The organism is Salmonella sp. SG203 (assembly GCF_013350575.1).
GTDB lineage: Bacteria > Pseudomonadota > Gammaproteobacteria > Enterobacterales > Enterobacteriaceae > Salmonella > Salmonella enterica.
In genome coordinates, this window is record NZ_SNMT01000016.1 from 1 (window position 1) to 57,671 (window position 57,671).

Below are 57,671 nucleotides of genomic sequence, written 5' to 3' on the forward strand. Positions count from 1 at the left end.
GATGATGCTGAAGCTGCTGCCGGCGGGTGACGCCCGGCGGGCGGTGATAGAGCGCAGTATCCGGCTGGCGCAGGAGAAATAAGACCCTGACGGCCCGGTGGCGTGGCGCCATCGGGCCTGGCTTGTTACTGTATTCCGCGTGTTTGTAAAAATAGAATGGTCGCCGCGACGCGTGAGCGCACGTTTAGCTTGCGAAGTAGATTACGAATGTGCACCTTAACCGTCTGCTCAGAAATATTCAGTACTGACGCAATCTGTTTGTTAGAAAGCCCCTGCGCCAGCTCATGCAAGACATCTAACTCTCGTTCGGTCAGGATACTAAAGGGATCTTCCTGCGCGCCAAACCGTTCGCGCTCACGCAGATATTCATTGACCCGATCGCTAAAGACTTTACCGCCGTTAGCGCCTTTGCGAATGGCCTCCAGCAGCACTTCCGGATCGCTATCTTTGAGCAGATAACCGTCGGCGCCGGCGTCGATCAGCGCGTAGATGTCGCTGGCGGAATCCGAGACGGTAAGAATAATAATTTGCGCCGTCACACCATCCCGGCGTAGCGCGTTCAGGGTATCTAACCCGCTCAGACCTTTCATATTCAGATCCAGCAGGATCAGATCGGGCTCAATGCGATTCGCCAGATCGATCGCACTCGCCCCGTCACCCGCTTCGGCAACGACATGAAAAGCCGGGTCCAGTTCCAGTAATTGACGAATACCTCGCCGCATAAGTGGATGGTCGTCCACAATAAGCACCTGAAAAGGTGTTACTTCAGGCATGCTGTATCTCCTGAGTTTTATTAGAATGATTATTGTTTTCAGCGCGGAAATCGTCCAGATTTGCCACATTGTCAAGCGCGTAAATTTTACCCTAATTAGTGCATGGGTAAGTAGTAAAACCTGTGACAGGCGAGTAATTAGCTGAACGATAGAAAGGATAAAACAACCCGTTGTGAGAGAAAACAGAATACTCCCTGAAGTTGAATACTGGTCTGGACGCTTTTTTCGGGCAATGTGACATAACAGAAGTGTGGCATATGTTGCTGCGCCCTTGCACCCGTAAGTCCAGACTATCTTTACTGGCAGGAAATTCCTTATTAAAAGTCATAGCGTCTAAAGCTTGTCATTATTAACAAATTATTTTAACTGAATTTATTTATGGTTTTATTAATGTCAATGAAATACATCTGAGCAGAACGAATAAACCGCGACATCTGTTAAATTAAATATTAAGTCAATAGCAGAGGTATTTTTATGCGATAAAGAGATTCTGACGATATTCTTATCATAAATGAAAATGTGGTCAGAAATGAGTGTCATTCACTTATAACTTATCCTGGATGTGCCTGAACAACACTCGCGGCGTTTTGAGCACCCGTTGGGGCGACTCAAGGGGAGAACGTAGTGTGGATGCTATATCAGCCGTTTCTGTGAGCGTAAGCGTGGCGTAGAAAATTTTAAATATGTTAGCCGGTTAAAAATAACTATTGACATTGAAATGGTGGTGGAGTGTATATGAAGAGAATATTTATATATCTATTATTACCTTGTGCATTCGCATGTTCTGCTAATGATAATGTTTTTTTTGGCAAGGGCAACAAGCATCAGATCTCTTTTGCTGCGGGAGAAAGTATAAGAAGAGGAGGGGTTGAGCACTTATATACGGCTTTTCTGACATACAGTGAACCCAGCGATTTTTTCTTTTTACAGGCAAGAAATAATCTGGAGTTAGGAGGATTTAAGGCTAAGGGTAGCGATGATTGCAGTAAACATTCTGGCAGCGTTCCCTGTAATAAATATAACCAGGGCGTATTGGGTATCTCGAAGGATGTGGCGCTGGTTCATTTCGCTGGTATCTATACCGGTATTGGTCTGGGGGCTTATATAAAATCTAAGTCGCGAGATGATATGCGTGTCAATTCTGCATTTACCTTTGGAGAAAAAGCGTTTCTTGGCTGGAACTTTGGGGCTTTTTCTACAGAAGCTTATATCCGGCATTTCTCGAATGGATCACTTACGGATAAAAATTCAGGGCATAATTTTGTAGGTGCTTCAATTAGTTATAATTTCTGAAGTTGAATAACAATTAGCGAGTTGCTGGCTGAAGGAGTAATTAATCACCGTACGTTGTCTACAAAACGTGTTGTGAATAGCCGATCGTTATCGACCCTATGGCGACAGGGAGGCTAATTGTTAGCGACAAAGGCGTGGTAGGCCGTTTACCTTACCAGAACGTTTTATTATTGCTGCGACAGATTGCTTACTCATTTACCTGCCACTGCAAACATTTTTTCCAGTATAGGGTGTAGATGCGCTTTTTCTGTTTTAGTACAAACATGGTTTACGTTATTTGCCTGCATTGACTTTACGTTGACCACTGCACAGGAAAGATGTCCGATCAGTTCATGCAAAATAACGTCTCTGGCATCAGCTAACTTTTTAATTGTAGGCATAAAAAAACCAGCCCTGACAGGCTGGTTTTCAAGGGGAATTTTGGTCGGCAGCTTCATCCGCAGCATCTGCGGAGAGCAGCGCAGGTACGGCGACCACAAAAGCCGGGGAGGCATCAGCCAGCGCGGCGTCGGCTGACACAGCCAGAACGGCGGCAGCCGCCTCGTCATCAGCATCGGAGGCATCCACCCACGCCGCCGCATCTGATACCAGCGCATCACTGGCAGCGCAAAGCAGAGCTGCAGCCGGAGAATTGGCAACCAGAGCCGAAGAGGCCGCGAAACGGGCCGAGGATATCGCAGACGTGATTTCCCTGGAAGATGCAAGCCTGACGAAAAAAGGTATCGTTAAATTAAGCAGTGCCACGGACAGTGACAGCGAAGCGCTGGCGGCCACACCAAAGGCGGTAAAAACCGTTATGGGTGAGGTACGGACCAAAGCGCCGCTGGACAGCCCGGCATTCACTGGAACGCCGACCACACCGACGCCGCCAGGCGATGCTAAAGGGCTTCAGACAACAAACGCGGAGTTTGTCCGCAAACTGATTGCCGCGCTGGTTGGTTCCGTACTGGAGCCACTGGACACCCTGCAGGAACTGGCTGACGCGTTGGGAAATGATCCGAACTTTGCCACCACGGTACTGAATAAACTGGCGGGCAAGCAGCCGTTGGACGAAACCCTGACGGCGCTGTCAGGAAAAAGTGTTGACGGTCTTATCGAATACGTTGGTTTGCGAGAAACCATAAGTCGTGCCGCCGATGCATTACAAAAATCACAGAATGGCGGCGATATTCCGGACAAGGATTTGTTTGTGCGTCGTATCGGTGCCGCGCGAGCGTTTGATGGCGCAGTTATTATCGGCTGTGATGATAATCCGTGGACGACGGCGGAGTTTATCGTCTGGCTGGAGTCTCAGGGCGCATTCAATCACCCTTACTGGATGTGTCGTGGCTCCTGGTCTTACGCTTATAACAAAATCATCACGGATACTGGCTGCGGTAATATCTGTCTCGCTGGCGCAGTGATTGAGGTAATGGGAGTGCGTGGCGCGATGACTATTCGGGTGACAACGTCCCATTCAGTATCTGGTTGGTGATACGTGGGTGACAGCCCCAAGTGTATAAGAAGGAATAATTATGACAGCGGAAAAAAAATAAAAAGAACAAACAGTTTTTAAATATTAAAAATTTCATTCCGTATGCACCGGAACCAGATGACACATTATTCGCCGATGCGGCGTATCTTAAATCAGAGGATGGTCAGGACTGGTATGGGTGCCAGCAATTATTTTCAGCAGACACGCTGAAAATTACCTACGACGATAACGATGTTATTACGTGTATTACGCGTGATGTTTCCGGGCTGTGGCCTGCTGGCCAGAGCGTTGCAGAGTTGCCTGATACGGATGAAAACCGTCGCGCTGATATTCATGCTGCTGGCAGTTTAAAGACGGTAAAGTCGTTCAAAGGGTTTATTCGCCGGAAGAGCTGCGCAGGCAGGCAGAATCGAAAATTGAACGCCCGGGCGTTGATACCGGATGATCTGGTCATCGTGGAAAGCGACCCTGAAAAAATCGACACTTTAGCTGTAAAATGACAGTCCCGCCATCCGGTCATCATAACGGATTTTTCTTCTGCACCTTCTGAAGCCCGCCATGTCAGGACGACCATGAATCCGCCGATAACCTTATTGTGAAATTAAGACCAGGAAGAGATGATGTCTGCCGGACAGATACTATATGTAAATTTATAAAGGTTTTTTGTTATGCCCTTTCATATTGGAAGCGGATGTCTTCCCGCCACCATCAGTAACCGTCGCATTTATCGTATTGCCTGGTCTGATACCCCCCCTGAAATGAGTTCCTGGGAAAAAATGAAGGAATTTTTTTGCTCAACGCACCAGACTGAAGCGCTGGAGTGCATCTGGGCGATTTGTCACCCGCCGGCCGGAACGACGCGGGAGGATACGATCAACAGATTTGAACTGCTCAGGACGCTCGCGTATGCCGGATGGGAGGAAAGCATTCATTCCGGCCAGCACGGGGAAAATTACTTCTGTATTCTGGATGAAGACAGTCAGGAGATATTGTCAGTCACCCTTGATGATGCCGGGAACTATACCGTAAATTGCCAGGGGTACAGTGAAACACATCGCCTCACCCTGGACACAGCACAGGGTGAGGAGGGCACAGGACACGCGGAAGGGGCATCCGGGACATTCAGGACATCCTTCCTCCCTGCCACAACGGCTCCACAGACGCCAGCAGAGTATGATGCTGTCTGGTCAGCGTGGAGAAGGGCTGCACCCGCAGAAGAGTCACGCGGCCGTGCAGCAGTGGTACAGAAAATGCGTGCCTGCCTGAATAATGGCAATGCAGTGCTTAACGTGGGAGAATCAGGTCTTACCACCTTGCCAGACTGTTTACCCGCGCATATTACCACACTGGTTATTCCTGATAATAATCTGACCAGCCTGCCGGCGCTGCCGCCAGAACTGCGGACGCTGGAGGTCTCTGGTAACCAGCTGACTAGCCTGCCGGTGCTGCCGCCAGGACTACTGGAACTGTCGATCTTTAGTAACCCGCTGACCCACCTGCCGGCGCTGCCGTCAGGACTATGTAAGCTGTGGATCTTTGGTAATCAACTGACCAGCCTGCCGGTGTTGCCGCCAGGGCTACAGGAGCTGTCGGTATCTGATAACCAACTGGCCAGCCTGCCGGCGCTGCCGTCAGAATTATGTAAGCTGTGGGCCTATAATAACCAGCTGACCAGCCTGCCGACGTTGCCGTCAGGGCTACAGGAGCTGTCGGTATCTGATAACCAACTGGCCAGCCTGCCGACGCTGCCGTCAGAATTATATAAGCTGTGGGCCTATAATAATCGGCTGACCAGCCTGCCGGCGTTGCCGTCAGGACTGAAGGAGCTGATTGTATCTGGTAACCGGCTGACCAGTCTGCCGGTGCTGCCGTCAGAACTGAAGGAGCTGATGGTATCTGGTAACCGGCTGACCAGCCTGCCGATGCTGCCGTCAGGACTACTGTCGCTGTCGGTCTATCGTAACCAGCTGACCCGCCTGCCGGAAAGTCTCATTCATCTGTCTTCAGAGACAACCGTAAATCTGGAAGGGAACCCACTGTCTGAACGTACTTTGCAGGCGCTGCGGGAGATCACCAGCGCGCCTGGCTATTCAGGCCCCATAATACAATTCGATATGGCGGGAGCCTCCGCCCCCCGGGAAACTCGGGCACTGCACCTGGCGGCCGCTGACTGGCTGGTGCCTGCCCGGGAGGGGGAACCGGCTCCTGCAGACAGATGGCATATGTTCGGACAGGAAGATAACGCCGACGCCTTCAGCCTCTTCCTGGACAGACTGAGTGAGACGGAAAACTTCATAAAGGACGCGGGGTTTAAGGCACAGATATCGTCCTGGCTGGCACAACTGGCTGAAGATGAGGCGTTGAGAGCAAACACCTTTGCTATGGCAACAGAGGCAACCTCAAGCTGCGAGGACCGGGTCACATTTTTTTTGCACCAGATGAAGAACGTACAGCTGGTACATAATGCAGAAAAAGGGCAATACGATAACGATCTCGCGGCGCTGGTTGCCACGGGGCGTGAGATGTTCCGTCTGGGAAAACTGGAACAGATTGCCCGGGAAAAGGTCAGAACGCTGGCTCTCGTTGATGAAATTGAGGTCTGGCTGGCGTATCAGAATAAGCTGAAGAAATCACTCGGGCTGACCAGCGTGACGGCAGAAATGCGTTTCTTTGACGTATCCGGCGTGACGGTTACAGACCTTCAGGACGCGGAGCTTCAGGTGAAAGCCGCTGAAAAAAGCGAGTTCAGGGAGTGGATACTGCAGTGGGGGCCGTTACACAGAGTGCTGGAGCGCAAAGCGCCGGAACGCGTTAACGCGCTTCGTGAAAAGCAAATATCGGATTATGAGGAAACGTACCGGATGCTGTCTGACACAGAGCTGAGACCGTCTGGGCTGGTCGGTAATACCGATGCAGAGCGCACTATCGGAGCAAGAGCGATGGAGAGCGCGAAAAAGACATTTTTGGATGGCCTGCGACCTCTTGTAGAGGAGATGCTGGGGAGCTATCTGAACGTTCAGTGGCGTCGTAACTGATGCACCAGGTGAATGAGGTGCGGTGCGACAAAGATATTCCCGGACGAACAACATCAGACAGTACGGATGATGTACAGGTGAAATAGGGGAGACTTCTTCAGTCAGGGCGCGGCGAAACTTTTTCGATGATAACGCGCCGCGCGCCGGTAGCGAGAAGCCGATGGAAGTACTGGATCACCTGAATGCAAAGAAGGGCTGGGGAAAGCTGTACTTTGCCGGGGAGGGTATCCAGCAACAGTGGGCTATGAAGAGAAACATACTGTCATCCCGATATACCACCCGCTATGAAGACCTGCTTCAGGTTAAGTGACAGGTTTACCCTGATTTTCAAATTTCTGATGTGATGGTGTGCCGCAGCCACATTGTATGCAAGAACGGGCTGCGGCAAACTGGCGATCGTTCGATAGTGCGTGTATTGAATAGTTACCAGTCGTGGCGGATTCTACTGGTTAAGGATGACTAATCAATGTATTTAAGTCATCTGTTCAACTTTTCGCGTTGGAGGGAGCTTGAAGTCAATTTGCAGTGACCTTCGATAGCTATTTCACCATTTGCAAATTGGATATATAAAAAAACCAGCCCTGGCAGGCTGGCTTTTAAGGGGAATTTTGGTCGGCACGAGAGGATTTGAACCTCCGACCCCCGACACCCCATGACGGTGCGCTACCAGGCTGCGCTACGTGCCGACTTGTGGGTGCTAATACTACCTCTTTCCAACGCGAATGCAAGGGGAAACGGTGCTAACTGATTTATAATTAATCAGTTAGCGATAAAACGTTTCTCTTCTGTTAGCACTTGCAGCAGCAGACTGAGCTGCGGCTTCTGATCTTTGATCTTCTCGCCGTGTAAGTCATAGGTCTGATAATGACCGTTATTATTGAGCACCAGGGTCATTTGCGGCGTCGTGATAGCCAGCGTACTGCCGTCTGCCGCCGTTACCCAGTTATGACGACGTGGAACGGTAAAGATGTCCTGGCCCTGTGAATATTCGTTCGCTGGCGTGCTGACATGTAACAGGCGTTGCATCAACGTGGTCATCACATCGGTATGATCGGTAAGCACATTAATACGCTGCGCAGGCGTCCCCGGCCAGTGGATCACCAGCGGTACTTGCAGATGACCTTGCGACCAGTCGAAGCGATTTTCTTCCGGCGTCAACGGTATGCCGCGTCCTGCGGTAATGATCACGACAGTATTCTCGAATTTACCGGCCTCTCGCAGCGCGTTCAGAACCCGATTGATTTGCGCATCCACGTCGCTGGCGGCACTGGCGTAACGCTTAACAAAATTTTTCTGGTTACTGTCATCAATATTAGTACCGTTAAACGATATCCATGAGAACCAGCGGTTATCTTCCTGTGCGTAGCGCCCAAGCCAGTCTATCCACTGGCTGGCCGTTTGCGCATCAGACTGCGTTTGCGCTGCCGGCATCGAGAAATCGGACAGTAATGCCTGACGATAAAGCGGGCTGGCGAAGCCATCCGAAGAAAACAGTCCCAGTTGGTAGCCTTGCTGATTCAACGCGGTAATGAGCGCCGCAGGCGTTCTGGTGGATAACACGCCATCCATATAGCCTGGCGATATGCCATAGAACAGGCCGAAAATACCGTTATCAGTGGTATTCCCTGAACTCATATGACGGGTGAAGTCGATGTTTTGCTCGGCAAATGTAGCCAGCTCCGGCATCTGCTTCTCAAAGCGAGAATAGTTCAGGCCGTCTACGGTAATGAGCAGCACATTCTGACCGGTGCCCATATCGCGATAGTGCAAATTGCTGAGCGGGTACTGAACGGAGACCGCTTCCGGATTGCCTTGCTCTACCAGACGGCGCTGATATTCCTGCGCATCCAGCAGACCGTGTTTTTCAAGAAAACGTCGCGCCGTCATCGGATAAGAGAGCGGCAGGTTTGCCCGCTGCATGGTAATCGGCCGGTAAAAATTAGCATCTGCCCAGATGTAGATAAGATGCGATGCGATAAAGGAGACGAAAAAGAATGCCGCAAGCGGCCTTGCGAAATGGCGACGGCGCGTGAGACTGCGCAGCTTTTGCCAACTCCATGTCGCAAATAGCATCTCAATCAATAAGATAACCGGCACGCTAATAAACATAAGCTGCCAGTCGCGCGCCATTTCGTTCTGGTCAGGGTTGATGACCAGCTCCCAGACAATGGGATTAAGATGCAGGTGGAAACGGGTAAAGACTTCGCTGTCGATAAGCAACAACGTCATACCCGCGGTCGCCAGAATGGCTGATAAAAACCGCATCAGCCGCTGGGACATCACGATAAACGTGAGCGGAAAAAGAATAAGCAAATAGGTGGCGAACACCAGAAAGCTAAAGTGCCCGACAATGCTCAGGTAGGAGTATATGCGACCCGCAAGCGTTGTCGGCCAGTCGGCGACAAACAGGTAACGGCTGCCGAGCAACGTAGCCAACAGTATATTGAACAGAGCGAACCAGTGCCCCCAGCTAACCATCTGGGAGACTTTTTCACGGTAGCGCTGACGATGAGTTACCATACCTGTCGCTTGTTTCTCCGGAGTCGGCTTTTTAGTGCGCGTTGTCTTCGCTAATCGAAGACTGCAAGGCGCGGGCAAAAGAGTTCGCAATCGCCTGGCGTTGAGCCGGCGCCACGCTGGTGTTGATAAGGTTGGTGACCATATTTCCCAGTACCATCAGGGAAAGATCGGTCGGCGCCTTATGTTTTTCCAGTACACTGAGCAGTTCGCTCAGCAGTTGTTCAACATGTTCATCACTATAGCGGGAGAGTTGTGGCATAAATCAAAATCTGTTTGTTCATGAAAGGGCAACATATTACCGTAGCAACAGTTTTTTTTCTGCATTTTTATCCCCTAAATCATTCGCGTTACGGATAACGCCTGAAATGACAGGGCGATTGCTTGCGTCTTCCGGCAGGCGGTGGTTGAATACCGCCCGGTCTTAAAGGAGAGTTTATCATGAGTCTGGATATCAACCAGATTGCCCTGCACCAGCTTATCAAGCGCGATGAGCAAAATCTTGAGCTGGTCTTGCGCGATTCATTGCTGGAGCCGACAACCACCGTTGTCGAGATGGTGGCTGAACTGCATCGGGTCTATAGCGCCAAGAATAAGGCGTATGGCCTGTTTAATGAAGAGAGTGAACTGGCGCAAGCGCTGCGGTTGCAACGTCAGGGGGAAGAAGATTTTCTTGCCTTTAGCCGGGCGGCGACCGGACGCCTGCGTGACGAACTGGCGAAATACCCCTTTGCGGACGGCGGCATTGTATTGTTCTGCCATTATCGCTACCTGGCGGTGGAGTATCTGCTGGTTACGGTACTGAACAACCTGAGCAGTATGCGGGTCAATGAAAATCTGGACATTAACCCGACGCATTATCTTGATATCAATCATGCGGATATCGTGGCGCGTATCGATCTTACCGAGTGGGAAACTAATCCGCAATCGACCCGCTATCTGACGTTCCTGAAAGGTCGGGTAGGGCGCAAGGTTGCTGACTTCTTTATGGATTTCCTCGGCGCCAGCGAAGGGTTGAACGCCAAAGCGCAGAATCGCGGCCTGTTGCAGGCAGTGGATGATTTCACCGCAGAAGCGCAGTTGGATAAAGCGGAACGTCAGAACGTGCGCCAGCAGGTGTACAGCTACTGCAATGAGCAATTACAAGCCGGGGAAGAGATTGAGCTGGAATCGCTGTCTAAAGAGCTTTCCGGCGTCAGTGAAGTCAGCTTCAGCGAATTTACCGCCGAAAAAGGCTATGAGCTGGAAGAGAGCTTCCCGGCAGATCGCAGTACGCTACGCCAGTTAACCAAATATGCCGGCAGCGGCGGCGGGTTAACGATTAACTTTGATGCGATGCTACTGGGCGAGCGGATTTTCTGGGACCCGGCGACCGATACCCTGACTATCAAAGGGACGCCGCCGAATTTGCGCGATCAGTTGCAACGACGCACGTTGGGCGGGAAATAAAGGCATACTACATAAAAGGACGCCGTAGTGAGTAAAGGAATACGTCAGAAGCCGCCTGTTAATTTCAGTTTATTTCGGCAGGTTTTGTATGCGCACATTGTCGCATTTTTGATGATGTTGATGCTCGGCATGGTGTTCACCGTTCTCTCGTTGGTACTGTTTTATACTTATGGCACCAACTGGTTACTGAGCTTGTTCATATGCCCGCTGTTCTTGTTAAGTGGTTTATTCATTACTGGATTTGCTTTTAAATCAACCTGGTCCAGCATACGTTACTATTACGACAAGGGGCAGTTGAAACGGTATGGACTCAATCTTGATGCAACTTTGACGCATAAAGAGAAGGTGGAAATACGCATCGATAATGCAAAGCGTCAAGTGCGTGTAGATGAACTGGAACTCCATGTCTTATTTGATTTTCAGTTTGATAGCAAGACATGGAGCTGCGGCGACTTACTGACCAATGAAAAGGTATTTGATGCGTTGAATGATGGGCAAACGATACCAATACGAATTTTGCCATGGAAACCGGAAAGTGCCAGCGTTCGTCAACGGGCATTATTCAATCGGCTTAAAGGTATGAATACCGCGGCGGAAACTACAGATCCTCGATTAGGGGAGGCGCTAATTGAATGTGGCGAGGTGTAAGAAAGCAGAAAAGCAAAGTGGGTTCTCGTTGCTCTGCATGTCGTCAAATTCAATTAAACGCATAAAAAAACCCCGCCGGGGCGGGGTTTTTCTTCAACTTCCAGGCGATTACGCGCGAACGAAGTCGATGTGAGTCAGCTTCGGTTTGTAAGCGTGACGCTGTACAGCCTGAGCTTTAACTTTTACTTCTTTACCGTCAACAACGAGGGTCAGAACTTCGCTGTAGAATTCAGCTTTAGCTTGCATGTTCATCACCTGGTCGTGGTCCAGTTCGATAGCAATCGGGGCTTCAGAACCGCCGTAGATGATTGCCGGGAACTTGTTAGCGGCGCGCAGGCGGCGGCTCGCACCCTTACCCTGCTCTTTACGTACTTCTGCGTTGATAGTAAACATTTAAATCTCTCTTTAATAATTCCTGCTACAGGCGACCCAGCAACAGGTAAGTGATCTGCTTTGCGTATGCAAAGGCGGGCGGGATTCTATACTCAAATCGCCGTTACATCAATGAAAAGTACAATTAACCACGTAATTCGTGCGCCCGGCGGAAGCGGCCTTCATAGTCGAACACTTTTTCACGCACCTGCCAGTACTGGCCTTTCATCCGCGCGACCACAAAATCGGGATGCCGCAACAGCGCCTGCTGCGCGACAATATCCGCCGCCGTGATCCAGCGTAAAGGAACGCCAGGCGTGCGCGTATGCGGGCGAATAAATAGCTGTTCGAAAGCGGTACGCTGGGCGGGCGTGTGCAAGCGGAAGCGCTCACTGACATCCGCGCCGTCCTCGTCATAGTAAGTGATTTTCAGCCATTCGCCTTTCTCATCCTGCCCATGCTGCATCGTCATTCCGCTACAGCGCAGGACTAACGCATCCTTGAGCCTGAGCGCCGCTTTTAACATATCGTCCGGGTCGACCAGAATAGCGTCACATTCCCGGCAGCGTCGGGCGGCAATATCGTTTTCGGCATTACACTGCGGGCAGTTTTTGAAGCGAAAGCGAAAATCGCACTGCTCGCGATGGCCGTCGTCATCCTCAAACCAGCCCTGGCAGCGACGGCCAAAGTGTTCAATCAGCGTGCCGTCGGCAGTGGTTTTCCCCCAGAAGGTGTTGGCAAAGCCGCAGGCCGGGCAAAATACCTGGACAGGGACGTTATCGCTTTTTCCCTTCGGGCTACCGACCTCCGGGGCATACAGGTCGTGCGGGTTGCCTGCGTAATCAAGAATCAGGCAATCGGTCTTTCCCGGCGCAAGGCGCAGACCACGCCCGACAATTTGTTGGTAAAGACTAACTGACTCGGTGGGACGTAGAATCGCGATGAGATCAACGTGTGGGGCGTCAAAGCCGGTGGTCAGCACCGAGACGTTAACCAGATAGCGAAAACGCTGCGCCTTGAAATTATCAATCAGCGCGTCGCGCTCGGGCCCTGGCGTATCGCCGGTAATCAGCGCCGCGTCGTCCGCCGGAAGCAGACCGACAATCTCTTTCGCATGTTCGACCGTGGCGGCGAAAATCATCACGCCTTTGCGCGTTTGCGCAAATTCCATAATCTGGCTGATGATGTGCGGCGTAATCCGCTGCTGCTTTTTCAGCTCACGGTTCAGGTCGGCTTCGCTGAACAGCCCATTGCTTTGGGCCTGCAGGCGGCTGAAATCGTATTGGACCACTGGCATATCAAGCCGCTCAGGCGGCGTCAGATAGCCGTGTTTAATCATATAGCGCAGCGGCAGTTCATAAATACAGTCGCGAAACAGAGCGTTGTCGTTGCCGCGCACCATACCGTGATAATGAAATTGATAAATCCAGCCTTTTCCGAGGCGAAAAGGCGTGGCGGTGAGCCCAAGCAGACGTAAGTGAGGATTAACTTTACTCAGGTGAGTGAGGATTTGCTGATACTGACTGTCTTCATCGTCACCGATGCGGTGGCATTCATCGACAATCAACAGCGAAAACTCCTCCTGGAAGGCGTCAAGATTACGCGCCACCGACTGTACGCTGCCGAACACGACTTTGCCCTGACTCTCTTTACGTTTGAGTCCGGCGGCGAAAATATCCGCTTCCAGCCCCAGCGCGCAATATTTGGCGTGGTTCTGCGCGACCAGCTCTTTCACATGCGCCAGCACCAGTACCCGTCCGCGGGCGACGCGCGCCAGTTCGGCGATCACCAGGCTTTTACCTGCGCCGGTCGGCAGAACAATCACGGCGGGCGTACGGTGGCGGCGAAAGTGGCTGAGCGTGGCGTCTACGGCTTCTTGCTGGTAGGGGCGGAGTGTAAAAATCATGGTCTCACTACGTTAAACGGTTCCGGGAATAGTATGCCATGAATCATTTCCCTTGAGGGATATAGTTAGCCCGCTATACTGAGCGGATAGCAATTCCCTTTTTTCGGGTAGAATGCCCGATTTCCGTATTATTACAGGCTAAATCACACACATGCGACTTGATAAATTTATCGCTCAGCAGCTTGGCGTCAGCCGCGCTATTGCCGGGCGTGAAATTCGTGGTAACCGCGTTACCGTCGATGGCGACATCATTAAAAATGCGGCCTTCAAACTGCTCCCGGAACATGCGGTTGCGTATGACGGCAATCCCTTAGCGCAGCAACACGGGCCACGCTATTTTATGCTTAACAAGCCGCAGGGATACGTTTGTTCAACCGATGATCCCGATCATCCAACGGTGCTGTATTTCCTGGATGAGCCGGTGGCGTATAAGCTGCATGCCGCAGGACGTCTGGATATCGATACTACCGGTCTGGTGTTAATGACAGATGACGGTCAGTGGTCGCACCGCATTACGTCGCCGCGCCATCACTGTGAAAAAACCTATCTGGTGACCCTGGAGTCGCCGGTGGCCGACGATACGGCAGCGCAATTTGCGAAAGGCGTGCAGTTGCATAATGAAAAAGATCTCACTAAACCCGCTACGCTGGAGGTGATAACGCCTGTGCAGGTCCGGCTGACCATCAGCGAAGGCCGTTATCATCAGGTGAAGCGGATGTTTGCCGCAGTAGGCAATCACGTTGTGGAACTGCACCGCGAACGGATTGGCGCCATTACGCTGGATGAGAATCTGGCTCCCGGCGAGTACCGCCCGTTGACTGAAGAAGAAATCGCCAGCGTCGGCTAACTATCTCGTTAAATTCAGGAGTTCGATGTGACCACCCGGCAGCACTCTTCCTTTGCTATTGTCTTTATTCTTGGCCTGTTGGCCATGTTAATGCCGCTGTCGATTGATATGTATCTTCCAGCGCTGCCGGTGATTTCTGCGCAATTCGGCGTGCCTGCCGGTAGCGCGCAGATGACGCTCAGCACCTATATTCTGGGGTTTGCGCTGGGTCAGCTTATCTATGGACCGATGGCGGATAGCCTCGGGCGTAAGCCGGTCATCCTGGGCGGGACGCTGGTATTTGCCGCTGCGGCGGTCGCCTGTGCGTTGGCGCAGACTATCGATCAACTGATCGTGATGCGTTTTTTCCACGGTTTGGCGGCCGCGGCGGCAAGCGTCGTCATCAATGCGCTGATGCGGGATATTTATCCAAAGGAAGAGTTTTCGCGCATGATGTCATTTGTCATGCTGGTCACTACGATAGCGCCGTTAATGGCGCCCATTGTCGGCGGCTGGGTGTTGGTATGGTTAAGCTGGCACTATATCTTCTGGATACTGGCCATTGCGGCGATTCTGGCGTCAGTCATGATCTTTGCTCTGATTAAAGAGACGCTGCCCGTTGAGCGGCGTCAGCCTTTTCATATTCGTACCACAATAGGTAACTTTGCCGCGTTGTTTCGCCACAAACGCGTACTGAGCTATATGCTGGCGAGCGGGTTTAGTTTTGCCGGTATGTTCTCTTTTTTGAGCGCGGGGCCGTTTGTTTATATCGAAATTAATCATGTTCCGCCGCAGGATTTCGGCTACTACTTCGCGTTGAACATCGTATTTCTGTTTGTGATGACGATTATCAACAGCCGTTTTGTCAGACGGGTAGGGGCGCTAAACATGTTTCGGGCCGGGCTATGGATTCAGTTTGCGATGGCGGTGTGGATGGTTTTCAGCGCGCTGATGGGCATTGGATTCTGGGCGCTGGTGGTTGGCGTTGCGGCGTTTGTCGGCTGTGTGTCGATGGTTTCGTCCAATGCGATGGCGGTCATTTTGGATGAGTTTCCGCATATGGCCGGAACGGCGTCTTCGTTGGCGGGCACTTTCCGCTTTGGTATTGGCGCTATCGTCGGCGCGTTGCTGTCGCTGGCTACCTTTAACAGTGCGTGGCCGATGATCTGGTCGATTGCGCTTTGCGCCGCCTGTTCCATTCTGTTTTATCTCTACGCCAGCCGTCCCAAAAAACGGTGACGGGCGCGCTGTCCCTCAATGGCGCCGAAGAATGCGCAGGCGGCGTTGGGGGATGCTATCCGCTACACGATGGCAAAGCCAAACGGCTTTCATAGTTGATGTATATCAATTACCAATTCATCATTTTCCTCCTTTATGTTTATTTTATGTAAAATCCATTTATGTAAAAAGTCACATCATTGTAGTTAAAAAGGTTGAGTTAGATCGCAGAAACGGGTACATATAGCCCGCCGCTATCTCCGTGTCGGTAAAACTATTTTAACTCCCGCTTGCTGTAGAGCCACTGACGGAGAGAAGGGCGTTAGCAATCTGTTTAAGGACGGGTTGTCAATGATGTGTTAATATAAATGTAAGTAAATTGTGAAGTAATTGTGCTTCCGGGGAAAGAAAGTGAATACATTACAGCTCTCAATTGTTCACCGTCTGCCGCAAAACTATCGCTGGTCGGCGGGTTTTGCGGGGTCAAAGGTTGAACCGATTCCGCAAAACGGGCAGAGCACCGAGAATAGTCTGGTGGCGCTTAAACTGTTGAGTCCGGCAGGCGATAGCGCGTGGTCAGTGATGCATAAGCTCAGCCAGGCGCTAAGCGATATTGAAGTTCCTTGCTCCGTGCTGGAATGCGAAGGGGAACCGTGCCTGTTCGTTAATCGTCAGGATGAGTTTGCCGCCACCTGTCGGCTGAAAAATTTCGGCGTGGCGATAGCGGAACCTTTTTCTAACAATAATCCTTTTTAGGCGTCAGCTTAACGCGAGTAGCTGACGCGTATAGGCCTGTTGCGGTGCGGTAAACACGCGCTCGCATTGCCCCTGTTCAACCACCTCCCCCTGCCGCAGCACGATAACCTGATGGCACAGCGCGCGTACTACATGCAGATCGTGGCTAATGAAGATATAGGCCAGACGGTGTTTTTGCTGGAGCGATTTCAGGAGGGCAAGAATCTGCGCCTGAACGGTTTTATCCAGCGATGAGGTCGGTTCATCCAGAATAATAAGCGACGGCTTTAAAATCAGCGCCCTGGCGACGGCGATACGTTGACGCTGGCCGCCGGAAAACTCAGCGGGGTAACGATGCCGCGTTTCCGGGTCCAGGCCGACTTCCATCATGACCGCTTTCACCTGCTGTTCTCGCTGCGCGCCTGAAAGCGTAGGCTGGTGGACGCGCAGGCCTTCTTCGATAATTTGCAACACGTTTAAACGCGGGTTTAGCGATGAGTTCGGGTCCTGGAATACGACCTGGATACGGTGGCGAACAGGTAAAAGCTGGCGGCGGTTTAACGTATCCAGCGATTGACCGTCAAACACGATGCGGCCTTCGGAGCGGATAAGCCGTAACAGCGCCAGACCGGTGGTGCTTTTTCCCGATCCTGACTCGCCGACCAGACCCAGCGTTTCGCCTGGATGCAGGGTGAAACTGATATTGTTAACCACCACATTATGATCCACGACGCGCTTCAGAATGCCTTTGCGGATTGGGAAGGCGACGCGCAGCTTGTCCACTTCCAGCAACGGCGCCTGCCCGGCGGGGAGCGGAACCGGATCGCCAGTGGGTTCGCTGTTGAGTAGTTTTTGCGTGTACGGATGGGTCGGCGCGGAGAGCAGCGTGTCGGCGCGTTGGTTCTCTACGCACTTGCCGTGTTGCATTACCGCCACTGAATCCGCCAGTTTTTTTACAATGCTGAGGTTATGGGTGATAAACAGCAATCCCATATTGAGCTCACGCTGGAGTTCCCGCAGTAGAGATAAGATCTGCGCCTGTACGGAGACGTCGAGGGCGGTGGTCGGCTCATCGGCGATCAGTAATTCCGGCCGTGTTAACAGCGCCATGGCTATCATGACGCGCTGGCGTTCGCCGCCGGAAAGCTGATGCGGATAATCGCGCAGACGCTGGCTCGCCTGGCGGATACCGACCCGATCCAGACAACCGATCATCTCCGCCCTTGCCGCCTCCCGACGCATTCCCCGATGGAGCGACAGCACTTCATAGAGCTGTTTTTCCAGCGTATGCAGCGGGTTAAGTGAAACCATCGGTTCCTGAAAAATCATGGCGATTTTATTGCCGCGCACGCCGCGTAGCGTCTGCTCGCTGGCATGAAGCAATGATTCGCCGTGAAAGCGAATATCGCCGGAGAGGTAGACAGCGGGAGGGGTAGGCAAAAGACGCAGAATGGAAAGCGCCGTCACGCTTTTTCCTGACCCGGACTCGCCGACCAGCGCCAGCGTTTCCCCGGCGTTCACCTGTAACGAAATGGCGTTAACGACAGGGCGCACGTGCTGTTGCTGACGGAAACCTACCGATAAATTTTCAATCGCAAGCAATGGAGATGTCATCTTATACCGCCTTAGCAGGATCAAAGGCGTCGCGTACCGCTTCGCCGATAAAAATCAGCAGCGATAGCAGAATGGCGACAGACAGAAAGGCGGCGATCCCCAGCCAGGGAGCCTGTAAGTTGTTTTTCCCCTGTAAAAGAAGTTCGCCAAGAGAAGGGGAGCCAAGCGGCAGACCGAATCCCAGAAAATCCAGCGACGTCAGGGTGGTGATGGAGCTACATAAAATGAACGGTAAAAATGTCAGGGTAGCGACCATCGCATTAGGCAACATATGGCGCAGGATAATGTCCCGATCGCTGACGCCAAGCGCCTGCGCGGCGCGGATATAGTCAAAATTGCGGGTCCGTAAAAACTCGGCGCGCACCACGCCCACCAGACTCATCCAGCCAAACAGTACGGTTATGGCCAGCAGCCACCAGAAGTTAGGCTGCACTACGCTGGAAAGTAAAATAATCAGAAACAGGGTCGGCATCCCCGACCAGACTTCGATGAGACGTTGCCCCCATAAATCGACTTTGCCGCCATAATAGCCCTGTAGCGCGCCCGCCAGTACGCCCATGACGCTGGAGCAAATCGTTAACATCAGGCCGAATAAAATAGAAATGCGGGTGCCGTACAGGATGCGGGCGAAAACGTCGCCGCCATTCGCATCGGTGCCCAGCCAGTTTTTCGCCGAAGGCGGGGAGGGGAAAGGCTGCGTGGTGGCAAAATTAATGGTATTGGCACCAAAGCGTACGGGGGCCCACAACACCCAGCCCCGATTCTCAAGCTGCCGTTGTAGCCAGGGGTCCTGATAATCCGCCGTTGTCGCCAGCGGGCCGCCGAAATCGCGCTCGCTGTAATTTTTTACCAGCGGAAAATACCACTGGCCTTCATAGCGCACCAGCAATGGCTTATCGTTAGCAATCAGTTCCGCGCATAAGCTCAGGCTGAACATGATCAGGAAAATCCATAGTGACCAGTAGCCCCGGCGATTATGGCGGAAACGCGCCCAGCGGGCCTGATTGACCGGGCTTAATCGCGGCATTATCGTCCCTCAAAATCAATGCGTGGATCGACCAGCGTATAGCTGATATCGCTCAGGATATTCAGTAATAAGCCAATCAGGGTAAAGATATAAAGCGTGCCGAACATCACCGGATAGTCGCGCGAAACGGTTGCTTCATAACCCAGCAGCCCCAGGCCGTTGAGTGAAAACATGACTTCAATTAGCAGCGAGCCGGTGAAAAACATACTGATAAAAGTGGCGGGAAACCCGGCGATCACCAGCAGCATGGCGTTACGAAAAACATGTTTCCAGAGAATGTTTTTTTCACTCACGCCTTTAGCGCGAGCGGTAACGACATACTGTTTACGCACCTCGTCGAGAAACGAATTTTTCGTCAGCATCGTCAGGGCGGCAAAACCGCCGATGACGGTCGCCAACACCGGTAGCGTAATATGCCACAAATAATCGGTGATTTTCTGGTACCACGGTAACGTGTCAAAGTTGGCGGAGACCAGGCCACGTAGCGGAAAGATATCGTAGTAGCTGCCGCCGGCAAAAAAGACGATTAATAAAATAGCGAACAGAAAGGCGGGGATCGCATAACCGATAATGATAAACGCGCTGCTCCACACATCAAAGCGACTGCCGTTATGGACGGCTTTGCGGATCCCCAGCGGGATAGACACCAGATAAATAATCAGCGTGCTCCATAATCCCAGGGTAATGGAGACGGGAAGACTATCTTTGATCAGCGTCAGCACGGATGCGCTGCGAAACAGACTGTCGCCGAAGTCAAAAGAGAGATAGTCCCGTAGCATCTTGAAATAACGCTCATGCAGCGGTTTGTCGAAGCCGTAGCGATGGGTGATCTCCGCGATCACCTCCGGATCGAGTCCCCGGCCGCCGCGATAATGGCTGTCGCTGATATTGCCGACGCCGGTTTGCGCATGACTGGCGCGAACGCCTTCGCCGCTGGCGCCGGGCAACGCGCCGCCCTGGCCAAATTCAATCGCGGCAATCGCCTGATCGACAGGGCCGCCGGGAGCGATCTGCACGATAAAAAAGTTAATGGTAATAATGGCCCATAGCGTGGGGATTACCAGTAACAGACGGCGGATAAGATAGGCGCCCATTGATTCTTACTACCTCCTGGCTGCCGGTAGTTTGGCGGCTTTGTTGACATCATACCACCAGGTATCTAACCCAATGGTATATACCGGGCGAGTCGCCGGATGGGAAAATTTATCCCACCAGGCGAGCCTGTCTTGCGCCATATACCACATCGGCAGCATGTAATAGTTCCAGGTCAGCACGCGATCCAGCGCCCGTCCCAGTGGCACCAGTTTCGCTTTATCACCCTGCGCTGCGATAATTTGCGCGATCAGTTTATCCACCACCGGGCTTTGTACGCCGGGAGCGTTATAACTGGAGTCAATGTATTCCGACGCCCATGAGATTTGTAGATCGGAGCTGGGCCAGGGCATCGCCCGCCATAGCCTCGGCATCATGTCATAGTCGCGGCTACGCATCCGGTTGGTGAGTTGAGAATTATCAACCTGACGGATAGTCATCGTAATGCCCAGACGCTGAAGATTATGCTGGAAGGGCAGAACCCACTGGCTATTACTGCTGGCAGGAAGGAGAAGTTCAAACGTCAGGGGCTTACCGGTGACGCTATTGACCCGTTGCTGTCCGTTGATCACCCATCCGGCCTGCGTCAACAAGGCGTCAGCTTTAAGAAGATTTTCGCGATCGTAGCCGTCGCCGTTAGAGACCGGCGGCTGATAGATCTGAGTGAAGACTTCAGGAGGAAGATCTTTTTTCATCGGCGCGAGTAATACCAGCTCATCGGCGTCAGGGTAATTTCTGGCGGCGTACTCGGTATTCTGGAAGTAACTGTTGGTTCGGCTCCAGGCATTATAGAACAGCGCTTTATTCATCCACTCAAAATCGAAGGCCAGGGTGACAGCTTCACGTACCCGCCGGTCTTTAAATACCGGGCGCTGAATGTTAAAGGCCAGCCAGCGTGTGTCCTGCGCCGACTCGTTTTTCTGCTCTTCTTTAATGATGTAATGATTATCGAAATTTTTACCGATGTAGCGCGTTGCCCAGTTTTTAGCGTCGTTTTCCAGCCGTAGATCAAATGCGCCCGCTTTAAACGCCTCGAAAGCGACATTGTCATCAAGGTAGTAATCGTAGCGGATAGTGTCGAGGTTAAAACGTCCACGATTGACCGGCAGATTAGCCGCCCAGTAGTTTTTGACGCGTGAATAGACAATGTACTGGCCCATTTTCCACTGAGTAATCCGGTATGGCCCGCTGGCTAAGGGCGGCGTTGAAAGCGGATCGCTGAGCTTGTGATTTTTCCAAAATTTTTCGGGCATGATCGGTAATGAAAACAGACTAAGCATGTCTTCTTTACCAGGCTTCGCCAGCTCAATTCGCACGGTTAAAGGCGCAATCGCCTTCACGGTAGTACCTTTATAGACCAGACGGAACTGCGGTACGCCTTCGGTCATAAACTTATGAAAGGTAAAGGCCACATCGCGGGCGGTAATGGGCGTGCCATCGTGAAAACGAGCGCGGGGATTAATCGAGATTTCCACCCAGGAATAGTCGGCGGCATAGCGGGCATGGTCGGCAATCAGCGGGTAATAGCTTCCGGGTTCATCATCCGAGGTGGTAAAAAGCGTATCGTAAAGGGCTTCGGTACGTACGCCGGGATTGCCGCGCAGCGAATAGCGATTGAAATTATCGAACGTACCAATGGCGGAAAGCGTCATCTGACCGCCTTTCGGCGCAGCAGGATTTACATAATCAAAGTGATCAAAGTTAAAAGCATACTTAGGTTCGCCGAGTACGGCGAAAGCGTAGCTTTCTTTGATTTCCTGGGCCTGGGCGCCAGCGCTAACCAGTGCGACAAGCAGAAGCATTACGCGCGCAATCATCTGAAGGCGGTTTCCTTATCGTATTGCCCGCTGCAAACCGGCAGGCGTTTCGCTGAATAATAAGTGACGTTGCGTCTGATGTGAATCCGTTAAAACCGTAAGGGGACTACCATTCAGGCACGGAAGGCGCCGACATCCACAGCACGAAATCTTTAAGGGGTAAAGGACGGCTAATCCAGTACCCCTGCAAGTAATTAACACCGTGATCGCGTAGCCAACGGGCCTGCTCCGGCGTTTCAACGCCCTCGGCCACCGTCAGCATATTCAGGCGTCTGGAGAGCGTCAGCACGGTATCCAGAACCGGCGACGTGACGGTTTCCGTGCCGATCGCCTGGATAAAGCCGCGATCGATTTTCAGATAATCTAAAGTAAATCGCTCCAGATAAATCAGGGCGCTATGGCCTGTACCGAAATCATCTATAGCGATTTCAAACCCGGCGGAATGCAGCCATTCGAACAGTTTGGCCGCTTCATACTGCTGGAGCATATCGCGTTCAGTGATTTCCAGCACGATATGAAAATGGTGCGCGGGCAGGGCGTCCCTGAGCCGGTGCATATCCTCTTTAAAACTGTCGCTGTGCAGATGTTCCGGCGCGATGTTAATGCCAAATTTGGCACCGACGGGCATCACCTTCTGTAGCGTGGGTGCGTCGCGGGCGATCAGCTCGAACAGATGCTGCGTTAACGGTACGATAAGTTGCTGCGCTTCGGCATAGTGGATAAAGGCATCCGGCGGAATCTCTCCTGCCGTAGGGTGACGCCAGCGCAGTAAGACTTCAAGCCCGGTGACGCTCAGCGTACGAGTATCGACGACGGGCTGATAAACCACATAAAACTGCTCGTGTTTGATCGCCGTTAAAATCTCTTTGCCCGGTCGCGTCCGGAGGGCATAGATAAAGTAACAGATAAACCCTGCTACGATGCCGCTAATGCAGCCCAGCATCAACGCATACCACAAGTCATTGTAGGTCCAGCTATCGGCATAAAGCTGTATTTTAAGCGGCAGGCCGTTGATAGTTGCCTGTCGTGATGGCGTGCCCGGCAGCTCCGCGACGGTCAGCAGACGCGAAGAAAAGGTCGACAGCGCGGTATTGCCGACAATCAGCGCGATGCCGTTAAAATCGTCCTGGCGCGTGGTATAGAGTAAGTAGGGCGTCAGGTTAATATTCAGCGATGTGAATACGCCGCTGTCATTTAATAATGGGTTTCGATACCAAATCACCATTGTCGGTTTGTTGGGCATCATTGGCGTGCCGGGCAGAATCGCCATAGCAACGTCTTTGCGGATATCTATATCCGGCACCAATTGCTGAAGCGGCATATTCATGGCGCCAGTGGCGGAAGAGCAGAACACTTTTTTATCTTTAATCAATAAGAAGGCGCGGACATTAAGGCTAAAAGCGGCTCTTGAGGTGAGTTCTGCGCCAACCTGCTGACAGGTGTTGATCGTCAACGGCTGAAGAATATCGGTGGTGGCTTTCAGGTCGGCGAAATAGCTGGCCAGGTAATGTTGTACATCAGAAAGGAGCGTATTGTATTTAACATCCCGTTTATGCCACGACAGGAAAAATTGCAGGCTACCTATAAGTAATGCTGCCGCCATCCCCGTAATGATACAGGTAAGCAGGATTTTCCGACCGGAAGAGGAGTCGCGTGTAAGCATAATTCCTGGTGTGACCTGAAAAGGCGGATGCCGGTTAAACTGGTTGATTTATAAGACTATAGCCTGGATTACCCCGGATAGTCATGCTTTTCTGTGATGCGCAGGAAAGCGTATTGTCGCAGTAGGCGTTGGGGGAAACGACCTGAATGCCTGATGGCGCTATGTTTATCAGGCCTATGTTCGTGTGTTGTAGGCTGGATAAGAGGCGACACGTCGCTATTCGGTAAAACGGGTTCAGAAGGGATAATAAGCAAAAGCACTGCTGAAGCAGTGCTTTTTATGTCGTCTCATCAGGTAAGCCAAGGGAGGTGCTGCCTGATGAAGATTAACTGCGGCTCAGAACTCGACGCGCTTCATTGTAGCGTTTTTTCCAGTACGGTTCGTTCATACTGGAGATAATGACGCCGCTACTGGTAGACGCATGGACAAACTGGTTATTGCCGATATAAATACCGACATGGCGACCAGTGGAGCCGGCGCGGAACAGAACCAGATCGCCCGTACGCAGGTTATTGCGTGAAACTGCTTTGCCCATTTCCTGCTGTTCATAGGTTGAACGCGGAAGCTCTAAACCAAACTGTTCACGGAAGGTGCGCTGTACAAAGCTGGAACAGTCGACGCCTTTCTTAGTGCTGCCGCCCAGGCGGTAACGCACGCCTTTCCAGTCAGCATACTGATCCATAATCCGCGACTTAACGTCGAGGTTACGCACCATATTTTCAAATTCATCCTGAGAGGCTTGCAGTGAAGAGCTATCGCTATTGCCCACAGCATGCGTCTCAGAATGCATATTCTTTGCGGTATTGGTGGTTGTGCTACAAGCAGAAAGCAGAACCGCAACTGCAATCGCAGGAATCCCGCGCAAAATATATCTCAAAATCGGTTGAGATTTGACCATGTTGTTTGTTTTCCCTTGAAGTCCTTAACGATAAATATCGTTATAAAAATGCCAAACGTGATGAGACTAATTACCTGCACAGCTTGAGACAATTCTTTGTGCACAAATCTGTGGCGGAACGCACAAATTTATTCGCAATGAGAATAATTATCTGGCGAGGCAAAACGAGTTTGAGATTACCCGATTGTTGCTGTCATTGCGAGCGATTTCGCGTGATTTTTTATAAGAATTTATGATACGAAAAGTGAACTATCAGCACGGGTCAAATTAAGCGCAAATCGTTTAAAAATCGGGCAAACTGTTCATTTTGCAGAGGAATAATATGACCGAAAAATGATGGGCTGGGGGAATATCATCATAAATTACCTTCAACGATGTAAAACTATCGCTGAAGGTAATGTTAATTACATAGGTTATTTGTTTAAAATTTGTTTATTTCCGCCCGGGAGATAATTCTCAAAAAGCGCTATCGCCCGGTCGCTGAGCGGGGTCATCAGCCACCAGGGGAGGCCAATCAAAATAACCGTGAGTGACCCGACCACAATATCGGTGAACCAGTGAGCGCCAATCATAACGCGCGGAAACGCGAAAACCACAAATATAATAAGGGCGATAATCCCCGCAGTTTTGCCGAAATAACGCAGCATAAAGGCGGAAAATATCAGCAGCATCATACCGTGATCGCCTGGGAAACTGTCTTTTGACGCGTCTTTTGTCGGGATGTGCAGCAACTCGCTGACGCGATAAATATGCTCAAAAGAGAGCGTTGGGCTGGCGCGCTTGACGGGGATCAGCGCCTGACCGAGTTGGTTAAGCACCACCGCTGTTAGCAGCATGACCAATCCGATTATCACAATGCGCCGCCGGCCCGATGCGTTTTCTTTTAGCCAGAAACTGAGCATCAGTCCGCCCATCGCCAGCAGCGAACAGCCGTCAAACGCCCGATTATTGGTAATAGCGACCCACCAGAGGAACGCGTGGCTTTCCACCAGTTTCTGGTTAAAGAAGTGGAATATGCCGGAATCAATGGTGAACCAGAAACCGTGATTGACGGGAAGATACCATGACAAAAACAGCGCCAGACCGGCGGCATTAAGCAGAATTATCAAGGAATAGCGGGTTTTCATCGTCATTTCGCCATAGTTTTTAAACGGTGGCAACCTTACGCGTGCGTCGCTAAACGAAGCTTCAACAAGGCCGTCTGTAACGTATTCCAGTCGGTTTCTGTGTTTGAGATAAGTTCAACCCGGCTATCCGGCGGCGCGACACTCTGTGTTTCGATGTGCAGGTCATCGCCCTGGCGATTGATGCGTACCAGCCCCTCTTGTATGCGCATAACGCCTTTCACCCGGCCCACCGGCGCCAGACGCGCCCATTCGAGTAGGCCAATGGTGTCAAACACGGTATCGGCATCGAAAATCCAGCCGCAGGCCTGATGACCCTGTCCGCTATTGAGGCTGCGTCGCCAGCGCTGCTGTGCGGGCAGATTTAGCGCGGCGAGTCCTTTTTTACTGGCATGAGTGTGAGAATGCGCGGCGCTGGCCGGCAGTTCCGCCAGATTTTGTCGCGGTAAATCCAGAAGCTTACCGTCTATCTGTCCATGTTCGGCATGAATCAGTTGACGATCGCCGCCGTACTGTCGCCACCACTGTTGCAGGGCGGCATCGCTCTGCGCCGTGGCGCGATCGGTCTTATTGGCGATGATAATATCGGCTGAGGCGAGCTGATCGCGGAAATTTTCATTGGCGACGCTCTGTTGGTCCAGTAGCAGGCGAGGGTCAAGGATGCAGAGCGTAGCGCGTAAATCAATCCACGGCTCATAAACCGGCGCAGTTAATAAATCCAGAATCTGTTTTGGGTGCCCCAGTCCGGTTGGTTCAATCAGCAACCGGTCAGGTTTGCCCTGGCGCAGCAGCGTGTTGAGCCCCACCTGCATAGGCAATCCATTGACACAGCACATGCAGCCGCCGGGGATCTCTTTTAGCAGTGCGCCGCTGTCGGCAAGCAGCGCGCCGTCAATACCCACTTCACCAAATTCATTAACCAGGACGGCCCACTTTTCAGCCGGATCTTTATGAGCTAATAAATGAAGGATAGAGGTGGTTTTTCCGCTACCGAGAAATCCAGTAATAAGATTGGTTTTGGTCACGTCAGCTCCAGAATATTGATACAACATAACAACTTTTAATAATCCTGGCGAATAAACGTGAAAAAGAGAAGTGCTGAGTTGACGAAGTCGTGCTTCTGCCATCTTAAGAGCAGAAAATGTTAAATTTTTAACGTTTCTCTTGCCTGGTGCAGAACAGTCAATAAATAAAAGGGGCAGACTGCGCCCTGGGGCGCAGCCGAAAAATGTGAAACTTAATCCGCGCGCCCCATATAACGGCGCTCTTCGATATGAATGCGGATTTTCTCACCTGCGCTCAGGTATTCGGGAACCTGAATCACCAGACCGGTGCTTAATGTCGCGGGTTTGTTACGTGCGCTGGCGGACGCTCCTTTAATACCCGGCGCGGTTTCGACGATTTCCAGATCCACGGTCTGCGGAAGCTCTAGCGCCAGCAGTTGGCCGTCCCAGGTCAGAACCTGCATATCCGGCATTCCGCCTTCAGGCATAAACAGCAACTCTTCTTCAATCTGATCTTTGGTGAAGGTATACGGCGTATAGTCTTCTTTATCCATGAACACATATTCGTTGCCATCGACATAAGAAAAGTCAACGCCACGACGGCTCAGGGTGACGGTATCAACGATATCGTCGCCTTTGAAACGTTCTTCCACTTTCAGACCGGTGCGGACATCGGAAAAACGCATTTTATACAGTGTGGCGGCGCCACGGGCGGTAGGCGACTGAATGTCGATATCTTTCACAATCAGCAATTTGCCGTTGTAGTTCAGTACCATACCCTTTTTGATTTCGTTCGCTCTTGGCATCGAGGAGATCCTGTTGTAGAGATTATCTAAAATATCGCGTAAAACTACTCGCGCCGGGCCGTCCAGGCAAGTGGAATTGTCACTTTTGCTGGTGCAAAAAAGGTGATACTGTTCGCCCGCTTTCCGCTCCGCGTTCAACGAGAATAGGCGATGGCATGTCGCCCGGAGGAGGGAAGTGTGCTGTGTTGTCCCTTCTGTTTCCAGCCTTGTCTTCGGAATGTCTGAGGGCAGGCCTGATCATGATGACGTCCATATTTTAAATCTGGATTTTTCTTTGGACAAATTCTGTTATCTTTCATTTGGTTATAAATAGAGGGGCTGAGCATGGACTGTCGTAGCGGCTGTGGCGCTTGCTGTATTGCGCCTTCAATTTCGTCGCCGATACCCGGAATGCCGAATGGCAAGCCGATGAATACCAGATGCGTGCAGCTTTCGGAAGATAACTTGTGCCTTATCTTTGGCTCGCCTTTACGCCCAAAAGTGTGCTCTGGTTTGCAACCGACAGGGGACATGTGTTTAACGACCCGGGAAGAGGCCATTATTTATTTGCTGGAACTCGAACAGAAAACCTTACCATGAGCTAAGCCGTTTTTGATAAATGTGCAGGGGCTTACGTTATATCCCGAAATAGTCTGCAAAAGCTGCGCCTCAAATTACCTCCTTTTACCATTAAATAGCGTAATACATGATTCCCTTATTTCGTGGCTTCTGAAGCGGTAGATGTCGCCGCTCAACCCCGTTGGTGCCTGAACGTGTACCGAATGAACCGTCACATAAAACAAAAACGATCAATTTTATTTATATGATAGTTTTTATCTATTAAAAAGAGGAACTTTGATCGATTTTAATTATTTATAACGATCAATATCATGAATTTGATAGTTTATATCTATCATTGATGTATTTACCGATCGATATAACCAGTGTGAATGTATTGTTATTTTCCTTTAAAATACTCGAATTCTTATGTGTGGGTTTTATCTTATGAAGAAATATACGTTCGCAGCCAGGGCGTTTATTTTTACGCTGGTGTTGCTTTTTGTTATTTCAGTATTCGGGTTGACTATTAGCGTTTTAAAAGGGATGTGAAATGCGGGGAGAAAATAGTGAAATTGATTTAGTCGACGTTTCCTTATTCCTTATAAGAAAATGGCTAAGTATCATGATCGCTACCTTTATTTTTGTCGCCATTGGCTATTTTTTTGTGAGCGTGCAGCATGATACAAAGGTTGTGAGTATTACAATCAAACCTAATCTGGATACGCCTGCTACCTATGCGTTATGTGGCTATACTAATGATATTCAATGTAAAACAACGGTTATCCTTAACCAGTTTAGCCGTTTCTTGCCTGCGAACTATAAAAAGAAAATAATTTTTGACGCGAAAAATCAGCTTGTCCTTTTTAAGGCGCAGGGGAGGGAAGAAAGCGTCAATAATATTATTTCCACCCTGAAAAATAGTGTCGATAAAATGGCAGCATGGTATATCGATGACGGTGACATTAAACGTTATAGCGTGCATAAAAATATGTTACAAACGGAAACATATGCAAAGCTATCATTGTTGTCGGAGGCGGTTAAAAATAATGCTAACATTGAAGTGATAGATGTTGCTGTTACACCAAAATATAAGATGCGGCTGGTGTTGGTCCTTTGCGGACTGATGGGCGTAATTTTCTCAATAACCGGTCTTTTATGTAGGAGGGCGCTAACAGAATATCGTATTGAGAAAAAGACAATGAATGACCGCGCATGAACATTGCGCAGAGATAAACTCTGCGCTGAAATGTGTCGAAGAGTAAAAGTATCAGGCTTGCAAGTTAAACATCTTTAATACGCGCCAGGCAGAACATGGTGGCGACAATCATGACTAACGCAAACCAGAAGACCGCATGATAATTCCAGATTTCTGCGGCGATTCCCGCCAGCGAACCGGCAATGATCCAGCCGACGCGAATGGTATTGGTATACAGCGTGGTGGCTGAACCCGCCTGGCCTGGCATGAGATCCTGAAAATAGAGCATGCCAATCCCGCCAAGAATGCCGATGTAAATCGCGTTCAGCAACTGCAAGCCGAGCAACGTCGCCGGCGCGTGCGCCAGCAACATACCCGCATAAAAGCACAGTCCGGCGACAACGGCGATGCACATTAACAGGCGTTTTCCCAACCGTTTGGCGAAGTAACCTGCAATCAGCATTGTGGGAATCTCCAGCCCGGCGGCGGTGCCCATCATCACGCCTGCAAGTTTTTCCGGAAGATGCAGCTCATTGATGATAAACAGCGGCATATTAATGATATACAGGCTGTTAGTTCCCCACATTAACGTACAGATGACAAACAGCAACAGCGTATCGCGGCGATTACGACGCGGTGCTTCCAGCGTGCCGGTCGCCAGCGGCGCATCTTTGCGCATTGACGGTAAAAAGAACCACACCATGACGCCGCAGACGATAAAAGCTACCGCCGCGCTCAAATACATCACCGTAAAGCTAAAACCCATCGCCAGCGCATAGGCCAGCGGCGGCCCAATGACCCAGGCCAACGAGACCTGGGCGCGGAGGATTGAGCTGAACATCACCGCTTCACGACCTGTACGATCGGCATGTTCTCGGGCCAGCGCAAACATCTGCGGGTTGGCGGTAGAGCCGAAGCTACTGAGAAAGACGCCGATGAACAGCAAAATAAAGTAGTTGCGGTTCCAGGCAAACAACACGCAGGCCAACATGCCCAGCACGCAACAGAAAACGATCAGTTTTTTGCGATCGCCTTTTTTATCTGAGCGACCCGCCAGAAACTGGCTCACGATAATGCCGATAACCGCGCTGCCGGTAAAAAAGAAACCCACCATGCCGGGACGGGCGTGAACCTCATCCGTCAGAAAAATACTGAGCGTCGGCGTCTGTAACGCACCGGCAATACCGGTGAGAAAAGCCACGATCAAAAAGGCGGTAGACGTCAGGTCAAACGATTTAGGCGCAGCGGCGGCGGGACTGTTGTGCATGTTTCTATATCAGTGGTGTGAAGAGAGGCGGAGTTTACGCTGCCCGTCAGAAAATAAACAGGCGTCTGAATCAAAATCGACACGAAAAATCAAAATAGCATTCCAGTTTGTTACCAGGGCGTGCTGACGCAAGCTGAAAGAAAAAAGCTGAAGCCTTTTATGCGTCAGCTATTGAGGGTCTGTTGGAGAAAAAATGTGCTTCACCTCAAAAAATTGCTACAAAACCGGTAACTTTTCTTGCGTGCTGAAGCAGAAAGATCCAGACTTCTTGAAACGTTTCAGCGCGATCTGGTTTTTTTGATAACTCAGATTGGCGCTTTTTTTCTCATAGTGGCTGAATCGTTTCAATTCAGCAGGAGAGGAGACACATGTTCCAGTTATCGGTTCAGGACATTCATCCGGGCGAGCAGGCCGGAAATAAAGAAGAGGCCATTCGGCAAATCGCCGCCGCGTTAGCGCAGGCGGGGAATGTGGCGGGCGGCTATGTTGACGGTATGCTGGCGCGCGAACAGCAAACCTCGACCTTTCTTGGCAATGGTATTGCGATTCCCCATGGCACAACAGACACGCGCGATCAGGTGCTGAAAACCGGCGTCCAGGTCTTTCAATTCCCGCAGGGCGTTACCTGGGGAGAAGGCCAGGTCGCCTACGTGGCGATTGGTATTGCCGCCAGTTCGGACGAACACCTTGGCCTGCTGCGTCAGCTGACGCATGTGCTGAGCGATGACTCCGTGGCTGAACAGCTGAAATCCGCGACAACGGCGGAAGAGCTGCGCGCATTGCTGATGGGTGAGAAGCAAAGTGAACAATTAAAACTTGATAATGAGACGATGACGCTGGATGTCATCGCCAGCTCGCTGGTCACATTGCAGGCGCTAAATGCGGCGCGTCTGAAAGAGGCGGGAGCGGTTGATGCGGCGTTCGTCGCAAAAACGATTAACGATAGTCCGATGAATCTGGGACAAGGCATCTGGCTGAACGACAGCGCGGAAGGCAATTTGCGCAGCGCTGTTGCGGTAAGCCGTGCGACCCAGGCGTTTGACGTAGAGGGTGAAAAAGCAGCCTTATTAGTCACTGTTGCGATGACCGACGAGCAGCCGATTGCCGTGCTAAAACGCCTCGGCGACCTGTTGCTGAACAATAAAGCCGATCGTCTGCTGAGCGCTGACGCCGCGACGCTGCTGGCATTGCTGACCAGTGATGATGCGCTGACGGATGATGTACTGAGCGCGGAATTTGTAGTGCGTAATGAGCATGGTCTCCATGCCCGTCCGGGCACCATGCTGGTGAATACGATTAAACAATTTAACAGTGAAATTACCGTGACAAACCTTGATGGAACCGGCAAACCGGCAAACGGACGTAGTCTGATGAAAGTGGTGGCATTAGGCGTGAAGAAAGGCCATCGTCTGCGCTTTACCGCGCAGGGTGAAGATGCTGAACAGGCGCTGAAAGCGATTGGCGATGCGATCGCCGCCGGTCTCGGGGAGGGCGCATAATGAGCAGGCGTGTCGCCACCATTACCCTTAATCCGGCTTATGATCTGGTTGGGTTTTGCCCTGAAATCGAACGCGGCGAAGTGAACCTGGTGAAAACCACGGGTCTGCACGCGGCGGGCAAAGGCATTAACGTTGCCAAAGTGCTGAAAGACTTAGGCATCGACGTCACCGTCGGCGGTTTTCTCGGTAAAGATAACCAGGACGGTTTTCAGCAATTGTTCAGCGAACTGGGTATCGCTAACCGCTTTCAGGTGGTTCAGGGCCGGACCCGCATCAACGTGAAGCTGACGGAAAAAGATGGCGAAGTGACCGACTTCAACTTTTCCGGCTTTGACGTGACTCCCGCAGACTGGGAACGCTTTGTTAACGACTCCCTGAGCTGGCTGGGTCAGTTCGATATGGTCTGCGTCAGCGGTAGCTTACCGGCTGGCGTGAGTCCGGAAGCGTTCACCGACTGGATGACGCGTCTGCGCAGCCAGTGTCCATGCATTATCTTTGATAGTAGCCGTGAAGCGTTAGTCGCCGGTCTTAAAGCTGCGCCGTGGCTGGTGAAACCGAATCGCCGCGAACTGGAAATTTGGGCGGGTCGTAAGCTCCCGGAAATGAAAGATGTGATTGATGCGGCGCACGCGTTACGCGAACAGGGTATCGCCCATGTGGTGATTTCGCTGGGGGCGGAAGGCGCGCTGTGGGTTAACGCCTCAGGAGAATGGATCGCTAAACCACCGGCGGTTGACGTGGTAAGTACCGTCGGCGCAGGCGATTCCATGGTTGGCGGATTGATTTACGGCCTGCTGATGCGCGAGTCCAGCGAACATACGCTGCGTCTGGCGACGGCGGTTGCCGCGCTGGCGGTCAGCCAGAGCAATGTGGGTATTACCGATCGTCCTCAGTTGGCCGCAATGATGGCGCGTGTCGACTTACAACCGTTTAACTGACAGCAGGAGAGGCATAATGAAAACGCTGCTGATAATTGACGCTAATCTCGGCCAGGCTCGCGCTTACATGGCGAAAACCCTGCTTGGAGCGGCGGCGCATAAAGCAAATCTGGAAATTATCGACAATCCGAATGATGCTGAGCTGGCGATCGTGCTGGGCGAATCTCTGCCGAACGACAATGCTCTGAACGGCAAAAAGGTTTGGCTGGGGGATATTGGTCGCGCCGTCGCGCATCCGGAACTGTTTCTGAGTGAAGCCAAAAGCCATGCGACCGCTTACAGCGCTCCTGCTGCGGCTGTTCCTGCGGCGAGCGGCGGTCCGAAACGCGTGGTCGCGGTAACGGCCTGCCCGACCGGCGTCGCCCATACTTTTATGGCGGCTGAAGCCATTGAAACAGAAGCGAAAAAACGCGGTTGGTGGGTAAAAGTCGAAACGCGCGGCTCCGTGGGGGCTGGCAATGCCATCACCCCAGAAGAGGTGGCGGAAGCGGATTTAGTCATTGTGGCGGCGGATATCGAAGTGGATCTGGCGAAGTTTGCCGGTCTCCCGATGTACCGCACGTCGACCGGCCTGGCGCTGAAAAAGACGGCGCAGGAGCTGGATAAAGCCGTAGCGGAAGCGACGCCGTATCAACCGGCGGGTAAGGCATCGCAAGCGGCGACCAAAGGGAAGAAAGAGAGCGCTGGCGCATACCGGCATCTGTTGACGGGCGTTTCTTACATGCTGCCTATGGTGGTTGCCGGGGGACTGTGTATTGCGCTTTCCTTCGCCTTTGGTATTGAAGCCTTTAAGGTGCCGGACACGCTGGCGGCGGCGCTGATGCAGATTGGCGGCGGTTCGGCGTTTGCGCTGATGGTGCCGGTACTGGCGGGTTATATCGCTTTCTCCATCGCGGATCGCCCAGGCCTTACGCCAGGTCTGATTGGCGGTATGCTGGCGGTTAGCACCGGTTCTGGTTTTATCGGCGGGATCATTGCCGGCTTCCTTGCCGGGTATATGGCGAAGCTTATCAGTACCAAACTGAAACTTCCGCAAAGTATGGAAGCGCTGAAGCCAATCCTGATCATCCCGTTAATTTCCAGTCTGGTGGTGGGGCTGGCAATGATTTACCTGATCGGTAAACCGGTTGCCGGGATTCTGGAAGGGCTCACCCACTGGCTGCAAACCATGGGAACCGCAAACGCAGTGCTGTTGGGCGCGATTCTCGGCGGGATGATGTGTACCGACATGGGCGGCCCAGTGAACAAAGCGGCGTATGCGTTTGGCGTTGGTCTGCTGAGTACGCAAACTTACGCGCCGATGGCGGCGATCATGGCCGCAGGTATGGTACCGCCGTTAGCGCTGGGTCTGGCGACGATGGTGGCGCGCCGTAAGTTCGACAAAGCGCAGCAGGAAGGCGGTAAAGCGGCGTTGGTGCTGGGGCTGTGCTTTATCACTGAAGGCGCTATTCCGTTTGCGGCACGCGACCCGATGCGTGTACTGCCGTGCTGTATCGTTGGCGGCGCGTTGACCGGGGCCATTTCTATGGCGGTAGGCGCAAAATTGATGGCGCCGCATGGCGGTCTGTTTGTTCTGCTTATCCCAGGCGCAATTACGCCAGTATTGGGATACCTGCTGGCAATTGTGGCCGGTACGCTGGTGGCAGGGCTGGCTTATGCCGTCCTGAAACGTCCGGAGACGGAAGTCACGGCAAAAGCGGCATAAGAGAAACACGCTAAAAAAGGCAGAGCGCGCTCTGCCTTTTTTATTGCCTGAAGAACATTGAGCGTCAGGCCATCGCTTCGGCAATTTGCTGGGCTTTTAACCACGCAATCTCTTCCGCCCAGATATCAGGATTGATGGTCTCCAGTATCAGCGGAATACCGTCAAAACGCCCATCCTGCATAATCCAACGAAACGCATCGTGGCCGATATTGCCTTCACCCAGACTGTGATGGCGGTCAACGCGGCTACCGAAGGCGCTTTTGGCGTCGTTCAGGTGCATTCCGCGCAAATACTGAAATCCGACAATTTTCCCGAATTCGGCGAATGTTTTTTCGCACGCCTCTGGCGTACGCAGATCGTATCCGGCGGCAAAGGCATGGCAGGTATCGATACAGACGCCAACGCGCGACTTATCTTCCACGCCGTCGATGATGGCGGCTAACTGTTCAAACTCAAACCCCAGATTACTGCCCTGACCGGCTGTATTTTCGATAACCGCCGTAACGCCCTCGGTCTGCGCGAGGGCAATATTGATGGATTCCGCGATCCGCGCCAGGCAATCCTCCTGTGCAATCTGCATCAGATGGCTACCGGGATGAAAATTAAGCAAGGTTAAGCCGAGTTGTTCACAGCGCTGCATTTCATCGAGAAAGGCATCGCGTGATTTTTCCAGCGCTTCACTGACCGGATGGCCCAGATTAATCAGGTAACTATCGTGGGGAAGGATTTGCGCCGCCGAAAAATGATACTTTTCACAGGCGATTTTAAAGTCATCAATGACCTGGGGAGTAAGGGGGGCGGCACGCCACTGACGCTGGTTTTTTGTGAAAAGCGCAAAGGCCGTTGCGCCAATTTCAGCCGCGCGGGCAGGGGCGTTAGCCAGACCGCCTGCAGCGCTGACGTGCGCTCCGATGTATTTCATAAAAGACTCCTGTTAAACCCGCTAACGGTTCATTACGAACGCTATGATAACGGGTTAACAGGCGTGAAACGTAATAATTTATGCGATAAGGCTATGGATTAGGACGTTAATGGCGCCACCGCCAATAATCAGCCAGGCGAATAATGCCAGCGCCATCAGCAGCGGTTTCGCCCCCGCTTTTTTCAATGCGCTAACGTGAGTGGTCAGACCCAACGCCGCCATCGCCATCGCCAGCAGCACCGTGTCCAGCGTCACCAGCATATCCACCACGGCTTTCGGCAGCAGGTGGAAAGAGTTGAAGATCGCCACTACGATGAAGAAAATAGCAAACCACGGAATGGTAATTTTGCTTTTTTCCGCGCCGGTCGCCGGTGAAAGCTGTTTAACGCGTGCCGCCAGAATGATCAGGAACGGCGCCAGCATCATGACACGCAGCATCTTAGCGATAACTGCCGCATTTTCCGCATCCGGGCTAACGGCATGACCCGCTGCGACCACTTGCGCGACTTCATGCATGGTTGAGCCGATATAGATGCCGTAAGTTTCCGGGCTGAACCAGTGCGCCAGCAGCGGATACATTGCCGGGTAAAGGAAAATAGCGATGGTGCCGAAAATAACGACAGTCGCGACGGCTACAGTAACCTTACTGGCTTCCGCTTTTACCACCGGTTCTGTCGCCAGTACCGCCGCCGCGCCGCAGATACTGCTACCGGCGCCAATCAGCCAGCTGGTGTGCCTGTCCAGACCAAAGACTTTTTGGCCTAAGAAGCAGGCCAGCATGAACGTGCTGGAAAGCGTTAATACGTCAATCACAATGCCGCTAATGCCCACGTCGGCGATTTGTGAAAAGGTAAGGCGGAAGCCGTAAAGGATAATCCCTAAACGCAGCAGATGTTGTTTTGCAAACAGCACGCCGCCGTCGCATTGTTTCCATATTTGTGGATAGACGGTATTCCCGATAACCATACCCAGCAGGATAGCCAGGGTCAGGGCGCTGAACCCCGCGCCTGCAACGGCAGGGATAGCGCCGCCCCACAGGGCGACTCCTGTAATGACGGCGCTCAGAGCGAGCCCCGGTATAAAATGCCACATTGTACGACGATGATTCTGCAAGGTGAGTTCTGTCATAACCTTCTCCTGTATATGGACAATAAGGTTACGGTGATCTGGTTTAAAAATAAAATTGATTATATATTTATAATTAATCTTTATAAGTGGTAAGTGAAACGCTATCGGTGGGATACGACTATGCATATTACGCTACGACAACTTGAAGTGTTTGCTGAAGTACTGAAAAGCGGTTCAACAACCCAGGCGTCGGTCATGCTGTCATTATCGCAGTCCGCCGTTAGCGCCGCGCTCACCGATCTGGAAGGTCAGCTCGGCGTACAGTTGTTTGATCGGGTGGGGAAACGGCTGGTGGTCAACGAACATGGGCGCTTGTTATATCCGCGCGCGCTGGCATTGCTGGAGCAAGCGGTAGAAATTGAGCAGCTATTTCGTGAAGATAACGGCGCGATACGGGTTTATGCCAGTAGCACCATCGGCAATTACATTTTACCCGCCATGATTGCCCGCTATCGCCAGCATTATCCGGCCTTGCCGCTGGAACTCAGCGTGGGAAACAGCCAGGACGTGATTAACGCGGTGCTGGATTTTCGGGTTGATATCGGCCTGATTGAAGGACCATGTCACAGTACAGAGATTATTTCTGAGCCGTGGCTGGAAGATGAGCTGGTGGTCTTTGCCGCGCCGTCCTCGCCGCTGACGCAGGGGCCGGTGACGCTGGAACAGCTTGCGGCATCCCCATGGATTTTACGCGAGCGCGGTTCCGGTACGCGGGAAATTGTCGATTATTTGCTGTTGTCGCATTTGCCGCGCTTTCATATGGCGATGGAGTTGGGGAATTCAGAAGCGATCAAACATGCGGTGCGTCATGGACTGGGGATAAGCTGTTTATCGCGCCGGGTGATTGCTGAACAACTCCAGGCGGGAAGCCTGGGCGAAGTCGCGGTGCCGTTACCGCGCCTGGTGCGCACGTTGTGGCGTGTTCATCATCGGCAGAAACATCTTTCTAACGCGTTGCAGCGTTTTTTGAGTTACTGTGAATAAAGGTGAAGAGGAGGGCTGCCCCGGCGGCATCGCCATTTTTAGTATCCGCTTACGTATACGTTATTCTCTGCTTTACTTATAATCCGTGGCCGGTCATGAAGGTCTCTTATAACCGCGCATTTGTGTCGGAAGGATAGTATTTCGTCTGTTACAATCGCGCCTCATTTTTTGGATGGATAGCATTTTCACATGGGTTCCAAAACTAAAACCACAGAAGCGCCCGCGCTACGTCGCGAATTAAAGGCGCGTCACCTGACGATGATTGCCATTGGCGGCTCCATCGGGACAGGTCTTTTCGTTGCATCTGGTGCGACAATTTCTCAGGCGGGGCCAGGCGGCGCGCTGTTTTCTTATATTCTGATTGGTTTGATGGTCTACTTCCTGATGACCAGTCTTGGCGAGCTGGCGGCCTATATGCCAGTATCTGGCTCGTTTGCGACATATGGTCAGAACTATGTGGAAGAAGGCTTTGGTTTCGCGCTGGGCTGGAACTACTGGTACAACTGGGCGGTGACTATCGCTGTTGACCTGGTTGCCGCGCAATTGGTGATGGGCTGGTGGTTCCCGGACACGCCGGGCTGGATCTGGAGCGCGCTATTCCTCTGCGTCATTTTCTTGCTGAACTACATTTCCGTGCGCGGTTTTGGCGAAGCGGAGTACTGGTTCTCGTTAATTAAAGTCGCGACCGTTATTATCTTCATCATCGTTGGCGTAGCGATGATTATCGGTATCTTTAAAGGTGTTGAGCCGGTCGGCTGGAGCAACTGGACGACGGGCGATGCGCCTTTTGCTGGCGGTTTTGCGGCAATGATTGGCGTCGCGATGATCGTGGGCTTCTCTTTCCAGGGAACCGAGCTGATTGGTATTGCCGCCGGGGAATCTGAAAACCCGGAGAAGAATATTCCGCGCGCGGTGCGTCAGGTATTCTGGCGTATTCTGCTGTTTTATGTTTTCGCGATTTTGATTATCAGCCTGATCATTCCTTATACCGATCCAAACCTGCTGCGTAACGACGTCAAAGACATTAGCGTCAGTCCGTTTACCTTAGTGTTCCAGCATGCGGGCTTGTTGTCTGCGGCGGCGATAATGAATGCGGTTATCCTGACGGCGGTACTGTCTGCGGGTAACTCCGGGATGTATGCCTCGACCCGTATGCTCTACACCCTGGCCTGTGACGGTAAGGCCCCGCGTATTTTTGCGAAATTGTCCCGCGGCGGCGTACCGCGCAATGCGCTTTATGCCACCACCGTGATTGCCGGTCTTTGCTTTTTGACCTCAATGTTTGGCAACCAGACGGTCTATCTGTGGCTGTTGAACACCTCTGGTATGACGGGCTTCATCGCCTGGCTGGGGATTGCCATTAGCCATTATCGCTTCCGTCGCGGTTACGTGTTACAAGGGTATGATGTGAATGATTTGCCGTACCGTTCCGGGTTCTTCCCGCTGGGGCCGATTTTCGCCTTTGTACTGTGCCTGATTATTACGTTGGGGCAGAACTATGAAGCGTTCCTGAAAGATACCATCGACTGGGGCGGCGTCGCGGCGACCTATATCGGTATTCCGCTGTTCCTGCTTATCTGGTTCGGCTACAAGCTGATAAAAGGTACGCATTTCGTGCGCTATAGTGAAATGCACTTCCCGGAACGCGTTAAAAAGTAACGCGGTATTCTCGTCATAGGCCGGATAGGCTTTATGCCGCTATCCGGCACGGACTGCCTGAACCTGACCCTTCTAACCCTCTCATTCGAGAGGGTTTTTTGTTTTTTCTTTATGATTGGTTCAAATGACATAATTATTAACAATTAAATTGATAATTATTATCGTTTGCTTTATCGTTACGCTCGAAATCAGAAAGGATGAAGATTCGGGCGCGACCGTCACTAATGAGCCCGACTCGCCTGCATAAAAAGAGTTCGCCGTGATAACCGTTATCGCAGGCGAAACGTAATGCGTTGTGAGCGATAACCGATTTTTTTTGTCGTATTTACCTCATGGAGAAATGGAATGTTTAGGTTTAACCCTTTCGTTCGGGTAGGGCTTTGTATGTCCGCAGTTACGTTGGCCTGGCCGGTTGCCGCGGCAACGGATGATGGTGAAACCATGGTCGTTACCGCGTCCGCCATCGAACAAAATCTGAAAGATGCGCCAGCAAGTATCAGCGTCATTACCCAGCAAGATTTACAGCGCAGGCCCGTGCAAAACCTGAAAGATGTCCTGAAAGAGGTGCCGGGCGTACAGCTCACTAACGAAGGGGATAACCGTAAAGGCGTGAGTATTCGTGGTCTGGACAGCAGTTATACGCTGATCCTGATCGACGGTAAGCGCGTTAACTCCCGTAACGCGGTCTTCCGCCATAATGATTTTGATCTGAACTGGATACCGGTTGACGCTATCGAACGTATTGAAGTGGTGCGTGGCCCCATGTCCTCGCTGTATGGCTCCGATGCGCTGGGCGGCGTGGTCAACATTATCACCAAAAAAATTGGTCAGAAATGGCACGGCAGCGTCACGGTTGACTCCACTATTCAGGAACATCGCGACCGTGGCGATACCTATAACGGTCAGTTCTTTACCAGCGGTCCGCTGATCGACGGCGTGCTGGGAATGAAAGCCTACGGTAGTCTGGCGAAACGCGAAAAAGACGAGCAGCAGAGCTCCGCCACCACCGCTACGGGTGAAACGCCGCGCATTGAAGGATTTACCAGCCGCGATGGAAACGTCGAGTTTGCCTGGACACCAAACGAAAATCATGACGTTACCGCAGGCTACGGTTTTGATCGCCAGGACCGGGACTCCGACTCGCTGGATAAAAATCGTCTGGAACGGCAAAACTACGCGTTGAGCCATAACGGACGTTGGGATCTCGGCAATAGCGAGCTCAAATTCTACGGCGAAAAAGTGGAAAACAAAAACCCCGGCAACAGTAGCCCTATCACGTCAGAAAGCAATTCGATTGACGGGAAATACGTTCTGCCGTTAGCGTCTGTCAACCAGTTCCTCACCTTCGGCGGCGAATGGCGTCACGATAAACTGAGCGATGCGGTGAACCTGACCGGCGGTTCCAGTACTAAAACCTCCGCCAGCCAGTATGCTCTGTTCCTTGAAGATGAGTGGCGCATCTTCGAACCGCTGGCGCTGACCACCGGTATTCGTATGGATGACCATGAAACCTATGGCGATCACTGGAGCCCGCGTGCTTATCTGGTTTATAACGCAACGGATACCCTGACGGTGAAAGGTGGGTGGGCCACGGCCTTTAAAGCGCCGTCGCTATTGCAATTAAGTCCGGACTGGGCGACCAACTCCTGCCGTGGCGGATGCCGCATTGTCGGTAGCCCGGATCTGAAACCTGAAACCAGTGAAAGCTGGGAGCTCGGCCTTTATTACCGGGGCGAAGAAGGCATACTGGAGGGCGTGGAAGCGAGCGTTACCACGTTCCGTAACGATGTGGACAATCGCATCAGCATTAGCCGTACCCCTGACGTTAACGCCGCGCCCGGCTATTCCAACTTTGTCGGTTTCGAAACCAACAGTCGGGGACAGCGCGTTCCGGTCTTCCGTTATTACAACGTGAATAAAGCGCGTATTCAGGGCGTGGAAACCGAGTTGAAAGTTCCGTTTAACGAGGCGTGGAAACTGTCGTTGAATTACACCTATAACGACGGACGCGACGTCAGTAATGGCGGGAACAAGCCGCTTTCCGATCTGCCGTTCCACACCGCGAACGGTACGCTGGACTGGAAACCGGCGCAGCTCGAAGACTGGTCATTCTACGTATCAGGGAATTATACCGGGCGTAAGCGGGCCGACAGCGCAACAGCGAAAACGCCGGGCGGGTATGTGGTCTGGGATACCGGCGCGGCATGGCAGGCGACGAAAAACGTTAAACTGCGTGCGGGCGTTCTGAACGTGGGCGATAAAGATCTCAAACGCGACGACTACGGTTATACCGAAGACGGACGTCGTTACTTTATGGCGGTGGATTACCGTTTCTGACAGAGACTGGCGACAGCCGCGTTTTGCCGCTGTCGCCAGAATGTTATAACCGATGCAGCCTGGAGAGCAGCGCCAGCGACAGAGTCGTTAGCAGAATGGCGATCACCGCATAGATATAAACGCCCGACCACGCCCAGCTATTTTTCACCATAATTACCGGCACACCGGCCATTGCCGCGCCGACATAGCTGAACAATCCCCGAAAGCCGGTAATCGATCCCGCCGCATCCTTATGGGTCACATCCAGACAGCCGACGGCAAAAAGCATATGCGGTCCGTATAAGGCGAAGCCCATGATGGTGAACAGAATCGCGGTGAGGGTGTAAGAGGTATCCTGAACCAGCGGCACCAGCACGATGCATATGCACAGCGCTAACGCGAAGATTAATCCGGTCATCCAGCGGTTACTTTTGAACATAAAGTCAGACAAGTAGCCTGCCAGCAACCCACCCGCCAGTCCGCCCGCCTCAAACCAGGAAATAATCGAGTTCGCTTTTATCAGGCTCCAGCCGTGAACCTGCGAATAGTAAATCTGCGGCCAGTCGTTAAGGATGGTGCGCGCAATATAAACCGACATATCACCGATAATAATGATCCATACCAGTGGATTGGTCAGGATATATTTCACAAAAATCTGCCAGAAGCTCAGGTTGACCGGGCTGGCCTTGACCTGGGCCAGTTCCGTCGGGTCGTTACGCCACTGCCCCACGTTGGGCAAACCTAACGTACCGGGACGATCTTTAATGGTAAATAGCGCCACTATCCCCATCAGCAGCGAAATGGCGCCGGGAACATAAAACCCCATTTTCCAGCTACCGCTAAAGGCGATAGCAAAACTGGTCAGCAGCGGCGCGAGGCTGCCGCCGATATTGTGCGCCGCTTCAACGATAGCCCACCAGCGTCCCCGTTCGTTTTTCGAAAACCACGAGGCCATAATTTTCGCCATCGGCGGAAAGCTGGTGCCTTGTAATATCGCGTTGAGACTGTACAACACGTAGAATGCCGCCACGCTATCGGAAAAGCCGAACAGAATATTTACAATCCCTACGCCAATCAGCACCGGGCCGGTCATGGCTTTCGGGTTAATTTTATCGACCAGCATCCCGCCGACAAACTTCATCGCGCCATAAAGAATGTAAAAAATAGAAGACATAATGGCGAAGTCTTCTGCGGTCAGCGACGTTTCCGTCAGCATGGCCGGCATCGCGGCGGAGAAGTTTTTACGGGTAAGATAAAAGACGGCATAAGAGATAAAGACTGAGGCGATAATCTCAATACGAAATTTTTTATAGGTCTGGTCTATCTCTTTTTTCTCTTTTACAATCGGCTTATCGGGCTGGCTGAAAATAAATGTTTTTATACTCATTTTAAAATTCCCTTCCGGCGAGGTGAGTCGCGTTATAATTCATCTTCAATAAGAAAAAGAAGCAATTCGAAACCGTGATAATTAATCTGATGGTGGATTTTTTCCCGTACAACCGGCTTCGCTTTCCAGGCAATACCGGTGCCAGCATGTTCTAACATCGGCAGATCGTTGGCGCCATCACCGCAGGCAATAATATTCTCCGTGGCAATATTTAACCGGGCAGCCAGGTCAACCAGCGTCTGTTTTTTGTTTGCGGCATTCATAATCGGCAAGGTAATGTTATCCGTCAGAACGTTATCGCGTATTTCAACCGTATTCGAAAAGGCATAATCCAGTTGATACCGTTCTTTTAGACGCTGGGTGAATATATCCAGTCCCCCGGAGATAATCGCGGTTTTAAATTCTTTGGCCTTGATGACTGGCAGAATAGTTAACAGGCCTGGCGAAAGGGTCATGCGATCGCATACGGCGTTCAGCACTGCTTTCGGCGTGCCTTTCAACATTCCGATACGTCGGGTAAAACTGGCGTTAAAATCAAGCTTGCCCTCCATCGCCTGTTGGGTAATGGCGGTGATTTGCGTCGACATGCCAAGCTCGCGGGCAATTTCATCCACGCCTTCTTCCGCAATAAATGTCGAGTCCATATCAAACGCGATAATACCGTTAGCAGGCAGTGGCTGCGGCTTAATAAAAAAATCAAACTGCCATTGCAATGAGAGTTCGCGTAAATAGCGATAAAATTCAGGCGTCAGACATTCCGCTGGCAGCGTAAACTTTAAATAAGCGGTATTGATAAGCGCGGCATAACGTTTATCAAATAATAGCGGAAACGGCATGGTGACGGCATTAAATAACGTTTCCTGTAATTTTTTCTGAAACGTATCGATATCCTGTGTAGTAATAAAATAAATAATGCTCATATGATAACTCCCTTAATTTACGGGTATTATAATGGCTCTTTTGCGGCGTGGAATCTCGTGCTATCACAGATATCACAGCCAGAAAAGGGCTAAAAAAGCGTTGTTTTTGATACCAGGTAAAGTTCAGACACAAAAGGTATCACTTTTGATATGCCAACTGTGCGAGGATGTTATTTATTACTGAACGCGAATGAGACTGAAAGGATTGATATAACGATGGAGAGTTGCCTTGATATATTCAAAATAGTAATAGGTCCATCCAGCTCACGTACCGTAGGGCCGATGCGCGCCGCCTGTCACTTTACTTCATTGCTCAGAGAACAAGAGACGTTGCCGCTAATTCGGGAAATTGAAATCGAGCTGTATGGCGCGTTATCGTTAAGCCGCAAGTGCCACAATGTGGATACCGCCCTTTATCTTGGGCTGCTGGGTTGCCAGCCGGAGAATGTCGATCTCCGTTCGTATATGGCGGTGATTAAGCGTGCGGAAAATGAAAACAAAATCGAACTCCCGCTCTCCGACGCGGGCGGAATCACGATAAAAGTCAAGATTATCGCCAATCACCAGGCGCATCCAGGCCATCCTTATGCCATGACGTTTCGCGCCAGAGATGATTATTTCACGGTGTATGAAGAGACCTGGTTTTCGACCGGCGCCGGACAGGTTCGCAAACATGGCGAGCCGCTGACGCCATCGCTTCCTTTGCGTACAGTGTCGCCCTTTGAATTTAGTCATGCCGCGCAGTTGCTGGCGCTGTGTCGGCGTAACGGCCTGTCCGTGGCGGCGCTGATGATGAAAAATGAGCTGTGCCGCCACTCGCCACAGACGTTGCAGAATTATCTGGCGCAAATATGGGACGTGATGCAGCAGGCGGTTTATCGCGGCCTGCATACTGAGGGGGTATTACCCGGCCCCTATCAGGTACCGCGGCGCGCCTGCGCGTTACATAAGACGTTACAGGCTAATCGCTCCGCCAGCGATTTTTTAACCGCGCTGAACTGGGTCAATGCCTTCGCGATTGCGGTAAGCGAAGAAAATGCCAGCGGCGGACAGATTGTTACCGCGCCAACCAATGGTGCGTGCGGCATCATTCCGGCAGCGCTTTGCTGGTATGATAAATTTGTCACGCCGCTGGAGCCCGGTGCTCTGACCCGTTTCTTCCTGACCGCCGCCGCTATCGCGATGTTGTTTAAACAAAACGCCTCTATTCTGGGATCTGAAGTTGGCTGTCAGGGGGAAATCGGCGTGGCGTGCTCAATGGCGGCGGCGGGCCTGGCTGAACTAATGGGCGCATCCGTGGAGCAAACGCTGAGCGCCGCTGAAATTGCCATGGAACATCATCTGGGATTGACCTGCGATCCGCTGGGCGGACAGGTACAAATTCCCTGCATAGAGAGAAATGCTATCTCTGCCGTGAAAGCGATAAACGCGGCGACGATGGCGATGAGTCGCGTAAGCGAACCCTGTATTTCGCTCGATGAGATCATTGCTGCGATGTACGAGACCGGTAAAGACATGAGCGCTAAATACCGTGAAACGTATCATGGTTCGCTGGGGAAAATTCAGCCGCGCAAGAGAGGGTAACAGCGTGAAATACAATACGATGAATAACGACGAGATTATCCTGTCGTTGTGCGCCCGCTTAAAGGAGACGCGTCTGTCTCTTTCGATGACCCAGCAGCAGCTTGCCGATCGCGCGCACGTTGGCATTGCCACCATCAAGCGTATCGAGAAGGGAGGAGGGCTCAATCTTGATACGTTAATTTCTCTCCTGCGGGCGCTGGATAAGTTGCATAATCTTGATGCGGTGCTGTTTGAATCCGAGCTGCGTAATTTTCACGAAAGTTATGAAGGTGGAGAGGGCAGCGGCCGCCTTCAGGTACGCCAGCAGGCCGCGGATTTAAATAATAAATCTTCCGCGCCGCAGTCGGAGGAGGTGAATTACAGCGCGGCGCTGGAAAATTCATTATGTTGGTGACGTCTCACGCTCGTCCCGTAAATACCGGGCATGAAAGCGCAGATGGTCCTCGATGAAGGACGCAATAAAATAATAGCTATGATCGTAGCCAGGCTGGATTCGTAGCGTCATCGGCCAGGTGGTTTGCCGCGCGGCTTCCGCCAGTACGGCGGGCTGAAGTTGATCGGCGAGGAATTGATCGCTGTCGCCCTGATCGATGAGCACAGGAATGGCGTCCTGCGGCTGGCTGGCCAGCATTAATTCGCAGCTATCCCACTCAGTCCAGGCTGATTCATCTTCGCCGAGATAAGCGGTAAGCGCTTTGATTCCCCACGGCACGCGGCTGGGGTTGACGATTGGCGCAAAAGCAGAGACGCTGGTGTATTTGCCCGGATTTTTCAGCGCCATGATTAACGCGCCGTGGCCGCCCATCGAGTGCCCGCTGATGGCGCAACGGTCGCTGACGTTAAACTGTGTCTGGATAAGCGCCGGAAGCTCATCGCGCAGGTAATCGTACATGCGATAATGGCTGACCCAGGGCGGCTGTGTGGCATTGAGATAAAACCCGGCGCCGTGGCCTAAATCGTATCCGCTATCGTCGGCGACCTGTTCACCGCGTGGACTGGTATCCGGCATCACCAATACAATGCCCAGTTCTGCTGCGATACGCTGCGCGCCTGCTTTGGTGGTAAAGTTCTCATCATTGCAGGTCAACCCGGACAACCAGTACAGTACCGGAGGCGGTTCATTATCCTGAGTCGGCGGAAGAAAAATGCTGAATGTCATGGCGCAGTTTAGCGTGGCGGCATGATGACGCCAGCGCTGCTGCCAGCCGCCAAAACATCGGTGCTCTTCGAGCATTTCCATGCGGGGGCTCCTTTTATAGTGAACCTGATAAGGTATGCAGATTCTTCATAATACAGATTATTCACCGCGTTGTGAGTAACTTTCACTTCCGTAATACATAAACATGCTTCATCATTTAAATAACGTTGCGTTAACAAATATGCCCTTTGTCCTGCCAGCATTCTCGCACCGGAAAAGATGTCATGAAAGGCAGCGACAATTTCAACAATTATGGGCGTGAATACTGGATTATGTGCGCTACCTCACGCACAATAATCACACTGTCACAATATTGACAAACTTTGCCCCATGCAGGGCAGAGGCGCCACACCTGCAGGAGAACACGATTAATGCCATCACTCAGTAAAGAAGCGGCCCTGGTTCATGACGCGCTGGTTGCCCGGGGGCTGGAAACGCCGCTGCGCCCGCCTATGGATGAACTGGATAATGAAACGCGAAAAAGCCTTATCGCAGGGCATATGACTGAGATTATGCAGTTGCTGAATCTCGATTTGAGCGATGACAGTCTGATGGAAACGCCGCATCGTATCGCTAAGATGTACGTTGACGAGATTTTCGCTGGCCTCGACTATGCCAATTTCCCGAAAATTACCCTCATTGAAAATAAAATGAAGGTGGATGAAATGGTCACCGTCCGCGATATCACGCTGACCAGCACCTGTGAACATCACTTCGTGACCATTGATGGCAAAGCGACCGTCGCGTATATCCCCAAAGATTCCGTGATCGGCCTGTCGAAAATTAACCGCATCGTGCAATTCTTCGCCCAGCGTCCGCAGGTTCAGGAACGTTTGACCCAACAAATTCTGACGGCGCTGCAAACCTTGCTCGGCACCAATAATGTAGCGGTATCGATTGATGCGGTGCATTACTGCGTGAAAGCGCGCGGTATTCGTGACGCAACCAGCGCCACGACGACGACGTCGCTGGGCGGATTGTTTAAGTCCAGCCAGAATACGCGCCAGGAGTTTCTGCGTGCCGTTCGCCATCATCCATGATTAAGGCGGAGACGATGGAGCGTAATGTCACGCTGGATTTTGTACGTGGCGTCGCTATCCTCGGTATCCTGCTTCTTAACATTAGCGCCTTTGGATTGCCGAAGGCGGCTTATCTCAATCCCGCCTGGTACGGCGCGATCGTTCCCGAAGACGCCTGGTCCTGGGCGATTCTCGATATTGTGGCGCAGGCTAAGTTTCTTACGCTGTTCGCGTTGTTGTTTGGCGCGGGGCTACAAATGCTGCTTCCGCGTGGTAAACAGTGGATTCAATCGCGCTTGACGCTATTGGTACTGTTAGGTTTTATCCATGCGTTATTCTTTTGGGACGGCGACATTCTGCTGGCCTACGGTCTGGTCGGGTTAATTTGCTGGCGACTGGTACGCGACGCGCCTTCGGTAAAAAGCCTGTTCAATACCGGCATACTCCTTTATCTGGTCGGGATTGGCGTGCTACTGCTGCTGGGCGTGGTATCGAGTAGCGAAACCAGCCGCGCCTGGACGCCGGATGCGTCGGCAATATTGTATGAAAAATACTGGAAGCTGAACGGCGGCATGGAGGCTATCAGCAACCGGGCAGAGATGCTGTCAAATAGTTTACTGGCGCTCGGCGCGCAGTATGGCTGGCAACTGGCAGGTATGATGCTGCTGGGCGCCGCGCTAATGCGTAGCGGCTGGCTGAAAGGTCAGTACAGTCTGCGGCACTATCGCCGTACCGGGGCTCTGCTGGTGGCGTTAGGGCTAATGATCAACCTGCCTGCGGTCATTTTACAATGGCGGCTGGACTGGGCGTACCGCTGGTGCGCCTTCTTATTGCAGGCGCCGCGCGAACTGAGCGCGCCGTTGCAAACGCTGGGCTATGCCGCGCTGATGTTTGGCTTCTGGCCGCAGCTTAGCCGATGCAGACTGACGCTTGCCATTGCCTGCGTAGGGCGAATGGCGCTGACCAATTATTTGCTGCAGACGATCATCTGTACCACGCTGTTTTATCAGTTTGGCTTATTTATGAAATTCAATCGACTGGAACTCTTGTTCTTTGTCGTTCCGGTATGGGCAATAAACCTTCTCTTTTCCGTCATCTGGCTACGTTTCTGGCGACAGGGACCGGTCGAGTGGTTATGGCGTCAACTCACGTTGCGCGCGTCAGGATCGCTCAGATAACGATCTGGATCACATTCATTAACAAAATGGCTGTAACCGTTTCCATCCCTGTGATGTTTCTCACGCAGCCCTGGGCAGGGTGCTGACAAAATAGCCGCCTGCTAACGGGGCATTTGTGAGCATTTTTGAACTCAAACAGGGCAGTGAATATGATCACCATTCGTGATGTAGCGCGCCAGGCTGGCGTGTCTGTAGCGACCGTTTCCCGCGTACTGAATAACAGCGCGTTGGTCAGTCCCGACACCCGTGACGCCGTTATGCAGGCCGTCACCCTGCTGGGATATCGGCCAAATGCGAATGCGCAAGCGCTGGCCACCCAGGTGAGCGATACCATCGGCGTCGTGGTCATGGATGTTTCCGATGCCTTTTTCGGCGCTCTGGTGAAAGCCGTAGATCTGGTCGCGCAGCAGCACCAGAAATATGTTCTCATTGGCAACAGTTATCATGAGGCGGAAAAAGAGCGTCATGCGATTGAAGTCTTGATCCGTCAGCGTTGTAACGCATTGATTGTTCACTCAAAAGCCTTAACCGATCGCGAGCTGAGCGACTTTATGGATCAGATCCCCGGTATGGTGCTGATTAACCGTATCGTGCCGGGTTATGCGCATCGTTGTGTCTGTCTCGACAATGTGAGCGGCGCCAGAATGGCGACCCGAATGTTGCTGAATAATGGACATCAACGCATCGGCTACCTGGCCTCCAGCCACCGTATTGAAGATGACGCGATGCGCAGAGAAGGGTGGTTACACGCGCTGCAAGAGCAGGGGGTTGCTGCGTCGGAGAGCTGGATAGGCACCGGCACGCCGGACATGCAGGGCGGCGAGTCGGCAATGGTTGAGTTGCTGGGACGCAATCTGCAACTGACGGCGGTATTTGCCTATAACGATAACATGGCGGCGGGCGCGCTGACGGCGTTAAAAGATAACGGCATCGCCATTCCCTTGCATCTGTCTGTCATCGGTTTCGATGATATCCCTATTGCTCGTTATACCGATCCTCAGTTGACTACCGTGCGCTATCCTATTGCTTCTATGGCGAAAATCGCGACCGAGCTGGCGTTACAGGGGGCTGCAGGTACGCTGGATATCACGGCGACGCACTGCTTTATGCCGACCCTGGTGCGGCGCCATTCGGTGGCATGGCGACAGAATGCGGTACTGATCACTAACTGATTACGCACCGCATGTAACCGTTTTCAATCTGTGAGTAAATTCACAGTTTATTAACATTGTGATAGCTATGATGACAACGTTTGTCGCACTGTAACTAATGTGTAACAGTTAGTTGTCAGTTTTGCTGGGGTATTTCGCTTATAAAAACCGTTATCACAATATCCCGCGACTACCGGACAAAAATAAAGAGTTGAATAAGAGCTTATCCCATTAGGGCTATTTTACTTGCCATTTTGGACCTGGGCAGTGCTCGCCAAAACGCGTTAGCGTTTTGAACGCCGCTAGCGGCGGCCCGAAGGGCGAGCGTAGCGAGTCAAACCTCACGTACTACGTGTACGCTGCGGTTTTTGCGCGCTGTCCGTGTCCAAACTGGCTGCGCCAATAACGCCTGGTGGGATAGGCTCTAAATACGCTTCGGCGTTCAGTAACACGCGTTAACGTGCTGAACAGCCGGGCATTTTTTTACGCTATACCCTACATAATAAAACCGGAGCTACCATGAATAAGAAGGTACTGACCCTTTCTGCCGTGATGGCAAGTCTGTTATTCGGCGCGCACGCACACGCGGCTGATACTCGTATTGGCGTGACGATTTATAAATATGACGATAACTTTATGTCCGTGGTGCGTAAGGCTATTGAAAAAGATGGCAAATCCGCGCCGGATGTTCAGCTACTGATGAATGACTCGCAAAACGATCAATCCAAACAGAATGATCAAATTGACGTTTTATTGGCGAAAGGGGTTAAAGCTCTGGCGATTAACCTGGTCGACCCGGCAGCCGCCGGTACGGTGATTGAGAAAGCGCGCGGGCAAAATGTGCCGGTGGTGTTCTTTAACAAAGAGCCTTCCCGCAAAGCGCTGGACAGCTATGACAAGGCGTATTATGTCGGGACTGACTCTAAAGAATCCGGTGTGATTCAGGGCGACTTGATTGCCAAACACTGGCAGGCGAATCAGGGTTGGGATCTGAATAAAGACGGTAAAATTCAGTATGTTCTGCTGAAAGGCGAGCCGGGGCACCCGGATGCTGAAGCCCGTACGACGTATGTGGTGAAAGAGTTAAATGATAAAGGTATTCAGACCGAGCAACTGGCGTTAGACACCGCCATGTGGGATACCGCGCAGGCAAAAGATAAGATGGATGCCTGGCTGTCTGGCCCGAACGCTAACAAGATTGAAGTGGTTATCGCGAATAACGATGCGATGGCGATGGGCGCGGTAGAGGCGCTGAAAGCGCATAATAAATCGTCGATTCCGGTCTTTGGCGTCGATGCGTTACCGGAAGCTTTGGCGCTGGTGAAATCGGGCGCGATGGCCGGTACGGTACTGAATGACGCCAACAATCAGGCGAAAGCGACATTCGATCTGGCGAAAAACCTCGCCGAAGGCAAGGGCGCGGCTGACGGCACCAGCTGGAAGATTGAGAACAAAATCGTGCGCGTGCCTTATGTCGGCGTGGACAAAGATAATCTGAGCGAATTTACCCAAAAATAACTTTTCCGTCTGTGGGCGCAATTTTGTTGCGCCCTGAAACCGTGGAAGGGTGACGTGCCGCAGACCGGATAACGTATTTCTTTTGCCATCCGGCGCGGATAGTCATAATTAAAAAGGCCGACAGGGTATCATTATGGGCAGCACGATCTCTCCGTCGTCGGGTGAATATTTGTTGGAAATGCGTGGCATTAACAAATCATTTCCCGGCGTGAAAGCGCTTGATAATGTCAACTTAAACGTTCGTCCGCACTCTATTCATGCATTAATGGGTGAAAACGGCGCAGGCAAATCAACATTATTAAAATGTCTTTTCGGTATTTATCAAAAAGATTCCGGCAGCATTGTATTTCAGGGAAAAGAAGTGGACTTCCATTCGGCGAAAGAAGCGCTGGAGAATGGGATTTCGATGGTACACCAGGAGTTAAATCTGGTATTACAACGTTCGGTCATGGATAACATGTGGTTGGGACGTTATCCCACCAAAGGTATGTTTGTCGACCAGGATAAAATGTACCAGGATACCAAAGCGATATTTGATGAACTGGATATCGATATTGACCCGCGCGCGCGCGTAGGAACGTTATCCGTTTCGCAAATGCAGATGATCGAAATTGCGAAGGCGTTTTCCTATAACGCTAAGATCGTTATTATGGATGAACCGACCTCATCGTTAACTGAGAAAGAGGTTAATCATCTGTTCACGATTATTCGCAAGCTGAAAGAACGCGGCTGCGGTATTGTTTATATCTCGCATAAAATGGAAGAAATTTTTCAATTGTGCGATGAAATTACTATTTTGCGCGACGGTCAGTGGATTGCCACCCAGCCGCTGGAAGGGCTGGATATGGATAAGATCATTGCGATGATGGTCGGGCGTTCCCTGAACCAGCGTTTCCCGGATAAAGAAAATAAGCCGGGCGACGTGATTCTGGAGGTACGTAACCTGACCTCGCTGCGCCAGCCTTCCATTCGCGATGTCTCCTTTGATTTGCACAAGGGCGAAATTCTGGGCATTGCCGGCCTGGTTGGGGCAAAGCGTACCGATATCGTCGAAACGCTGTTTGGTATTCGTGAGAAGTCGTCCGGGACAATCACTTTACATGGCAAGAAAATTAATAATCACACTGCGAACGAAGCGATTAACCACGGTTTTGCGCTGGTGACGGAAGAGCGTCGTTCCACCGGAATTTACGCCTATCTGGATATCGGATTTAACTCATTAATTTCGAATATCCGTAATTATAAAAATAAAGTGGGGTTACTGGATAATTCCCGGATGAAAAGCGACACCCAATGGGTCATTGATTCCATGCGGGTAAAAACGCCGGGGCATCGCACGCAAATTGGCTCACTTTCCGGCGGCAATCAGCAAAAGGTGATCATTGGACGTTGGCTATTAACGCAGCCGGAAATATTAATGCTGGACGAACCGACCCGCGGTATTGATGTCGGCGCAAAATTTGAAATTTATCAGCTTATTGCGGAACTGGCGAAAAAAGGCAAGGGGATCATCATTATCTCTTCTGAAATGCCGGAGCTGTTAGGGATTACCGATCGTATCCTGGTGATGAGTAACGGTCTCGTTTCCGGCATTGTCGATACTAAAACAACAACGCAAAACGAAATTTTGCGTCTTGCTTCTTTGCACCTTTAAGATCAGGGGCTCCTTATGAGTGCGTTAAACAAGAAAAGCTTTTTGACCTGGCTGAAAGAGGGCGGAATTTACGTCGTTCTTTTAGTGTTGCTGGCGATTATTATTTTCCAGGACCCGACTTTTTTAAGTTTGCTGAATTTAAGTAATATTCTGACGCAATCTTCGGTACGTATTATTATCGCGCTGGGCGTGGCGGGACTCATCGTCACCCAGGGGACAGACCTGTCGGCGGGGCGTCAGGTAGGGCTGGCGGCGGTTGTGGCGGCAACATTACTGCAATCAATGGAAAACGCCAATAAAGTGTTTCCGGAAATGGCGACCATGCCGATTGCGCTGGTCATCCTGATTGTCTGCGCGATTGGCGCGGTGATTGGCCTGGTGAACGGTATCATCATTGCTTACCTGAATGTGACGCCGTTTATTACCACGCTTGGCACGATGATTATCGTTTATGGGATCAACTCCCTTTACTATGACTTTGTCGGCGCTTCGCCCATTTCCGGCTTTGACAGCGGCTTTTCCACCTTTGCACAGGGCTTTGTGGCGATGGGCAGTTTCCGGCTCTCATACATCACCTTTTACGCTCTGATTGCGGTAGCGTTTGTCTGGGTGCTGTGGAATAAGACCCGTTTTGGTAAAAACATTTTTGCTATTGGCGGCAACCCGGAAGCGGCAAAAGTTTCTGGCGTAAACGTGGCGCTGAACCTGCTGATGATTTATGCGCTCTCCGGCGTGTTTTATGCCTTCGGCGGCTTACTGGAAGCAGGGCGTATTGGTTCTGCCACCAACAACCTCGGCTTTATGTATGAACTGGATGCGATTGCCGCGTGCGTTGTCGGGGGCGTATCGTTTAGCGGCGGAGTGGGTACGGTCTTCGGCGTGGTAACCGGCGTCATTATCTTTACCGTCATCAACTATGGCCTGACCTATATCGGGGTAAACCCGTACTGGCAGTACATTATCAAAGGCGGCATTATCATTTTCGCCGTGGCGCTGGACTCGCTGAAATACGCGCGTAAGAAGTAGTTATCCAGACCTATTGCCTTGCTTATCAGATAACCCGGCGCAGCGAAACTGCGCGCCGGGCTTCATACCGCGAGCTACAGCGTTAGCGCGTGCTCTTTTTCGCCTTTTTTAAATTTGACCTCGCCTAAATCAATACAGGCGACCGGGCAGACATGACCGCACAGCAGACAACCGACGCATTTTTCCGTATTGCAATGCGGCGTGCGGCTGTGTTCATCCCACTCCATCGCCTGATGACCGCCGTCATAGCAGGAGATATAGCAACGTCCGCAGCCGACGCATTTCTCCTGATTAATCCGCGGATAGACGATATAGCTGCGATCCAGCTCTTCCGCCGGGATAATATTGCCATTCGCCAGCCCGATCATCTCCTGTAATGAGGCAAATCCCTGATCGGCCAGATAGTGGCTGAGGCCGCTCGCCATATCTTCTACAATGCGGTAACCGTATTGCATAATGCCTGTCGTCACCTGTAGGGTCGCCGCGCCCAGCAGCAGAAATTCGGCAGCGTCTTCCCAGGTTTCAATGCCGCCGATACCGCTAATCGGGAAATCGCGCAGTTCAGGGTGCATTCGCAACTGCTGGATAAAACGCAGCGCAATGGGTTTCACCGCTTTTCCTGAATAACCGGAGATACTGGATTTACCGTTAACCACCGGCATCCCGATTTTGCGGTTCAGGTCGATGTTAGTAATGGATTTCACGGTGTTGATGGTGGCGATACCGTCGGCTCCGCCGCGTTTGGCGGCCAGCGCGACTTCACACATATCGCCAATATTCGGCGTCATTTTCGCCAGCATTGGCAAAGATGAACCGCGTTTTACGGCGCGGCAGTATTTTTCAACCAGCTCCGGGCTTTGCCCTACATCGCTTCCCATGGCGTGCGAGGTCATCTGCGGGCAAGAGAAGTTACACTCAATCATATCCGCGCCGGCTTCTTCAACCAGACGCGCCAGTTCTTGCCACTGCTGCTCATTTTCCCCCATGATGGAAGCAATCAGCACCTTATCCGGATAATCCTGTTTTAGCCGTCGAATGGCGGCCAGATTCTCTTCCAGCGGATGCTCAGCAATTTGCTCCATGTTTTTGAAACCAATAAAACCGGTATCTTCTTTCGTCAGGTGATCAAAACGTGGAGAGACTTCGTTGGCAATAAAAAAACCAATGGTTTTAAAAACGATCCCGCCCCAGCCGGTATCATAGGCTTTGGCGCACATCTCATAACAATTGCCTACCGGAGAAGAAGAAAGGCAAAACGGATTGGGAAACTTAACGCCGCAAAAGGTAACAGACAAATCTTTTGTTAACATGAGCAGGCCTCCTCTAAATAATGATGAATAGCCTGAGCGGCTTCTTTTCCGGTTTTTACCGCATAAACGACGGTCTTATCGCCTTTAACAATATCGCCAGCGGCAAAGATCGCCGGGTCGTCGGTTTGATAATTGTGCGTGTCGATAATATTATGCTGCGCTTTTATCTCCGCAAAGGCATCCAGTCGCGCGTGCTGCCCCACGGCCAGAATAATATTTTCCGCTTCCAGCGTCAGTTCTCCTGAGTGGCGTACATGGTGGAAGGTCACTTTATTTCCGCTGACGGCGACAGGCGTAAAGCCATCAATAATCGATACGCCTAATGCCTGCGTGCTGGTAAATTCTTTTTCGCTGGCGGGGAATTCGGCTAATTCTTCCCGCGCCACGCAGGTGACGGAAGGGCAGCCGAGAATTTTTAACGTACTGGCGACATCCATCGCTACGTCGCCGCCGCCAATAATTAATGCGCTACGCGGAACGCTAATATCGCCGTCGGCCTGACGGGCGCGCTGTAAAAAATCAACGGCAATCTCTACGTGACTGGCTTGCTCAAATAACGGTAAATCAGAGCCACAGGACATCCCGACGGTCATCAGCACGGCGCGATATTCGGCTTTGAGTTGCGCAAGCGATAGCGACCCGCCCACGTCACAATTACATTTAATATTGACGCCCATTTCTACAATGCGGGCAATTTCCTGATCGAGTACGCTTTGCGGCAGACGAAATGCCGGGATGCCGTGACGCAGCCATCCGCCGGGCTGCGGCTGTTTTTCGTAAATGGTGACGTCATAGCCTAAATGTGTGAGCGTCACGCTTGCCTGCAAACCTGCCGGACCCGCGCCAATAATCGCGACTTTCCCGCGTGTTTTACTCCCGGGCTGATAAATCTGCATGGCAGTCTGCTGTTCAAAATCGGTAATAAAACGTTGCAGGCGTGCAATATCAATAGGTTTATCTATTCCGGAACGTGTACATCCGCGCTGGCATAATTTTTCCGTCGGACAGACTCTGGCGCAGACGGCGCCAAGCGCATTATTTTCCCGGATAGTTTCCGCTGCGCCTTTAAAATTGCGAAAGTAAATAGAACGAATAAATTTCCCCGGATCGGTTTGCGCCGGGCAAGCCTGACTACAGGGCGCATCGTGACATAATAAACAACGGGAAGCCTCTTTTATTGCCAGTAATGGCGTAAAACCAGGCGTGAGTTCATCCAGATAATTTTGTTGCGGCATATAATCTTCCTTAATGCTTGAATAAATTAAGGCGAAACGCAAATAACGCGTTTTAATGATCCAAAATCTACCGCCAGCCTAAGCATTGAAAGAAGGGTATTCTGTGAAAGAATTCACAAAAAAATGAAACCAGAATGCAAAACAGCATTTGTTCCTTATATCATAATAATAACTATTCTCAATTTTAAAGGGATAATAAATAGATTAACGATAAAAAAGAAGATAAATAATCATTCCAGTAAATAAAAAACCGCAACCGGTATAAAGAAAAAGATAAGACCAATATTGTACGGGATCGGCATGGCGATAAACATAAACCGGTTCTCGCGTATTTTTGACAATTTTATCTACCGCGCCGGTTCGCCAGCCTTTCCAGGCCTCACGGAAGCAAAAAAGCGGGAGTAGCAAAAAGGCTAATATGACAAATATCGTCTGTACATCCATGATCATTTCCCTTTTTTCTTTTCCAGTTCAAGCAATTGTTCCGGCGTAACTGCCGGATACCCCTGGGCGTCATTCGGCACCTGATGCTGCGTGGGAATAGGTACCAGCGGGCCTAAGAAACGCGGTTCGCGTTTAAAAATATAGAGATCCGCCAGCGCGCTAAAGCGGGCGCCAAATTCGCGCAGGCGCACTGTCAGCATATTTTTGGGCGAAGGTACCGCGTAACACTGCGCCTGAATGCCCATATGCAACGCAATAAACAAGGCGCGTTCGCAGTGGAAGCGCTGAGTGATGATAATAAAGTCGTTGGTATCAAACACTTTGCGGGTACGCACGATAGAGTCAAGCGTACGGAAGCCCGCATAATCAAGCACAATGTCCGCAGGATCGACGCCCGCCGCGATAAGGTCTTTGCGCATGGTCATCGGTTCGTTATAGCTTTGCAGGGCATTGTCGCCGCTGAGCAGCAGGTAATTGACTTTACCGCTATTGTAAGCGTTTAACGCGCCCTGGATACGATAACGATAGTACTGATTAATGACACCCTTGCGATAGTATTTGGCTGTCCCTAACACGACGCCAACCTGGCGGTAGGGGAGATCC

General features: G+C 51.6%; 50 protein-coding genes, 1 tRNA gene and 3 pseudogenes (1 of these 54 running past the window's edge). 27 read left to right on the forward strand and 27 right to left on the reverse strand.

Going from position 1 to position 57,671, the window contains the following annotated elements; translation table 11 throughout:
- Positions 1 to 82, forward strand: a pseudogene (locus HV477_RS28505) (hypothetical protein); the annotation flags it as partial.
- A 43-nt stretch (positions 83 to 125) separates the two neighbouring features.
- On the opposite strand, the gene narP reads toward HV477_RS28505, so the two are convergent.
- Complete coding sequence (gene narP / locus HV477_RS19465) at positions 126 to 773, reverse strand: nitrate/nitrite response regulator protein NarP (RefSeq protein ID WP_001115497.1); 648 nt, start codon at positions 771 to 773, stop codon at positions 126 to 128.
- A 729-nt stretch (positions 774 to 1,502) separates the two neighbouring features.
- Between narP and pagL the strand changes: the two genes are divergently transcribed.
- Entirely contained in the window at positions 1,503 to 2,066 is a 564-nt protein-coding gene (gene pagL / locus HV477_RS19470; protein WP_000281877.1) for a lipid A 3-O-deacylase PagL, read from the forward strand.
- A gap of 191 nt (positions 2,067 to 2,257) precedes the next feature.
- Here pagL and HV477_RS19475 read toward each other — a convergent pair whose 3' ends face one another.
- Both HV477_RS19475 and HV477_RS19480 read right to left on the reverse strand, forming a co-directional pair.
- Positions 2,258 to 2,446, reverse strand: a complete 189-nt coding sequence (locus HV477_RS19475) for a hypothetical protein (RefSeq protein WP_001142121.1) — start codon at positions 2,444 to 2,446, stop codon at positions 2,258 to 2,260.
- A gap of 28 nt (positions 2,447 to 2,474) precedes the next feature.
- Positions 2,475 to 2,633, reverse strand: a complete 159-nt coding sequence (locus HV477_RS19480; RefSeq protein ID WP_000340080.1) for a hypothetical protein — start codon at positions 2,631 to 2,633, stop codon at positions 2,475 to 2,477.
- Here HV477_RS19480 and HV477_RS19485 point away from each other — a divergent pair.
- The 3 genes and pseudogenes from HV477_RS19485 to HV477_RS19500 all read left to right on the forward strand — a co-directional run.
- A pseudogene (locus HV477_RS19485) lies at positions 2,593 to 3,273 on the forward strand (phage tail protein); the annotation flags it as partial. The gene HV477_RS19480 and the pseudogene HV477_RS19485 sit on opposite strands and share 41 nt — an antisense overlap.
- A gap of 935 nt (positions 3,274 to 4,208) precedes the next feature.
- Positions 4,209 to 6,575 carry an SPI-2 type III secretion system effector E3 ubiquitin transferase SspH2 gene (gene sspH2, locus HV477_RS19495; protein ID WP_079828356.1) on the forward strand — a complete coding sequence of 789 codons (2,367 nt, stop codon included), beginning with the start codon at positions 4,209 to 4,211 and terminating at the stop codon, positions 6,573 to 6,575.
- Between the two features lie 87 nt (positions 6,576 to 6,662).
- Positions 6,663 to 6,885, forward strand: a pseudogene (locus HV477_RS19500) (DUF4113 domain-containing protein); the annotation flags it as partial.
- 299 nt (positions 6,886 to 7,184) lie between these two features.
- Here the strand turns inward: HV477_RS19500 and HV477_RS19505 are convergent.
- From HV477_RS19505 to HV477_RS19515, 3 genes are all read right to left on the reverse strand, one after another.
- Positions 7,185 to 7,261: transfer RNA gene (locus HV477_RS19505), tRNA-Pro, on the reverse strand.
- Positions 7,262 to 7,334: 73 nt separating this feature from the next.
- Positions 7,335 to 9,095, reverse strand: coding sequence for an LPS biosynthesis-modulating metalloenzyme YejM (gene yejM / locus HV477_RS19510; RefSeq protein ID WP_001625086.1), 1,761 nt, complete (start codon positions 9,093 to 9,095; stop codon positions 7,335 to 7,337).
- 31 nt (positions 9,096 to 9,126) lie between these two features.
- Positions 9,127 to 9,354 carry a YejL family protein gene (locus tag HV477_RS19515; protein ID WP_001135904.1) on the reverse strand — a complete coding sequence of 76 codons (228 nt, stop codon included), beginning with the start codon at positions 9,352 to 9,354 and terminating at the stop codon, positions 9,127 to 9,129.
- A 179-nt stretch (positions 9,355 to 9,533) separates the two neighbouring features.
- Between HV477_RS19515 and yejK the strand changes: the two genes are divergently transcribed.
- Complete coding sequence (gene yejK / locus HV477_RS19520) at positions 9,534 to 10,541, forward strand: nucleoid-associated protein YejK (RefSeq protein WP_000050805.1); 1,008 nt, start codon at positions 9,534 to 9,536, stop codon at positions 10,539 to 10,541.
- Between the two features lie 27 nt (positions 10,542 to 10,568).
- Complete coding sequence (locus HV477_RS19525) at positions 10,569 to 11,189, forward strand: hypothetical protein (RefSeq protein ID WP_000033426.1); 621 nt, start codon at positions 10,569 to 10,571, stop codon at positions 11,187 to 11,189.
- 108 nt (positions 11,190 to 11,297) lie between these two features.
- Here HV477_RS19525 and rplY read toward each other — a convergent pair whose 3' ends face one another.
- Together rplY and HV477_RS19535 are read right to left on the reverse strand one after the other, a co-directional pair.
- Positions 11,298 to 11,582, reverse strand: a complete 285-nt coding sequence (rplY, locus tag HV477_RS19530; protein WP_000494192.1) for a 50S ribosomal protein L25 — start codon at positions 11,580 to 11,582, stop codon at positions 11,298 to 11,300.
- A 124-nt stretch (positions 11,583 to 11,706) separates the two neighbouring features.
- Positions 11,707 to 13,467 carry a DEAD/DEAH box helicase gene (locus tag HV477_RS19535; protein WP_000578121.1) on the reverse strand — a complete coding sequence of 587 codons (1,761 nt, stop codon included), beginning with the start codon at positions 13,465 to 13,467 and terminating at the stop codon, positions 11,707 to 11,709.
- 151 nt (positions 13,468 to 13,618) lie between these two features.
- Here HV477_RS19535 and rsuA point away from each other — a divergent pair, with 151 nt between their 5' ends.
- From rsuA to HV477_RS19550, 3 genes are all read left to right on the forward strand, one after another.
- On the forward strand, positions 13,619 to 14,314 hold the full coding sequence (rsuA, locus tag HV477_RS19540) for a 16S rRNA pseudouridine(516) synthase RsuA (RefSeq protein WP_001234835.1): 696 nt from the start codon (positions 13,619 to 13,621) through the stop codon (positions 14,312 to 14,314).
- 27 nt (positions 14,315 to 14,341) lie between these two features.
- Positions 14,342 to 15,532, forward strand: coding sequence for a Bcr/CflA family multidrug efflux MFS transporter (locus HV477_RS19545; RefSeq protein WP_000213347.1), 1,191 nt, complete (start codon positions 14,342 to 14,344; stop codon positions 15,530 to 15,532).
- Between the two features lie 390 nt (positions 15,533 to 15,922).
- Positions 15,923 to 16,267 carry a YejG family protein gene (locus tag HV477_RS19550; protein WP_001094639.1) on the forward strand — a complete coding sequence of 115 codons (345 nt, stop codon included), beginning with the start codon at positions 15,923 to 15,925 and terminating at the stop codon, positions 16,265 to 16,267.
- 3 nt (positions 16,268 to 16,270) lie between these two features.
- Here the strand turns inward: HV477_RS19550 and yejF are convergent, their stop codons facing one another.
- From yejF to yeiP, 9 genes are all read right to left on the reverse strand, one after another.
- Positions 16,271 to 17,860, reverse strand: a complete 1,590-nt coding sequence (yejF, locus tag HV477_RS19555; RefSeq protein ID WP_000203612.1) for a microcin C ABC transporter ATP-binding protein YejF — start codon at positions 17,858 to 17,860, stop codon at positions 16,271 to 16,273.
- Between the two features lies 1 nt (position 17,861).
- A complete protein-coding gene (locus HV477_RS19560; protein WP_001137747.1) occupies positions 17,862 to 18,887 on the reverse strand; it encodes an ABC transporter permease in 1,026 nt (341 codons plus the stop codon).
- Positions 18,887 to 19,981: a microcin C ABC transporter permease YejB gene (locus HV477_RS19565; RefSeq protein ID WP_000501623.1), complete on the reverse strand. Its 1,095-nt coding sequence runs from the start codon at positions 19,979 to 19,981 to the stop codon at positions 18,887 to 18,889. The genes HV477_RS19560 and HV477_RS19565 overlap by 1 nt, the downstream gene beginning before the upstream one ends.
- A 9-nt stretch (positions 19,982 to 19,990) precedes the next feature.
- Complete coding sequence (locus HV477_RS19570) at positions 19,991 to 21,796, reverse strand: extracellular solute-binding protein (RefSeq protein WP_023236975.1); 1,806 nt, start codon at positions 21,794 to 21,796, stop codon at positions 19,991 to 19,993.
- Between the two features lie 106 nt (positions 21,797 to 21,902).
- A complete protein-coding gene (locus tag HV477_RS19575; RefSeq protein ID WP_000957763.1) occupies positions 21,903 to 23,459 on the reverse strand; it encodes a cyclic di-GMP phosphodiesterase in 1,557 nt (518 codons plus the stop codon).
- A gap of 325 nt (positions 23,460 to 23,784) precedes the next feature.
- Entirely contained in the window at positions 23,785 to 24,357 is a 573-nt protein-coding gene (gene mepS / locus HV477_RS19580) for a bifunctional murein DD-endopeptidase/murein LD-carboxypeptidase (RefSeq protein ID WP_000241015.1), read from the reverse strand.
- A gap of 413 nt (positions 24,358 to 24,770) precedes the next feature.
- On the reverse strand, positions 24,771 to 25,490 hold the full coding sequence (locus HV477_RS19585; RefSeq protein ID WP_000178095.1) for a phosphatase PAP2 family protein: 720 nt from the start codon (positions 25,488 to 25,490) through the stop codon (positions 24,771 to 24,773).
- 29 nt (positions 25,491 to 25,519) lie between these two features.
- Complete coding sequence (locus HV477_RS19590; protein WP_000169350.1) at positions 25,520 to 26,506, reverse strand: GTP-binding protein; 987 nt, start codon at positions 26,504 to 26,506, stop codon at positions 25,520 to 25,522.
- Positions 26,507 to 26,718: 212 nt separating this feature from the next.
- A complete protein-coding gene (yeiP, locus tag HV477_RS19595; RefSeq protein ID WP_001136822.1) occupies positions 26,719 to 27,291 on the reverse strand; it encodes an elongation factor P-like protein YeiP in 573 nt (190 codons plus the stop codon).
- A gap of 324 nt (positions 27,292 to 27,615) precedes the next feature.
- On the opposite strand from yeiP, the gene HV477_RS19600 reads away from it, so the two are divergent.
- The 3 genes from HV477_RS19600 (at position 27,616) to HV477_RS19610 (ending at position 29,047) form a co-directional block, all read left to right on the forward strand.
- Positions 27,616 to 27,870, forward strand: a complete 255-nt coding sequence (locus tag HV477_RS19600) for a YkgJ family cysteine cluster protein (protein WP_001523448.1) — start codon at positions 27,616 to 27,618, stop codon at positions 27,868 to 27,870.
- A gap of 387 nt (positions 27,871 to 28,257) precedes the next feature.
- The gene (locus HV477_RS19605; protein ID WP_001519564.1) at positions 28,258 to 28,380 is read left to right on the forward strand and encodes a membrane protein; all 123 of its coding nucleotides are present in this window, start codon (positions 28,258 to 28,260) and stop codon (positions 28,378 to 28,380) included.
- A 1-nt stretch (position 28,381) separates the two neighbouring features.
- On the forward strand, positions 28,382 to 29,047 hold the full coding sequence (locus tag HV477_RS19610; RefSeq protein WP_079899318.1) for a GNVR domain-containing protein: 666 nt from the start codon (positions 28,382 to 28,384) through the stop codon (positions 29,045 to 29,047).
- 64 nt (positions 29,048 to 29,111) lie between these two features.
- Here HV477_RS19610 and setB read toward each other — a convergent pair whose 3' ends face one another.
- Positions 29,112 to 30,293 (reverse strand): sugar efflux transporter SetB, encoded by a 1,182-nt coding sequence (gene setB, locus HV477_RS19615; RefSeq protein WP_000551934.1) that lies wholly within the window; start codon positions 30,291 to 30,293, stop codon positions 29,112 to 29,114.
- A gap of 368 nt (positions 30,294 to 30,661) precedes the next feature.
- Between setB and fruB the strand changes: the two genes are divergently transcribed.
- The 3 genes from fruB to fruA are packed head-to-tail and all read left to right on the forward strand — an operon-like array spanning position 30,662 to position 34,435.
- Positions 30,662 to 31,792, forward strand: coding sequence for a fused PTS fructose transporter subunit IIA/HPr protein (fruB, locus tag HV477_RS19620; protein ID WP_023195760.1), 1,131 nt, complete (start codon positions 30,662 to 30,664; stop codon positions 31,790 to 31,792).
- Positions 31,792 to 32,730: a 1-phosphofructokinase gene (fruK, locus tag HV477_RS19625; RefSeq protein WP_000091249.1), complete on the forward strand. Its 939-nt coding sequence runs from the start codon at positions 31,792 to 31,794 to the stop codon at positions 32,728 to 32,730. The genes fruB and fruK overlap by 1 nt, the downstream gene beginning before the upstream one ends.
- 16 nt (positions 32,731 to 32,746) lie before the next feature.
- On the forward strand, positions 32,747 to 34,435 hold the full coding sequence (fruA, locus tag HV477_RS19630) for a PTS fructose transporter subunit IIBC (protein WP_175065365.1): 1,689 nt from the start codon (positions 32,747 to 32,749) through the stop codon (positions 34,433 to 34,435).
- A 64-nt stretch (positions 34,436 to 34,499) separates the two neighbouring features.
- Here fruA and nfo read toward each other — a convergent pair whose 3' ends face one another.
- Both nfo and HV477_RS19640 read right to left on the reverse strand, forming a co-directional pair.
- Complete coding sequence (gene nfo, locus HV477_RS19635; protein WP_000873909.1) at positions 34,500 to 35,357, reverse strand: deoxyribonuclease IV; 858 nt, start codon at positions 35,355 to 35,357, stop codon at positions 34,500 to 34,502.
- A gap of 78 nt (positions 35,358 to 35,435) precedes the next feature.
- On the reverse strand, positions 35,436 to 36,485 hold the full coding sequence (locus tag HV477_RS19640) for a YeiH family protein (protein ID WP_000137966.1): 1,050 nt from the start codon (positions 36,483 to 36,485) through the stop codon (positions 35,436 to 35,438).
- A 120-nt stretch (positions 36,486 to 36,605) separates the two neighbouring features.
- On the opposite strand from HV477_RS19640, the gene yieE reads away from it, so the two are divergent.
- From yieE to cirA, 3 genes are all read left to right on the forward strand, one after another.
- Entirely contained in the window at positions 36,606 to 37,469 is an 864-nt protein-coding gene (gene yieE, locus HV477_RS19645; RefSeq protein WP_000548315.1) for a DNA-binding transcriptional regulator YeiE, read from the forward strand.
- 189 nt (positions 37,470 to 37,658) lie between these two features.
- Entirely contained in the window at positions 37,659 to 39,128 is a 1,470-nt protein-coding gene (gene lysP, locus HV477_RS19650; RefSeq protein WP_000535000.1) for a lysine-specific permease, read from the forward strand.
- Positions 39,129 to 39,473: 345 nt separating this feature from the next.
- Positions 39,474 to 41,465 (forward strand): catecholate siderophore receptor CirA, encoded by a 1,992-nt coding sequence (cirA, locus tag HV477_RS19655; protein WP_000488254.1) that lies wholly within the window; start codon positions 39,474 to 39,476, stop codon positions 41,463 to 41,465.
- A gap of 43 nt (positions 41,466 to 41,508) precedes the next feature.
- On the opposite strand, the gene HV477_RS19660 is transcribed toward cirA, so the two are convergent.
- Positions 41,509 to 42,831: an MFS transporter gene (locus HV477_RS19660; protein WP_023210708.1), complete on the reverse strand. Its 1,323-nt coding sequence runs from the start codon at positions 42,829 to 42,831 to the stop codon at positions 41,509 to 41,511.
- A 32-nt stretch (positions 42,832 to 42,863) separates the two neighbouring features.
- Positions 42,864 to 43,751 (reverse strand): phosphoserine phosphatase SerB, encoded by an 888-nt coding sequence (gene serB / locus HV477_RS19665; protein ID WP_064043424.1) that lies wholly within the window; start codon positions 43,749 to 43,751, stop codon positions 42,864 to 42,866.
- Positions 43,752 to 43,967: 216 nt separating this feature from the next.
- Here serB and HV477_RS19670 point away from each other — a divergent pair, with 216 nt between their 5' ends.
- Positions 43,968 to 45,335, forward strand: a complete 1,368-nt coding sequence (locus tag HV477_RS19670; RefSeq protein WP_079899320.1) for an L-serine ammonia-lyase — start codon at positions 43,968 to 43,970, stop codon at positions 45,333 to 45,335.
- A gap of 4 nt (positions 45,336 to 45,339) precedes the next feature.
- Positions 45,340 to 45,729 (forward strand): helix-turn-helix domain-containing protein, encoded by a 390-nt coding sequence (locus HV477_RS19675; protein WP_000876817.1) that lies wholly within the window; start codon positions 45,340 to 45,342, stop codon positions 45,727 to 45,729.
- On the opposite strand, the gene fghA is transcribed toward HV477_RS19675, so the two are convergent.
- Positions 45,718 to 46,575 (reverse strand): S-formylglutathione hydrolase, encoded by an 858-nt coding sequence (gene fghA, locus HV477_RS19680; protein ID WP_079899321.1) that lies wholly within the window; start codon positions 46,573 to 46,575, stop codon positions 45,718 to 45,720. The two genes, HV477_RS19675 and fghA, sit on opposite strands and share 12 nt — an antisense overlap.
- A gap of 329 nt (positions 46,576 to 46,904) precedes the next feature.
- Between fghA and folE the strand changes: the two genes are divergently transcribed.
- The 6 genes from folE to mglC all read left to right on the forward strand — a co-directional run bounded on the left by folE (position 46,905) and on the right by mglC (position 54,079).
- Positions 46,905 to 47,573, forward strand: a complete 669-nt coding sequence (folE, locus tag HV477_RS19685; RefSeq protein WP_001139611.1) for a GTP cyclohydrolase I FolE — start codon at positions 46,905 to 46,907, stop codon at positions 47,571 to 47,573.
- Positions 47,574 to 47,587: 14 nt separating this feature from the next.
- Positions 47,588 to 48,730, forward strand: coding sequence for a DUF418 domain-containing protein YeiB (gene yeiB, locus HV477_RS19690; protein WP_001520237.1), 1,143 nt, complete (start codon positions 47,588 to 47,590; stop codon positions 48,728 to 48,730).
- Between the two features lie 149 nt (positions 48,731 to 48,879).
- Positions 48,880 to 49,902, forward strand: a complete 1,023-nt coding sequence (galS, locus tag HV477_RS19695) for an HTH-type transcriptional regulator GalS (RefSeq protein ID WP_000628634.1) — start codon at positions 48,880 to 48,882, stop codon at positions 49,900 to 49,902.
- A 498-nt stretch (positions 49,903 to 50,400) separates the two neighbouring features.
- Positions 50,401 to 51,399 carry a galactose/glucose ABC transporter substrate-binding protein MglB gene (mglB, locus tag HV477_RS19700; protein ID WP_001036943.1) on the forward strand — a complete coding sequence of 333 codons (999 nt, stop codon included), beginning with the start codon at positions 50,401 to 50,403 and terminating at the stop codon, positions 51,397 to 51,399.
- 133 nt (positions 51,400 to 51,532) lie between these two features.
- Positions 51,533 to 53,053, forward strand: a complete 1,521-nt coding sequence (gene mglA, locus HV477_RS19705; protein WP_000535914.1) for a galactose/methyl galactoside ABC transporter ATP-binding protein MglA — start codon at positions 51,533 to 51,535, stop codon at positions 53,051 to 53,053.
- Between the two features lie 15 nt (positions 53,054 to 53,068).
- Positions 53,069 to 54,079 carry a galactose/methyl galactoside ABC transporter permease MglC gene (gene mglC, locus HV477_RS19710; RefSeq protein ID WP_001275101.1) on the forward strand — a complete coding sequence of 337 codons (1,011 nt, stop codon included), beginning with the start codon at positions 53,069 to 53,071 and terminating at the stop codon, positions 54,077 to 54,079.
- A 74-nt stretch (positions 54,080 to 54,153) separates the two neighbouring features.
- Here the strand turns inward: mglC and preA are convergent, their stop codons facing one another.
- The 4 genes from preA to sanA all read right to left on the reverse strand — a co-directional run.
- Entirely contained in the window at positions 54,154 to 55,389 is a 1,236-nt protein-coding gene (gene preA, locus HV477_RS19715) for an NAD-dependent dihydropyrimidine dehydrogenase subunit PreA (protein ID WP_000956097.1), read from the reverse strand.
- Entirely contained in the window at positions 55,383 to 56,624 is a 1,242-nt protein-coding gene (locus HV477_RS19720) for an NAD(P)-dependent oxidoreductase (protein WP_001618498.1), read from the reverse strand. The genes preA and HV477_RS19720 overlap by 7 nt, the downstream gene beginning before the upstream one ends.
- A gap of 204 nt (positions 56,625 to 56,828) precedes the next feature.
- Entirely contained in the window at positions 56,829 to 57,074 is a 246-nt protein-coding gene (locus HV477_RS19725; protein WP_079899049.1) for a DUF2542 family protein, read from the reverse strand.
- A protein-coding gene (gene sanA, locus HV477_RS19730; protein WP_000920081.1) for an outer membrane permeability protein SanA crosses the window boundary here: on the reverse strand, positions 57,071 to 57,671 show its 3' portion. It continues 119 nt past the right edge of the window; 601 of the gene's 720 nt are visible here — the last part of the coding sequence; its start codon lies beyond the right edge, outside the window; its stop codon occupies positions 57,071 to 57,073. The genes HV477_RS19725 and sanA overlap by 4 nt, the downstream gene beginning before the upstream one ends.

Excerpts from the sequence above, each read along its gene's own strand:
- narP (WP_001115497.1), bottom strand. The coding sequence starts at position 773 with ATGCCTGAAGTAACACCTTTTCAGGTGCTTATTGTGGACGACCATCCA.
- HV477_RS19475 (WP_001142121.1), bottom strand. The coding sequence starts at position 2,446 with ATGCCTACAATTAAAAAGTTAGCTGATGCCAGAGACGTTATTTTGCAT.
- sspH2 (WP_079828356.1), top strand. The coding sequence starts at position 4,209 with ATGCCCTTTCATATTGGAAGCGGATGTCTTCCCGCCACCATCAGTAAC.
- yejM (WP_001625086.1), bottom strand. The coding sequence starts at position 9,095 with ATGGTAACTCATCGTCAGCGCTACCGTGAAAAAGTCTCCCAGATGGTT.
- HV477_RS19515 (WP_001135904.1), bottom strand. The coding sequence starts at position 9,354 with ATGCCACAACTCTCCCGCTATAGTGATGAACATGTTGAACAACTGCTG.
- yejK (WP_000050805.1), top strand. The coding sequence starts at position 9,534 with ATGAGTCTGGATATCAACCAGATTGCCCTGCACCAGCTTATCAAGCGC.
- rplY (WP_000494192.1), bottom strand. The coding sequence starts at position 11,582 with ATGTTTACTATCAACGCAGAAGTACGTAAAGAGCAGGGTAAGGGTGCG.
- HV477_RS19535 (WP_000578121.1), bottom strand. The coding sequence starts at position 13,467 with ATGATTTTTACACTCCGCCCCTACCAGCAAGAAGCCGTAGACGCCACG.
- rsuA (WP_001234835.1), top strand. The coding sequence starts at position 13,619 with ATGCGACTTGATAAATTTATCGCTCAGCAGCTTGGCGTCAGCCGCGCT.
- yejF (WP_000203612.1), bottom strand. The coding sequence starts at position 17,860 with ATGACATCTCCATTGCTTGCGATTGAAAATTTATCGGTAGGTTTCCGT.
- HV477_RS19560 (WP_001137747.1), bottom strand. The coding sequence starts at position 18,887 with ATGCCGCGATTAAGCCCGGTCAATCAGGCCCGCTGGGCGCGTTTCCGC.
- HV477_RS19565 (WP_000501623.1), bottom strand. The coding sequence starts at position 19,981 with ATGGGCGCCTATCTTATCCGCCGTCTGTTACTGGTAATCCCCACGCTA.
- HV477_RS19570 (WP_023236975.1), bottom strand. The coding sequence starts at position 21,796 with ATGATTGCGCGCGTAATGCTTCTGCTTGTCGCACTGGTTAGCGCTGGC.
- HV477_RS19575 (WP_000957763.1), bottom strand. The coding sequence starts at position 23,459 with ATGCTTACACGCGACTCCTCTTCCGGTCGGAAAATCCTGCTTACCTGT.
- mepS (WP_000241015.1), bottom strand. The coding sequence starts at position 24,357 with ATGGTCAAATCTCAACCGATTTTGAGATATATTTTGCGCGGGATTCCT.
- HV477_RS19585 (WP_000178095.1), bottom strand. The coding sequence starts at position 25,490 with ATGACGATGAAAACCCGCTATTCCTTGATAATTCTGCTTAATGCCGCC.
- yeiP (WP_001136822.1), bottom strand. The coding sequence starts at position 27,291 with ATGCCAAGAGCGAACGAAATCAAAAAGGGTATGGTACTGAACTACAAC.
- HV477_RS19600 (WP_001523448.1), top strand. The coding sequence starts at position 27,616 with ATGGACTGTCGTAGCGGCTGTGGCGCTTGCTGTATTGCGCCTTCAATT.
- HV477_RS19605 (WP_001519564.1), top strand. The coding sequence starts at position 28,258 with ATGTGTGGGTTTTATCTTATGAAGAAATATACGTTCGCAGCCAGGGCG.
- HV477_RS19610 (WP_079899318.1), top strand. The coding sequence starts at position 28,382 with ATGCGGGGAGAAAATAGTGAAATTGATTTAGTCGACGTTTCCTTATTC.
- setB (WP_000551934.1), bottom strand. The coding sequence starts at position 30,293 with ATGCACAACAGTCCCGCCGCCGCTGCGCCTAAATCGTTTGACCTGACG.
- fruB (WP_023195760.1), top strand. The coding sequence starts at position 30,662 with ATGTTCCAGTTATCGGTTCAGGACATTCATCCGGGCGAGCAGGCCGGA.
- fruK (WP_000091249.1), top strand. The coding sequence starts at position 31,792 with ATGAGCAGGCGTGTCGCCACCATTACCCTTAATCCGGCTTATGATCTG.
- fruA (WP_175065365.1), top strand. The coding sequence starts at position 32,747 with ATGAAAACGCTGCTGATAATTGACGCTAATCTCGGCCAGGCTCGCGCT.
- nfo (WP_000873909.1), bottom strand. The coding sequence starts at position 35,357 with ATGAAATACATCGGAGCGCACGTCAGCGCTGCAGGCGGTCTGGCTAAC.
- HV477_RS19640 (WP_000137966.1), bottom strand. The coding sequence starts at position 36,485 with ATGACAGAACTCACCTTGCAGAATCATCGTCGTACAATGTGGCATTTT.
- yieE (WP_000548315.1), top strand. The coding sequence starts at position 36,606 with ATGCATATTACGCTACGACAACTTGAAGTGTTTGCTGAAGTACTGAAA.
- lysP (WP_000535000.1), top strand. The coding sequence starts at position 37,659 with ATGGGTTCCAAAACTAAAACCACAGAAGCGCCCGCGCTACGTCGCGAA.
- cirA (WP_000488254.1), top strand. The coding sequence starts at position 39,474 with ATGTTTAGGTTTAACCCTTTCGTTCGGGTAGGGCTTTGTATGTCCGCA.
- HV477_RS19660 (WP_023210708.1), bottom strand. The coding sequence starts at position 42,831 with ATGAGTATAAAAACATTTATTTTCAGCCAGCCCGATAAGCCGATTGTA.
- serB (WP_064043424.1), bottom strand. The coding sequence starts at position 43,751 with ATGAGCATTATTTATTTTATTACTACACAGGATATCGATACGTTTCAG.
- HV477_RS19670 (WP_079899320.1), top strand. The coding sequence starts at position 43,968 with ATGGAGAGTTGCCTTGATATATTCAAAATAGTAATAGGTCCATCCAGC.
- fghA (WP_079899321.1), bottom strand. The coding sequence starts at position 46,575 with ATGGAAATGCTCGAAGAGCACCGATGTTTTGGCGGCTGGCAGCAGCGC.
- folE (WP_001139611.1), top strand. The coding sequence starts at position 46,905 with ATGCCATCACTCAGTAAAGAAGCGGCCCTGGTTCATGACGCGCTGGTT.
- yeiB (WP_001520237.1), top strand. The coding sequence starts at position 47,588 with ATGGAGCGTAATGTCACGCTGGATTTTGTACGTGGCGTCGCTATCCTC.
- galS (WP_000628634.1), top strand. The coding sequence starts at position 48,880 with ATGATCACCATTCGTGATGTAGCGCGCCAGGCTGGCGTGTCTGTAGCG.
- mglB (WP_001036943.1), top strand. The coding sequence starts at position 50,401 with ATGAATAAGAAGGTACTGACCCTTTCTGCCGTGATGGCAAGTCTGTTA.
- mglA (WP_000535914.1), top strand. The coding sequence starts at position 51,533 with ATGGGCAGCACGATCTCTCCGTCGTCGGGTGAATATTTGTTGGAAATG.
- mglC (WP_001275101.1), top strand. The coding sequence starts at position 53,069 with ATGAGTGCGTTAAACAAGAAAAGCTTTTTGACCTGGCTGAAAGAGGGC.
- preA (WP_000956097.1), bottom strand. The coding sequence starts at position 55,389 with ATGTTAACAAAAGATTTGTCTGTTACCTTTTGCGGCGTTAAGTTTCCC.
- HV477_RS19720 (WP_001618498.1), bottom strand. The coding sequence starts at position 56,624 with ATGCCGCAACAAAATTATCTGGATGAACTCACGCCTGGTTTTACGCCA.
- HV477_RS19725 (WP_079899049.1), bottom strand. The coding sequence starts at position 57,074 with ATGATCATGGATGTACAGACGATATTTGTCATATTAGCCTTTTTGCTA.